Source organism: Amycolatopsis melonis, assembly GCF_040064235.1.
In the GTDB taxonomy this organism is placed as follows: Bacteria; Actinomycetota; Actinomycetes; order Mycobacteriales; family Pseudonocardiaceae; genus Amycolatopsis; species Amycolatopsis melonis.
In genome coordinates, this window is sequence record NZ_JBDZYD010000012.1 from 302,213 (window position 1) to 356,584 (window position 54,372).

Annotated in this window: 31 protein-coding genes (1 of these 31 running past the window's edge); 10 read left to right on the plus strand and 21 right to left on the minus strand. The window is 73.1% G+C overall.

Annotation, left to right across the window (positions count from 1 at the left end; translation table 11 throughout):
- The 3 genes from ABJI51_RS31155 to ABJI51_RS31165 all read right to left on the minus strand — a co-directional run.
- Positions 1-7,485, minus strand: the 5' portion of a protein-coding gene (locus tag ABJI51_RS31155; protein ID WP_348954612.1) for a non-ribosomal peptide synthetase. Its footprint begins 7,296 nt before the window's first position; 7,485 of the gene's 14,781 nt are visible here — the first part of the coding sequence; the start codon lies at positions 7,483-7,485; its stop codon lies beyond the left edge, outside the window.
- 9 nt (positions 7,486-7,494) lie between these two features.
- On the minus strand, positions 7,495-25,146 hold the full coding sequence (locus tag ABJI51_RS31160; protein WP_431605676.1) for a non-ribosomal peptide synthetase: 17,652 nt from the start codon (positions 25,144-25,146) through the stop codon (positions 7,495-7,497).
- 78 nt (positions 25,147-25,224) lie between these two features.
- Complete coding sequence (locus tag ABJI51_RS31165; RefSeq protein WP_348954614.1) at positions 25,225-26,493, minus strand: serine hydrolase domain-containing protein; 1,269 nt, start codon at positions 26,491-26,493, stop codon at positions 25,225-25,227.
- Between the two features lie 716 nt (positions 26,494-27,209).
- On the opposite strand from ABJI51_RS31165, the gene ABJI51_RS31170 reads away from it, so the two are divergent.
- The 4 genes from ABJI51_RS31170 to ABJI51_RS31185 are packed head-to-tail and all read left to right on the plus strand — an operon-like array spanning position 27,210 to position 30,250.
- On the plus strand, positions 27,210-28,100 hold the full coding sequence (locus tag ABJI51_RS31170; RefSeq protein WP_348954615.1) for an AraC family transcriptional regulator: 891 nt from the start codon (positions 27,210-27,212) through the stop codon (positions 28,098-28,100).
- Positions 28,101-28,159: 59 nt separating this feature from the next.
- Positions 28,160-28,612 (plus strand): SRPBCC family protein, encoded by a 453-nt coding sequence (locus ABJI51_RS31175; protein ID WP_348954616.1) that lies wholly within the window; start codon positions 28,160-28,162, stop codon positions 28,610-28,612.
- A gap of 32 nt (positions 28,613-28,644) precedes the next feature.
- Entirely contained in the window at positions 28,645-29,463 is an 819-nt protein-coding gene (locus ABJI51_RS31180; protein ID WP_348954617.1) for an alpha/beta fold hydrolase, read from the plus strand.
- Positions 29,464-29,470: 7 nt separating this feature from the next.
- Positions 29,471-30,250 (plus strand): SGNH/GDSL hydrolase family protein, encoded by a 780-nt coding sequence (locus tag ABJI51_RS31185; RefSeq protein ID WP_348954618.1) that lies wholly within the window; start codon positions 29,471-29,473, stop codon positions 30,248-30,250.
- Between the two features lie 57 nt (positions 30,251-30,307).
- Here the strand turns inward: ABJI51_RS31185 and ABJI51_RS31190 are convergent, their stop codons facing one another.
- The 6 genes from ABJI51_RS31190 to ABJI51_RS31215 form a co-directional block, all read right to left on the minus strand.
- Complete coding sequence (locus ABJI51_RS31190; RefSeq protein WP_348954619.1) at positions 30,308-30,928, minus strand: TetR/AcrR family transcriptional regulator; 621 nt, start codon at positions 30,926-30,928, stop codon at positions 30,308-30,310.
- A complete protein-coding gene (locus ABJI51_RS31195) occupies positions 30,912-31,385 on the minus strand; it encodes an SRPBCC family protein (RefSeq protein WP_348954620.1) in 474 nt (157 codons plus the stop codon). Before ABJI51_RS31195 ends, ABJI51_RS31190 begins: the two co-directional genes overlap by 17 nt.
- A complete protein-coding gene (locus tag ABJI51_RS31200; RefSeq protein WP_348954621.1) occupies positions 31,382-31,699 on the minus strand; it encodes a metalloregulator ArsR/SmtB family transcription factor in 318 nt (105 codons plus the stop codon). Before ABJI51_RS31200 ends, ABJI51_RS31195 begins: the two co-directional genes overlap by 4 nt.
- Complete coding sequence (locus ABJI51_RS31205; protein ID WP_348954622.1) at positions 31,699-32,085, minus strand: VOC family protein; 387 nt, start codon at positions 32,083-32,085, stop codon at positions 31,699-31,701. Before ABJI51_RS31205 ends, ABJI51_RS31200 begins: the two co-directional genes overlap by 1 nt.
- Before the next feature lie 26 nt (positions 32,086-32,111).
- Positions 32,112-33,635 carry an FAD-dependent monooxygenase gene (locus ABJI51_RS31210; protein WP_348954623.1) on the minus strand — a complete coding sequence of 508 codons (1,524 nt, stop codon included), beginning with the start codon at positions 33,633-33,635 and terminating at the stop codon, positions 32,112-32,114.
- A gap of 80 nt (positions 33,636-33,715) precedes the next feature.
- Positions 33,716-34,327, minus strand: coding sequence for a TetR/AcrR family transcriptional regulator (locus ABJI51_RS31215; protein ID WP_348954624.1), 612 nt, complete (start codon positions 34,325-34,327; stop codon positions 33,716-33,718).
- 126 nt (positions 34,328-34,453) lie between these two features.
- On the opposite strand from ABJI51_RS31215, the gene ABJI51_RS31220 reads away from it, so the two are divergent.
- Positions 34,454-35,800, plus strand: a complete 1,347-nt coding sequence (locus tag ABJI51_RS31220; protein WP_348954625.1) for an MFS transporter — start codon at positions 34,454-34,456, stop codon at positions 35,798-35,800.
- A 92-nt stretch (positions 35,801-35,892) separates the two neighbouring features.
- Here the strand turns inward: ABJI51_RS31220 and ABJI51_RS31225 are convergent, their stop codons facing one another.
- The 7 genes from ABJI51_RS31225 to ABJI51_RS31255 all read right to left on the minus strand — a co-directional run bounded on the left by ABJI51_RS31225 (position 35,893) and on the right by ABJI51_RS31255 (position 41,508).
- A complete protein-coding gene (locus tag ABJI51_RS31225) occupies positions 35,893-37,230 on the minus strand; it encodes an SPFH domain-containing protein (RefSeq protein WP_431605677.1) in 1,338 nt (445 codons plus the stop codon).
- 88 nt (positions 37,231-37,318) lie between these two features.
- On the minus strand, positions 37,319-37,807 hold the full coding sequence (locus tag ABJI51_RS31230; protein WP_348954627.1) for an SPFH domain-containing protein: 489 nt from the start codon (positions 37,805-37,807) through the stop codon (positions 37,319-37,321).
- On the minus strand, positions 37,804-38,238 hold the full coding sequence (locus ABJI51_RS31235; protein ID WP_348954628.1) for an NfeD family protein: 435 nt from the start codon (positions 38,236-38,238) through the stop codon (positions 37,804-37,806). Before ABJI51_RS31235 ends, ABJI51_RS31230 begins: the two co-directional genes overlap by 4 nt.
- 84 nt (positions 38,239-38,322) lie before the next feature.
- Positions 38,323-39,138 carry a DUF3097 domain-containing protein gene (locus ABJI51_RS31240; RefSeq protein WP_348954629.1) on the minus strand — a complete coding sequence of 272 codons (816 nt, stop codon included), beginning with the start codon at positions 39,136-39,138 and terminating at the stop codon, positions 38,323-38,325.
- A 104-nt stretch (positions 39,139-39,242) separates the two neighbouring features.
- Positions 39,243-40,130, minus strand: coding sequence for an aminoglycoside phosphotransferase family protein (locus ABJI51_RS31245; protein ID WP_348954630.1), 888 nt, complete (start codon positions 40,128-40,130; stop codon positions 39,243-39,245).
- Positions 40,115-40,930, minus strand: a complete 816-nt coding sequence (locus ABJI51_RS31250; protein WP_348954631.1) for an SCO1664 family protein — start codon at positions 40,928-40,930, stop codon at positions 40,115-40,117. The genes ABJI51_RS31245 and ABJI51_RS31250 overlap by 16 nt, the downstream gene beginning before the upstream one ends.
- Before the next feature lie 2 nt (positions 40,931-40,932).
- On the minus strand, positions 40,933-41,508 hold the full coding sequence (locus tag ABJI51_RS31255; protein ID WP_348954632.1) for a DUF3090 domain-containing protein: 576 nt from the start codon (positions 41,506-41,508) through the stop codon (positions 40,933-40,935).
- Between the two features lie 77 nt (positions 41,509-41,585).
- Here ABJI51_RS31255 and ABJI51_RS31260 point away from each other — a divergent pair, with 77 nt between their 5' ends.
- From ABJI51_RS31260 to ABJI51_RS31270, 3 genes are read left to right on the plus strand one after another with little or no spacing between them, the layout of a single operon-like run.
- A complete protein-coding gene (locus ABJI51_RS31260; RefSeq protein ID WP_348954633.1) occupies positions 41,586-43,499 on the plus strand; it encodes a prolyl oligopeptidase family serine peptidase in 1,914 nt (637 codons plus the stop codon).
- Positions 43,496-44,395, plus strand: a complete 900-nt coding sequence (locus tag ABJI51_RS31265; RefSeq protein WP_348954634.1) for a S66 peptidase family protein — start codon at positions 43,496-43,498, stop codon at positions 44,393-44,395. Before ABJI51_RS31260 ends, ABJI51_RS31265 begins: the two co-directional genes overlap by 4 nt.
- A complete protein-coding gene (locus tag ABJI51_RS31270) occupies positions 44,392-44,793 on the plus strand; it encodes a TIGR03668 family PPOX class F420-dependent oxidoreductase (protein ID WP_348954635.1) in 402 nt (133 codons plus the stop codon). The genes ABJI51_RS31265 and ABJI51_RS31270 overlap by 4 nt, the downstream gene beginning before the upstream one ends.
- A gap of 8 nt (positions 44,794-44,801) precedes the next feature.
- Here the strand turns inward: ABJI51_RS31270 and mptB are convergent, their stop codons facing one another.
- The 5 genes from mptB to ABJI51_RS31295 all read right to left on the minus strand — a co-directional run bounded on the left by mptB (position 44,802) and on the right by ABJI51_RS31295 (position 52,006).
- Positions 44,802-46,337 (minus strand): polyprenol phosphomannose-dependent alpha 1,6 mannosyltransferase MptB, encoded by a 1,536-nt coding sequence (gene mptB, locus ABJI51_RS31275; protein WP_348954636.1) that lies wholly within the window; start codon positions 46,335-46,337, stop codon positions 44,802-44,804.
- A 152-nt stretch (positions 46,338-46,489) separates the two neighbouring features.
- Entirely contained in the window at positions 46,490-48,139 is a 1,650-nt protein-coding gene (nikE, locus tag ABJI51_RS31280) for a nickel ABC transporter ATP-binding protein NikE (protein ID WP_348954637.1), read from the minus strand.
- A complete protein-coding gene (locus ABJI51_RS31285; RefSeq protein WP_348954638.1) occupies positions 48,136-49,032 on the minus strand; it encodes an ABC transporter permease in 897 nt (298 codons plus the stop codon). The genes nikE and ABJI51_RS31285 overlap by 4 nt, the downstream gene beginning before the upstream one ends.
- Positions 49,029-49,979, minus strand: a complete 951-nt coding sequence (locus ABJI51_RS31290) for an ABC transporter permease (protein ID WP_348954639.1) — start codon at positions 49,977-49,979, stop codon at positions 49,029-49,031. The genes ABJI51_RS31285 and ABJI51_RS31290 overlap by 4 nt, the downstream gene beginning before the upstream one ends.
- A gap of 191 nt (positions 49,980-50,170) precedes the next feature.
- On the minus strand, positions 50,171-52,006 hold the full coding sequence (locus ABJI51_RS31295) for an ABC transporter substrate-binding protein (protein WP_348954640.1): 1,836 nt from the start codon (positions 52,004-52,006) through the stop codon (positions 50,171-50,173).
- 179 nt (positions 52,007-52,185) lie between these two features.
- Here ABJI51_RS31295 and ABJI51_RS31300 point away from each other — a divergent pair, with 179 nt between their 5' ends.
- On the plus strand, positions 52,186-53,013 hold the full coding sequence (locus tag ABJI51_RS31300; RefSeq protein ID WP_348954641.1) for a M55 family metallopeptidase: 828 nt from the start codon (positions 52,186-52,188) through the stop codon (positions 53,011-53,013).
- On the plus strand, positions 53,006-54,304 hold the full coding sequence (locus ABJI51_RS31305; protein WP_348954642.1) for a M20/M25/M40 family metallo-hydrolase: 1,299 nt from the start codon (positions 53,006-53,008) through the stop codon (positions 54,302-54,304). The genes ABJI51_RS31300 and ABJI51_RS31305 overlap by 8 nt, the downstream gene beginning before the upstream one ends.
- Positions 54,305-54,372: the final 68 nt, after the last annotated feature.

Here is a 54,372-nt window from a genome sequence, read left to right on the forward strand (position 1 = left end):
GTCGCGGCCGTCCCCGGCCAGGCGGTCGACGTCGGCCTGGCCGAGCCGGGCGAGCGGGAAGTCCGACGGCGTGCGGCCGCCCGTCCCGGCACAGTGCGCGATGATCTCCCGCAGCGCACCAGCGGTGTCCTCGGCGAGCCTGCGGACCGTGGTCTCCTCGTGGACCTCGGCCGAGTACTCCCAGGTCAGGTGCAGTCCGCCGGCTTCGACGACGCCGATGACGTCGAGCAGGTAGGGCCGGGTGCCGTCCGGGTCGGCGTCGTGCCCGAGGCTCTCGCCCCGCCCGCGGTACCAGCCGTCGCCGCCGTCGACGTCCCAGCGGCCGTGGTAGTTGAAGGAAATCATCGGCGCCGGGTCGTCGCGCAGGACCGCGCCGGACGGGCTCAGGTACCGGAGGGCTTCGTAGCCGGCACCCTTGTCCGGGACCGCGCGCAGCTGTTCTTTGACGGACTTGAGGACCGCGTCCCAGCCGTCGCCGGGCACGTCGAGCGTGAGCGGGTACTGGGCGGTGAACCAGCCGATCGTGCGCGACAGATCCAGGGGCGCGGCGATCTCCTCGCGGCCGTGCCCCTCCAGGGCGAGCACGACGCGCGAGCGGCCGGTCCAGCGGGACAGCACGTGGCCGAGGGCGCTCAGCAGGACGTCGTTGACCTCGGTGCGGTACGCGCCCGGCACGCTCTGCAGCAGCGCCGCGGTCTCCTCGCGGCCGAGCGACACCGACACCGTGCGGGCCGACGCGGTGGTGTTGCGGCCGTCGCGGTCGACCGGGAGCGCCGGGTCACCGGCACGGGACGTCCAGTACGCGAGCTGGTCGTCGAGCTTCCCGGCGCGGACGTGCCCGGCGAGCGTGCGGGCCCAGTGGGTGAATGAGGTGCCCACCGGTTCCAGGGGTTCGCCGCGGTAGGCGCGGTCGAGGTCGCCGAGCAGGATGCGCCACGAGACGCCGTCCATCACCAGGTGGTGGGCGGTGAGGAACAGCTGCGGCAGGCGGTCGGGGAAGGTGAACAGCACCGCGCGCCACACCGGTCCGGCGGTGACGTCGAGGGAGGACTGCGCGCGTTCGGCTTCGGCGTGCATCGCGGCGGCGACGTCGTCCACTTCGGACAGATCGACGTGCCGCAGCAGGCCGGGTGCGTCGGTCGCCGCCGGTTCCTGCTGCCAGCCGGTGTCCGTGCGGGAGAAACGCATGCGCAGCGCGTCGTGCCGCTCGGCGACCCGGGCCAGTGCCCCGGCCAGCCGCGGGACGTCGGCGGCGGTCAGGACGACGTGGACGGACATGGTGAGCCGCCACGGCTGCTCCAGGTGCTCGAACAGCCACGACTGGATCGGGCCGAGCGGGGCGGGCCCGGCGACCTCGGCCGGCGCCGACGGCGCGTCGGTCGTGACGACCTGGGCCAGCTCGGCGATAGTCTGGTGCCGGAAGAGGTCCTTCGACGACACCGTCAGCCCCGCGTGCCGGGCCCTGGCCACGACCTGGATGCTGAGGATCGAGTCGCCGCCGAGGCCGAAGAAGTTGTCCTCGACACCGACGCGCTCGACGCCGAGGACGGCCGACCACACCTCGGCGAGCGTGGCTTCGGCGTCGGTGCGCGGGGCGACGTACCGGGTTTCGGTGCGTGCGCCGGGTTCCGGCAGGGCCCGCTGGTCGAGCTTGCCGTTGGCGTTCAGCGGCAGCTTGTCGAGCGGGACGAACACCGCGGGAACCATGTGCGCGGGCAGCGAACGGCCGAGGAACTCGCGCAGCGCGGTGGTCCCGGGAACCGTCCCGGTCAGGTAGGCGACCAGCCGCCGGGCGTCCCCGCTGCCGTGGGCGACGACGGCGGCCTCGGCGACGTCGGGGTGGGCGGTCAGCGCGGCCTCGATCTCGCCGGGTTCGATCCGGAAGCCGCGGATCTTGACCTGCTGGTCGGCGCGGCCGCGGTACTCCAGCTCGCCGTCGGCGGTCCAGCGCAGGAGGTCGCCGGTGCGGTACATCCGCGTGCCCGGCGCGCCGAACGGGTCGGCGACGAACCGGGACGCGGTCAGGCCCGGCCGGTTCAGGTAGCCGCGGGCCAGGCCCGCGCCCGCGACGTACAGCTCGCCGGTGACGCCCGGCGGCACCGGCTGCAAGTCCGCGTCCAGGACGTAGGTCCGCAGGTCCGGGATCGGGACGCCGACCGTGGCGCGGCCGTCGCCGAGCACGCGGTGGGTGACGTGGACCGTGGTCTCGGTGATGCCGTACATGTTGACCAGCCGCGGCCCGTCCGGGTGGCGGCGGTACCACTCGGCCAGCCGGGCCGGTTCCAGTGCCTCGCCGCCGAAGATCACGTACCGCAGGCTCAGCGGCGCCGACGGCAGCGTGCTCAGCCGGTAGAACGCCGAGGGCGTCTGGTTGAGCACGGTGACGCGCTGCTCGGCCAGCAGGGCCAGGAAGTCCTCGGGCGCGCGCACGACGTCCTGCGGGACGACGACCAGGCGGCCGCCGTGCAGCAGCGCGCCCCACAGCTCCCACACCGAGAAGTCGAACGCGTAGGAGTGGAACAGCGTCCAGACGTCCTGCTCGCCGAAGCCGAACCAGGGCGCGGTCGCCGAGAACAGCCGGGTCACGTTCGCGTGCGGGATCAGCACGCCCTTGGGCAGCCCGGTCGAGCCGGAGGTATAGATGACGTAGGCGGTGCTACCCGGGTCGATTCGCACCGCGGGCGCGGTGTCCGGTCCGTCTGCGGCTTCGACGGAGTCCACCACGCACACCGGGCGGGCGTCGGCCAGCATCGCCTCGATCCGGGCCGCCGGGTAGGCCGGGTCGATCGGCAGGTAGCCGGCGCCGGTCTTCAGCACCGCCAGGATCGCCACCACCAGGTCGGCCGACCGCGGCAAGCGCAGCGCCACCAGCCGTTCCGGGCCCGCGCCTTCGGCGATCAGCCGGTGGGCCAGGCGGTTGGCGCGCCGGTCGAGTTCGGCGTAGGTCAGCTCGGTGGTCCCGCTGGTCACGGCGACGGCGTCCGGGGTGCGGGCGGCTTGCGCGGCGAACAGCTCCGGCAGTGTCGGCTCGGGCTGCGACGACGTCGTGCCGTTCCACGTCGAGAGCACGAGGTCGCGTTCGGCGGCGGTGGTCCACGGCAGCCGGGCGAGCGGGCGGTCCGGCGCGGCCGCGATGCCGTCGAGGAGCACGCCGAGCCAGCCGGTGAGCCGTTCGATGGTCGCGGTGTCGAACAGGTCGGTGTTGTAGTTGACGACGGCGTCGAGGCGTCCGGCCGTCTCCTGGAAGTGGACGGCGAGGTCGAACCCGGCGGTGACGATCGGCGGCGCGAGTTCCTCCAGCTCCAGGCCGGGCAGCGCGGGCCGGGCGTCCGGGGTGTTGTGCAGCACGACCATCACCTGGCACAGCGGGGTGCGGCTGGTGTCGCGGTCGGGCTGCAGGTCGTCGACGACGCGGTCGAACGGGACGTCCTGGTGGGCGAAGGCGTCGAGCACGGTGTCGCGCACGTCGCCGAGGAAGGCTTCGAAGCCGCGGCTGAGGTCCACTGTGGACCGCAGCACGAGCGTGTTGACGAAGAAGCCGATCAGCCCCTCCAGCTCGGTGCGTTCCCGGCCGGACACGACCGTGCCGACCGCGACGTCCGACTGCCCCGACCAGCGGGCGAACAGCAGCTGGCAGGCGGCGACCAGTGTCATGAACAGCGTGCCGCCGTGCCGGCGGGACAGGTCCTTGAGCCGAGCGGTCGTCCCGGCCGGGACGCGGAACTCGTGCAGCGCGCCGTTCTTCGTGCGGACCGGCGGGCGCGGCCGGTCGGTGGGCAGGTCCAGCACCGGGACGCCGTCGAGGCGGTGCCGCCAGTAGCCGAGCTGGTCGTCGAAGCGGCGTTCGCGCTGCCAGACCGCGTAGTCGGCGTACTGCACCGGCAACGGCGGCAGCGCCGGTTCCTCGCCGCGGGCGAAGGCGGCGTAGCAGGTGGCCAGCTCGGCCAGCAGCACCCCGGCGGACCAGCCGTCGGTGACGATGTGGTGCAGCACCAGGGTCAGGACGTGGTCCTCGGGGCCGAGCCGGGTGAGCGCGGTCCGCAGCAGCGGCCCGGTGTGCAGGTCCACCGGCCCGGACACGGCCTCGAACGCCGTCGCGAGGTCGCCGTCGCGCACGGGGACCTCGACCGCATACGGCGGGTGGACGACCTGGACGCCGTGGCCGTCGACGGTCGCGAACGTCGTGCGCAGGGACTCGTGCCGGGCGACCAACGCGGTCAGGGCGCGGTTGAGCACGCCGGTGTCGAGCTTCCCGCGCAGGCGCAACACGGTCGGTGAGACGTACTCGGTGCTGCCGGGCTCGAACTCGTCGAGGAACCACAGGCGCTGCTGGGCGAACGACAGCGGCGCCTCGAACCGGCCGCCGTCACGCGGCAGCACCGGGATCACCGTGCCCGGTTCCGCCGCGTCCGGCAGCTGCGCGGCCAGCCGGGCCGGAGTGGGAGCGGTGAAGACGAGCCGGGCGGGGACGTCGGTGCCGAGCGCGTCCCGCAGCCGCGCCACCACCCGGATGCCGAGCAGGGAATCCCCGCCGAGGTCGAAGAAGTCGTCGTCGACGCCGACGCGGGCGACGCCCAGGACCTCGGCCCACACATCGGTGACCAGCCGTTCGCGGTCGGTCCGCGGCGCGACGTACGGCGTGGTGGCGGTGACCTCGGGGTCCGGGAGGGCGCGGCGGTCCAGCTTGCCGTGGCGGGTCAGCGGCAGCCGGTCGAGCGGCACATACGCCGACGGCACGAGATGAGCGGGCAGGACTTCGGTGAGCCCGGCCCGCAGCGTCGCCAGGTCGGCGTCCCCGACGACGTAGGCGACGAGCCGTCCGTCGCGGGCGTCCACCGCGGCGTCGGTGACGCCCGGCCGTGCGCGCAACGCCGTCTCGACCTCGCCCGGCTCGATGCGGAAGCCGCGGACCTTGACCTGCTCGTCGAGCCTGCCGAGGTGTTCCAGCCGCCCGTCCGGTGTCCAGCGGACCCGGTCGCCGGTGCGGTAGAGGCGGGTGCCGGGCGCGCCGAAGGGGTCGGCGGCGAACCGGTCCGCGGTCAGCCCCGGACGGCCGAGGTAGCCACGGGCCAGCTGGGCGCCCGCGAGACACAGCTCGCCGGGCACGCCGGCCGGGACCGGCCGCAGATGCTCGTCGAGGACATAGGCGGTCACGTTGCCCAGCGGCCGTCCGATCAGCGGCCGGTCGCCGGACACCGGGGCGCAGGTGGCGTCCACTGTGGATTCGGTCGGGCCGTAGTAGTTGTACGCGGCAGTGTCTGCCTCGGTCAGCTTTTGCCACAGGTCCGGTTCGAGTGCCTCGCCGCCGACCATCAGGAACCGCGGGCGGTGCGTACCGTCGAGGAGGCCGGCGGGCAGCAGTTGCCGCAGGTAGGACGGCGTGACGTCGAGGAAGTCGACGCGCTGCTCGCGGACATAGCGGGTGAGCGCGGCCGGGTCGAGGCGGGTCTCGTCGTCGACCAGGTGCAGTTCGTGGCCGTCGGCCAGCAGCAGCGGGCCTTCCCAGGAGGTGTCGAACGACAGCGTCGCGGTCAGCGCGACGCGCAGCGGGCCGCGGCCGAACACCTGGCGGTGGTTGACGATCAGGTTCACCAGAGCGGCGTGCTCGACGACGACGCCCTTGGGCGTGCCCGTCGAGCCGGAGGTGTGGACGACGTAGGCGGCGTCCGACGGCTGGGGCGGGGCCGGTCTCGGTCTGCCGGTGGACGCGGTCGTGTCGTCGAGCACGACCACCGGGCGGGTGTCGTCGAGCAGCACCTGGATCCGCTCGGGTGGCAGTCCCGGGTCGATCGACTGGTGCACCGCACCGGCCTTGAGCACGGCGAACAGCGCGACGATCGCCTCGGCCGAGCGGGGCAGGAGGACCGCGACCACCCGGTCCGGCCCGGCGCCCCGCGCGGCCAGGTCCGCGGCGAGCGCGTCGGTGCGGGCGGCGAGTTCGGCGAAGGTCAGCCGGACGTCACCGCAGACGAGCGCGGTCGCGTCCGGCCGGGTCCGCGCCTGGTGGTCGAGGAGGCCGACGACGGTCGTCTCGGGGACGTCGACGGCCCGGCGTCCCCAGTGCAGCAGCTGCCGCTCTTCGGCTTCGGTGGTCAGCGGGAGGTCGGCGAGCCGCCGGCCCGGCCCGGCGGCGATCCCGGCCAGCAGCCGCAGCAGGTGCGCGATCAGGCGGTCGATCGTGGCCGCGTCGAACAGCTCGGTGCTGTACTCGACGATCCCGGCCAGCCGCCCGCCGGCTTCCTCGAACTCCACGGTCAGGTCGAAGTTCGACGAATCCCGCGGCACCCCGGCCGGTTCCACCGACAGGCCCGGGAACGCCGGGCCCGTCCCGGAGTTGCTGTGCAGCAGCACCATGACGTCGAACAGCGGGTTGCGGCCGGGGTCGCGCCCGGCGTGCACGGCGTCGACGAGTTCCTCGAACGGCACGTCGTCGTGGGCGAAGGCGTCGAGGACGGTCCGGCGGGTGCGGGCCAGGTGCTCGGTGAACGGCACCGAGGCGTCCACAGTGGAACGCAGGACGACGGTGTTGACGAAGAACCCGACGACCCGGGCCAGCTCGGGCCGGTCGCGGCCCTGCACGACCGTGCCGAGCGCGATGTCGTCCTGCCCGGTGTAGCGCGCGAACAGCGCCTGGCAGGCGGCCACGAGCACGGTGAACAGCGTGGTTTCCGACGTACGGGCCAGCTCGGCGAGCCGCCCGGCGACCTCGGCGGGGACGGCGAATTCGCGGACCGCGCCCGCGGTGCCCCGGGTGGCCGGACGCGGGCGGTCGGTCGGCAGTTCGAGCGGTGTCACGCCGGCGAGCTGCTGCTTCCAGTACTCCAGGCCCGCCGGCCGGGTCGGCCGGTCGTGCTGCCAGACGGCGAAGTCCGCGTACTGCAAGGGCTGGGCGGGCAGCTCGGCTCGTGCGCCGTCGCGGTAGAGCAGGCCCAGCTCCTCGGTGAGCACGCCCATCGACGCGCCGTCGGTGGCGATGTGGTGTACGCACACCAGCAGCACGTGCTCGGCCGGGCCGAGGCGCAGCAGGACCGCGCGCAGCAACGGGCCGCGGGCGAGGTCGAACGGCCGCGCGTACTCCGCGCGCAGGACGGCGTCGAGGTCGTCCGGGGTGACGTCGACGACCGGCAGCGGCACCTCGTACGGCGGCCGGACCAGCTGGACGCCCTCGCCGTCGACCTCGTCGAACGTGGTGCGCAGGGGTTCGTGCCGGGCGACCAGCAGCCGCAGCGCGGTGGCCAGCGCGCCGGTGTCGAGGGTGCCGGTCAGGCGCAGGGCGAGCGCGCTGTTGTACTCGGGGTCGTCCGGGCGCAGCCGGCTGAGAAACCACAGCCGCCGCTGGGCCGACGACAGCGGGAGTGGACGGGAACGGTCCGCGCCTGCCGGGATCTCCGGTGCCGCCGCGGCCGTTCCCGCCAGCCGCGCACGCAGCGCCTCCCGCAGGTGGGCGGGCAGTGCCGCGATGCGGTCCTGTCGGGACGAGGTCATGGGACGTCCTCACGCTTCCTGGTCGGAGGCGAGGCTTTCCAGCTCGCCCAGGATGAGTTCCTCGACCGCACCGGCCAGCCCGGCGACGGTGCGGGCGGTCAGCACGTCGGCCGGGGTCAGCCGCACGGCGAACAGCGCGCTCGCCTTGGCCGCGATCTGCAGGCTCCGCAGCGAATCGCCGCCGAGCGCGAAGAAGCTGTCTTCGGCACCGACCCGGTCCACGCCCAGCACCTCGGCCCAGATCGCCGCGATCGCGCGCTCGGTCTCGGTCGACGGCTCGACGTGCCCGGCCGACGGCCCGGCGGGAGCGGGCAGCGCGCGCCGGTCGAGTTTGCCGTTGGCGCTCACCGGAAGCCGGTCCAGCGCGACGAACGCCGCCGGGATCAGGTAGTCCGGCAGCGACCGGGCCAGGAACGCCCGGAGCGCGTCCTCACCGGCGTCCGAGACGACGTAGGCGACGAGCTGCTTGGCACCCGGCTGGTCTTCGCGGACGACGACCGCGGCCTGCGCGACGTCGGGGTGCCGGGCCAGCGTGGCCTCGACCTCGCCGGGCTCGACGCGGAATCCGCGCAGCTTCACCTGGTCGTCGACGCGGCCGAGGAACTCCAGCTCGCCGTCGGCGGTCCAGCGGACGATGTCGCCGGTGCGGTACATCCGCTCCCCCGGCGGGCCGTACGGGTCGGCGACGAACCGGTCGGCGGTGAAGCCCGGCCGGTTCCGGTAGCCGCGGGCCAGGCCCGCACCCGCCAGGCACAGCTCCCCGGGCACGCCCGGCGGCACCGGGCGCAGGTCCGCGTCGAGGACGCGGGCCCGCACGCCGTCCAGCGGCTTGCCGATGGGAATGCGGTCCGGGACGGGCCCGGCCATCGGGTGGGCCGTGGCGAAGGTGGTCGTCTCGGTCGGGCCGTAGCCGTCGACGACCCGCAGGCCGGGACACGCGGCCAGGACCCGCCGGACCGCGGCCGCCGGGACGACGTCGCCGCCGGTCCAGACCTCGCGCAGGCCCGCGAAGCAGTCCGGGGTGTCCTGCGCCAGCACGCGGAAGAGCCCGGCGGTGATCCACATCGCGGTCAGGCCGTGCTCGCGGACCAGCTCGCGCAACGCCGGCGCGTCCACGCCCTCGCCGGGACCGGCGACGACACAGCCACCGCCCAGCAGCGGCACCCACAGCTCGTAGGTCGTGGCGTCGAAGGCCAGCGGCGAGTGCAGCAGGACGCGCTCGTGCGCGCCGCCGCGGAACCGGTGGTCGGCGGCCAGTGCGGCCACGTCGCGGTGCCGCACGGCGACACCCTTCGGCACGCCGGTCGACCCGGACGTGTACATCACGTACGCCAGCTGGTCCGGATCAACGTCGACGGCCGGATCGCCGTCGGGCTCGTCGTCCACAGAGGACAGCAGGACGGTCCGGGCGTACGGGTACGCCGTCTCGGCGACGACGAACCGGACGCCGTCGAGCAGCGTCTGCTGCCGCTCGGCGGGCGCGCGGGTGTCGAGCGGGAGGTAGGCGCCGCCCGCCTTGACCACGGCCAGCTCGGCGACCACGGCCGCGGCGCGGCCGACGGCGAGCCCGACCGGTTCCTCCGGCCGCAGCCCGAGCCCGACCAGCCGGTTCGCCAAGCGGTTGGCCCGCCGGTTCAGCTCGGCGTAGGTCACCGGCTCGCCGTCGAGGACGGCCGCGACCGCGTCCGGACGCTGCCGGACCTGCTCGGCGAACAGCTCCGGCAGCGTCCGGGCCGGTGGTTCCGCGGCGGGAGCCGTCCACTCGGCCAGGGTGCGGGCGTCGTCGGCGGTCAGCATCGGGACGTCGCCGAGCACGCGGTCGCCGTCGGCGGCCAGCTCGCGCAGCAGGGTGAGCAGGTGCCCGGCGAGGCGGGCGGCCGTAGCGGCGTCGAACAGGGCCGGGTCGTAGCCGAAGTCGACGGTCAGTTCCCGGCCGGGTGAGGCGACCACGGTGAGCGGGAAGTTCGTCGTCTCGCGTGCCGACAGCTCGCGCACGGCCAGGCCGTGCCCGGCGGCCGCGCCGGTGATCGGGTAGTTCTCGAACACCACCAGGCTGTCGCACAGGTTCACCCCGCCCGGTAGCCCGGCCCAGCCCTGCACGCGGGCCAGCGGCACGTGCCCGTGGCCGCGGGCTTCGGCCTGGGCGGCCTGGAGCCCGGCCAGCCACTCGGCGACGCGGGCGCCGCGGCGGACCTCGGCCCGCACGGGCAGCGTGTTGATGAAGATGCCGGTGATGTCGTCCACGCCGGGTACTTCGGCCGGGCGGCCGGAGGTGGTGGCGCCGAACACGACGTCGCGGTGTCCACTGTAGACCGACAGCAGCAGCGTCCAGGCCCCCTGCAGCACGACGTTGTGGGTGAGGCCGTGCCGCTTGACGAACGCGTCGAGCGTGCCGGTGGCGGACTCGTCGAGCCGGACCGGCAGCCACTCCGCCGAACAGGGCGCATGCCCCGGCGCCCGGGTCCGGTCGGCGGGCAGCGGTGTCGGGCCTTCGATCCCGGCGAGCGCGGCACGCCAGAACCGTTCGGCCTCGGTGTCGTCCTGGCGGGCGAGCCAGGCCAGGTACTCGCGGAACGGCGGCCGCACCGGCAGCGGCTGCCCGGCGTAGGCAGTGCAGACGTCGGAGAGGACCTGGAAGACGCTCCAGCCGTCGAGCAGGACGTGGTGGAACGTCCACAGCACCTGGACTTCGGTGTCCGACAGCCGGGCCAGGACGACCCGCATCAGCGGTGCGGTGCCGAGGTCGAGGCCCTGGTCGCGGTCCTCGGCCAGCAGCTGCCGCAGTTCTTCGGCGCGGCCGGGTTCGCCGAGCCCGGTCCAGTCGAGGTGGCGGACCGGCAGTTCGGCGGCGCGGTGGACGACCTGCACCGGCTCGTCGACCCCGGCCCAGATGAACGCCGTGCGCAGGACCGGTGTCCGGTCGACGACCTGCTGCCATGCGCGGGCGAGGCGGGCCGGGTCGGTGACGCCGTCGAGGACGAAGGTGGCCTGCTCGAAGTACAGGCCCTGGGCGGTCTGCGAGAGGCCGTGGAAGACCATGCCGCCCTGCATCGGGGTCAGCGGGTAGACGTCCTCGACGGCCCGCCCGTCGCCGGCGAGTGCGTCCACTTGCGACTGATCGAGGGTGACCAGGGGGAAGTCCGACGGCGTCCGGCCACCGGCCTCCGGGGTCGCGCAGTGCGCGATGATCTCGCGAAGGGCGTCCAGCATCCGCCCGGCCAGTGCGGCGACGGTGTCGTGGCGGTGCAGCCCGGCGATGTGGGACCAGCTCAGTTCCAGTTCGCCGCCGGTGATCCGGCCGACGACGTCGAGGGCGTGGGTCCGGGGCGCGGCCGGGTCGACGTCGGCGTCGAGCTTGCCCGCGGCGTCGTCGTCGAACCGGCCGAGGTAGTTGAAGCTCACCAGGGGATCGATCACGGGCGCGGTGCCGGTGAGGTACCGGAGTGCCCCATAGCCGATGCCCCGTCGCGGTACCGACCGCAGCTGCTCCTTGACCGACTTCAGTGCCGTGCCCCAGTCGTCCGGAACCTCCAGGGCCACCGGGAACATCGTGGTGAACCAGCCGACGGTCCGGGACAGGTCGACGTCGTCGAACAACTCCTCCCGCCCGTGGCCTTCGAGGTTCACGACGGGCGTCTGCCCGGTCCAGTCCCGCAGCACGCGGCCCAGTGCGGCGAGCAGGACGTCGTTGACCTGCGTCCGGTACACCTCCGGGACGTCCTGCACCAGCGCGCGCGTCTCCTCGGCGGTGAGCCGGACGGTGACTTCGCGGCTGTCGGCGATGGTGGCCGGACCCTCGCCGTCGGCGGGCAGCGGTGGCACGGGCGGCAGGCCGCGCCAGTGGTCCAGCTCGTCGTCGAAGCCACCGGCCTCGGCCAGTGCGGCCAGCCGCCGGGCCCAGTCGAGGAACGCCGTCGTCTTCGGGGCGAGCGTCTCGCCGCGGTAGGCGGCCTGGAGGTCTTCCAGGAGGATCCGCCACGACACGCCGTCGACGACGAGGTGGTGCGCGGCCAGCAGCAGCCGCCGCCCGTCGAGCACCGCGGTCAGCAGCGGGCCGCGGGCGAGGTCGAACGCCACCTTGTCGCGCAGCAGCTCCACCGGTCGGACCGGCTCGCCGTGCTGGACCCCGCCGCCGAACCGCAGCCGCAGCGCGTCGTGGTGCTCCCAGAGCGCGGCCAGCGCGCGACGCAACGCCGGTTCGTCGACGTCCTCGGCGAACTCGACCACCACCCGCTGGTCGAACCGCTCCGGCTGGGTCTGGAAGTACCAGCGCTGGATCGGCGTCAGCGGCGCCTCGCCGGTGACCGGGCCCTGCTCGGCGCGCGGTCCGCCGTCACCGCCGGCGTGCGCGGCCAGCGCGGCCAGCGTCGGGTGCCGGAAGACGTCGTGCGGCAGCAGGGTCAGCCCGGCCCGGCGGGCGCGCGAGACGACCTGGATGCTGAGGATGGAATCCCCGCCCAGCTCGAAGAAGTTGGCCTCGGCACCGACGCCGTCGACGCCGAGGACGTCCGCCCAGATCGCGGCGAGCGTCCGCTCGGCCTCGGTCGAGGGCTCGGTGCGGCTGCGGTCGGCGGTGAAGTCCGGCGCGGGCAGGGCGGTGCGGTCGAGCTTCCCGTTGACGTTCAGCGGGAACCGCTCGAGCCGGACGAACGCGGCCGGGACCATGTAGTCCGGCAGCGTCCGGCCCAGGAACGCGGCCAGGTCGTCCGCGTCGCCGGTGAAGTAGGCGACCAGGCGCTTGACGCCGTGGTCCTCCCGCGCCACCACCGCGGCCTGCGTGACGCCGGGGTGCTCGGCCAGCGCGGCCTCGATCTCGCTCGGCTCGATGCGGAAGCCGCGGACCTTGACCTGCTCGTCGACCCGGCCGACGAACTCCAGCTCGCCGCGGGCGTTCCAGCGCACCAGGTCGCCGGTGCGGTACATCCGCTCGCCGGGCGGCCCGAAGGGTGCGGGCGGGAACCGGTCGGCGGTCAGGCCAGGGTCGCCGTGGTAGCCGCGCGCCAAGCCCGCGCCGGCGAGGTACAGCTCGCCGGACGCACCCGGCGGGACCGGCCGCAGGTCGGCGTCGAGGACGTAGGCCCGCATGTTGTCCAGGGGCTTGCCGATCGGGACGACGTCGGGGATCTCACCGGGCAGCGGCTGCACGGTCGCGAACGTCGTGGTCTCGGTCGGCCCGTAGACGTCGGCGACCAGGGTGTCCGGGCACGCTTCCTGGACCCGGCGCAGGGCGGCCGCGGGCACGGCGTCGCCGCCGGTCCAGACCTCCCGGACCCCGGCGAACACCTCCGGCGCCTCCTGCGCGACCAGCCGGAACAGGCCGGTCGTCAGGAACGTCCCGGTGACCTTGTGCGTGGCCAGGACCCGGCCGAGGGTTTCGACGTCGAGGTCACCCGGCGGCGCGAGCACGACCGTGCCGCCGTTGAGCAGCGGCACCCAGAGTTCGTACGTCGAGGCGTCGAACGCCTGCGGCGAATGCAGCAGCACGCGGTCGTGCGCGGCGAATCGCCGCTCGGCGGTCAGCGCCACGACGTCCCGCTGACGCACCGCGACGCCCTTCGGCTTGCCGGTCGAACCGGAGGTGTAGATGACGTACGCGAGGTTGTCCGGGTCCGCCGTCGGCAGCGGGACGTCCGCGGTCTGCCCGCCCGGGACGACGACGTGTCCACTGTGGAGTGTCCGGGCGGTGTCGGCCCAGGTGTCGTCGGCCAGCAGGATCGGCACGCCGTCCAGGAGGGTCCGCAGCCGCGCCTCGGGGGCCCGGGTGTCCAGCGGCAGGTACGCGGCACCGGCCAGCACGATCGCGAGTTCGGCGACGACCAGCTCCGGCGAACGTTCCATGAGCACGCCGACGAGCCGCTCCGGCCCGGCGCCGAGTGAGACCAGGTAGCGGGCGAGCCGCTCGGCCCGTTCCGCCAGTTCGGCGTAGGTCAGCTCGACGTCGTCGCCGGTCAGGGCGACCGCGTCCGGCGTGCGCCGGGCCTGTGCGGTGAACAGCCCGGCGACGCTGCCGTCGGGCAGCGGGTGCGCGGTGTCGTTCCAGGCCACCAGCACCTGGTGGCGTTCGGCCTCGGTGAGCAGGTCGACCTCGTCCAGCCGCCGGTGCGGGCCGGTGGCGAAGGCGTCGAGGATGCCGGTGAGCTGCCGGGCGATCCGCTCGGCGGTGGCGGTGTCGAACAGGTCGGGGTCGTAGCCGACGTCGATGGTGAGCGTCTTCCCCGGCGAGGCGACGATGCTGAGCGGGTAGTTCGTCGTCTCTACCGCGTCGACGTCCCGCAGCCGCAGGCCGTGCGCCGCGGCGGCGCTGACCGGGTAGTTCTCGAAGACGACGAGGCTGTCGAACAGGCTGCCGGACGTGCCGCTCCAAGCCTGCAGTTTCGTCAGCGGCAGGTGCCCGAACCGGCGGGCCTCCACCTGCCGGGCCTGCAGGGCCGCGAGCCAGTCGGCCACGGCGCCGCCGGCCGCGGTGACGCGCACCGGCAGGGTGTTGATGAAGATGCCGGTGACGTCGTCGGCGCCGGGCAGCTCGACCGGGCGCCCGGACACCGTGGTGCCGAAGCAGACGTCCCGCTCGCCGCTCAGCCGCGACAGCAGCAGCGCCCAGGCACCCTGCAGGACCGTGTTCATCGTCAGCCCGGCGGCCCGGGCGGTGTCCTGCAGCCGGGCCGAGTTCTCGACCGGCACCCGCAGCCAGCGCGCCGAGCGGCTGGTGTGGGCCTGCGCGGGGACGCGGTCGAAGGGCAGCCGGGCCGGGGCGGTGAGGTCGCCGAGTTCGCGCCGCCAGTGCCGTTCGGCCGCGGCGTCGTCCTGCCGGGCCAGCCACGCGACGTACTCGCGGAAGGGCGGCCGCTCGGGCAGCGGGGCCCCGGCGTAGGCGGCGAAGACGTCCGACAGCACGCCGAAGACGCTCCAGCCGTCGAGCAGGACGTGGTGGAACGTCCACAGGACCCGGATTTCGGTGTCCGACAGCCGGGCCAGCACCAGCCGCAGCAGGGGCGACGCGGTGAGGTCGAGGCCTTCGGCGCGGTCGGCGGCGAGCACGTCCTGCCAGGCTTCGGCCTGTTCGTCGAGGGTGCGGTCCCGCCAGTCGAGGTGGGTGACCGGCACGCCGAGCTGCCGCTGCACGACCTGAACCGGTTCGGGCACGCCTTCCCAGACGATCCGGGTGCGCAGCACCGGCGTCCGGTCGACGACCTGCTGCCAGGCGCGTGCCAGCGCGGCCGGGTCGTCGGCGCCTTCGAGGACGAAGGACACCTGCTGGAAGTAGACGCGTTCCTCGCGCTGGGACAGGGCGTGGAACACCATCCCGGCCTGCATCGGCGTCAGCGGGTAGACGTCCTCGACGGCCCGGCCGTCGCCGACCAGCTCGTCCACTTCGGACTGCGTGAGCGTGACCAGCGGGAAGTCCGACGGCGTCCGGCCGCCCGCGCCCGGCTGCGCGCAGTGCGCGACGATCCCGCGCAGGGCGGCCAGCATCGCCGTGGCGAGTTCCTCCACAGTGGACTCACGGTGCACGCCGTCGGCGTAGTACCAGGTCAGTTCCAGTTCTCCGCCTTCGACGCGGCCGACGACGTCGAGCAGGTGTGCCCGGGCCGACCGCGGGCTCTCGTCGGACTCGATGCGCCCGGCGCCGAACTGCCCGAGGTAGTTGAAGCTCACCTGCGGATCGATCACGGGCGCGGTGCCGGTGAGGTACCGGAGTGCCCCATAGCCGATGCCCCGCCGCGGTACCGACCGCAGCTGTTCCTTGACCGACTTCAGTGCCGTGCCCCAGTCGCCGGGGACGTCGAGGGCGACCGGGAACATGGTGGTGAACCACCCGACGGTCCGGGACAGGTCGACGTCGTCGAACAGGTCCTCCCGGCCGTGGCCTTCGAGGTCGACGACCGGGGTCTGCCCGGTCCAGTCGCGCAGCACCCGGCCGAGCGCGGTGAGCAGGACGTCGTTGACCTGCGTCCGGTAGACCGCGGGGACCTCGCGCAGCAGGGCACGCGTCTCGGCTTCGGGAAGCCGGACGGTGACCGCGCGCATCCCGGCAACCGAGGTGTCGCCGTCGCCGTCGACCGGCAGTGCGGTGGTCCCGGGCAGGGAACGCCAGTGGTCCAGTTCGTCGTCGAAACCGCCGGCTTCGGCATGTTCGGCCAGCCGGGTGGCCCACTCGCGGAACGACGTCGTGCGCGGGCCGAGGTCGATCGGCTCGCCACGCAGGGCCTGGTCGTAGGCACGGTCGAAGTCCTCGACGAGCACCCGCCACGACACGCCGTCGACCACGAGGTGGTGCACCGCCAGCTTGACGTCGTGCTCGGAGACGTCCAGGCGCACCAGCGGCGTCTCGCCCCCGACCGGCCCGTTCTCCTGATGCCACCCGTCGTCGCCGGAGGTGAACCGCATCCGCAGCGCGTCGTGGTGCTCCAGCAGCGCGTCCACGGCCTGGCGGGCGGCGGCCAGGTTCACCGTGTCCGGTCCCAAGTGGACGAACTGGTGGAAGTGGGCGGGCTCGGCGGTCTGGGTGGCGAAGAACCAGCGCTGGATCGGCGTGAGCGGCACCGCGCCGCTGACCGGGCCGCGCTCGGCGACCTCATCGGTCGTGCGCGCCGCGGCGACGAGCGCGGCCGGGGTGCGGTGGGTGAACAGGTCACCGGGCTGCAGGTCCAGCCCGGCCCGGCGGGCGCGGGAGACCACCTGGATGCTGAGGATGGAGTCGCCGCCCAGCTCGAAGAAGTCGTCGGTGACGCCGACGCGCTCGACGCCGAGGACTTCGGCCCAGATGCCGGTGAGGACGCGTTCGCGGCCGGTTCGCGGCGGCACGTGCTCGCGGACGCCGAAGTCGGGCGCGGGCAGCGCGTGGCGGTCGAGCTTGCCGTTGACGTTGACCGGGAACTTCTCCAGCCGCACGAACGCGGCCGGGACCATGTAGTCCGGCAGGGTCCGGCCGAGGAACTCCGCCAGCCCGCGGGTTTCGCCGACGACGTAGGCGACCAGGCGCTTCACGCCGCCGTCGGCGCGGGCCAGCACGGCCGCCTGCTCGACGTCCGGGTGCTCGCCGAGCGCGGCTTCGATCTCGCTGGGCTCGATGCGGAAGCCGCGCACCTTGACCTGCTCGTCGGCCCGGCCGACGAACTCCAGCACCCCGTCGGTGGTCCAGCGCACGAGGTCGCCGGTGCGGTACATCCGCTCCCCCGGCGGGCCGAACGGGTCGGCGACGAACCGCTCGGCGGTCAGCCCCGGCCGCCCGAGGTAGCCGCGGGCCAGGCCTTCCCCGGCGATGTGCAGCTCGCCCGGCGCGCCCGGCGGGGTGAGCCGCAGATCGGCGTCGAGGACGTAGACGCGGACGTTGTCCAGCGGCGCCCCGATCGGGACGACGTCGGGGATCTCGCCGGGCAGCGGGTGCACGGTCGCGAACGTCGTGGTTTCGGTGGGGCCGTAGACGTCGGCGACCAGGGTGTCGGGACAGGCCGCCTGGACGCGGCGCAGGGCGGCGGCGGGCACGGCGTCCCCGCCGGTCCAGACCTCCCGGACGCCGGCGAACGCTTCGGGGGCCTCCTGGGAGACCAGCCGGAACAGGCCGGTGGTGAGGAACGTGCCGGTGACCTGGTGCGTGGTCAGGACCCGGGCGAGGGTGTGGACGTCGAGGTCACCCGGGGGCGCGAGCACGACCGTGCCGCCGTTGAGCAGCGGGACCCAGAGTTCGTACGTCGAGGCGTCGAACGCCTGCGGTGAGTGCAGCAGCACGCGGTCGTGCGCGGCGAAGCGGTGGTCGGCGGCCAGGGCCACGACGTCCCGGTGCCGCGCGGCCACGCCCTTGGGTTTCCCGGTGGAGCCGGAGGTGTAGATGACGTAGGCGAGCTGGTCGGGATAGGTCGTGACCTGCGGCGCAGTCTCGGGACCGGCGGCCGCGGCGGTGACGACCGGGCCACTGTGGACACTCTCGGCGGTGTCCCGCCAGGCGTCGTCGGTCACCAGGACCCCGGCCGCGGCTTCGCGCAGCAGCAGCCGCAGGCGTTCGGCAGGCGCGCGCAGGTCCAGCGGCAGGTAGGCGCCGCCGGCCTTGACGACGGCCAGCTCGGCGACGACCAGATCGGGCGAGCGGTCCATCAGGATCGCGACCCGGTCCTCGTGCCGGACGCCCAGCTCCCGCAGCCGGTGGGCCAGCCGGTTGGCGCGGACGTCCAGTTCGCCGTAGGTGACGGACTCGTCGTCGGTCACCAGCGCGACCGCGCCGGGGTCGCGCCGGACGCGCGCCTCGAACAGCTCGGCCACCGTTCCGCCGGGCAGCGGGCGGGTGGTGTCGTTGCGCTCTTCCAGCAGCGACCGGATCTCGGCGGCCGACAGCATCGGCACGTGCGTCACCGGCTCGTGCGGCGCCGCCGCGAACCCGCGCACGAGTGCTTCGAGGTGGTTCGCGAGCCGGGTGGCGAGCGCCGGGTCGATCAGCTCGGGGTCGTGGGTCAGCACCAGCGACAGCCGCGGCCCGGGGTAGGCGACGACGCCGAGCGGGTAGTTGGTGCGCTCGGCCGCGCGGACCTCCCGCACCCCGGAGACTTCGCCGACCGGGTAGTTCTCGAAGACGACGATGCTGTCGAACAGGCTGCCGTCGCTGCCGCTCCACGCCTGCAGCCGGGTCAGGCCGACATGCCCGAAGCGGCGGGATTCCGCCTGCGCCGCCTGGATTTCCCGCAGCCAGGCGGCGACCCCGCGGTCGCTGTCGAGCCGCACCCGCACCGGCAGGGTGTTGATGAACAGGCCCGGGATGTCGTCGGCGCCGGGCAGTTCCGCCGGGCGGCCGGACACCGTCGCCCCGAAGCACACCTCGCGTTCGCCGCTGTAGCGCGACAGCAGTGCCGCCCAGGCGCCCTGGACGACCGTGTTGACGGTCAGCCGGTGGCGCCGGGCGAAGGCGTAGACCGCGGCCGAGGCCTCGTCGTCGAGTTCGACCGGGATCCGGGCCGACGAGCTGGCCGTGTGCGTGCCGGCCGCGCGGCCGCCGGGCAGCGGGGTCGGCGTGACCCCGGCGAGTTCGGCTCGCCAGTGGGCTTCGGCGAGGCGGTCGTCCTGAGCGGCGAGCCAGGCGGCGTAGTCGCGGAAGGGACGGCGGGCCGGGGGTTCCTCGCCGCGCAGCACCGCGAGGACGTCGGACAGGACGCCGAAGACGCTCCAGCCGTCGAGCAGGACGTGGTGGAACGTCCAGACCACGCGGACCGTCGTGGCCGACTCGCGGGCGACGACCAGCCGCATGAGCGGCGCCCGGGTGAGGTCGAGCCCGTCGGCGAGGTCCTCGGCCAGGGTCCGCCGCAGTTCCTCCTCGGTGTCCTTTCCGGACCAGTCCGGGTAGGACACCGGGACGGTCGCGGTCCGCTGGACGACCTGCAGGGGTTCGGGCACGTCCTCCCAGACGATCCGGCTGCGCAGCACCGGCGTCCGGTCGGCGATCCGCTGGAACGCCTCGCCGAGCCGTCGCGGGTCCGGTACGCCGTCGAGGGCGAAGGAGATCTGTTCGAAGTAGACGCGGTCGCCGGGCTGGGCCAGGCCGTGGAACACCATCCCGGCCTGCATCGGTGTCAGCGGGTAGACGTTCTCGACGGCGCGGCCGTCGCCGACGAGCCGATCCACTGTGGACTGGTCGAGTGCGGCCAGCGGGAAGTCCGAGGGCGTGCGGCCGCCCGCGTCCGGCTGCGCGCAGTGCGTGACGATCCCGCGCAGCGCGTCGAGCATCGCGGTGGCGAGCCGGTCCACAGTGGTCTCGTCGTGCACGCCCTCGGCGTAGTGCCAGGCGAACTCCAGCTCGTCGCCGTCGATCCGGCCGACGACGTCCAGCAGGTGCGGGCGGACGTCGTCGGGGTCGGCGTCCAGCGACAGCTCGCCGTGCAGGCCCGCGTACAGGTCGCCGGGCAGGTCGAACTGCCCGAGGTAGTTGAAGCTGACCTGTGGGTCGATGACGGGCGCGGTGCCGGTGAGGTAGCGCAGGGCGCCGTAGCCGATGCCTCGCCGCGGTACCGACCGCAGCTGTTCCTTGACCGACTTCAAGGCCGTTCCCCAGTCGCCGGGGACGTCGAGGGCGACCGGGAACATCGTGGTGAACCAGCCGACGGTCCGCGACAGGTCGACGTCGGCGAACAGCTCCTCGCGGCCGTGTCCTTCCAGGTCGATCACCGGGGTGTGCCCGGTCCAGTCCCGCAGAACCCGGCCCAGCGCCGCGAGCAGGACGTCGTTGACCTGCGTCCGGTAGACGTCCGGGACCTGCCGCAGCAGCGCCCGCGTCTCCCCGGCCGGGAGCCGGACGGTGACCGTGCGCGCCTGCCGGACGGTGTTCGGCCCGGCACCGTCGACCGGGACGGGCAGGGCGGCCGGGAGACCGCGCCAGTGGTCCAGTTCGTCGTCGAACCCACCCGCCTCCGCGTGGGCGGCCAGGCGCGCGGCCCAGTCCCGGAACGACGTCGTGCGCGGGCCGAGATCGACCGGCTCGCCACGCACGACCTGCCGGTAGGCGCGCTCGAAGTCGTCCAGCAGGATCCGCCACGACACGCCGTCGACGACCAGGTGGTGCGCGGACAGGCGCAGCACCCGGCCGGACAGCGACCACCGCAGCTGCGAGGGTTCCTCGCCGACGGCCGCGTTGTGCTGCCGCCACCCGCCGTCGTCGTCGTGGATGAACCGCATCCGCAGGGCGTCGTGGTGCTCGGCCAGCGCCGCCATCGCCGTGGTCACGGCGATCTCGCCGGCGTCCTCGGCGAGGACGACCGAAATGGCCTGGTCGAACCGTTCCGGGGCGCGCGACGTCGCGAAGAACCAGCGCTGGATCGGGGTCAGGACGACGTCGCCGGACACCGGGCCGCGCTCCGGGGCCGCACCGGCTTCGGCGACGGCCGGGGCCAGCGCGGCGATCGTCTGGTGCCGGAACAGGTCGGCGGTCGTCACCGCCAGGCCCGCCCGCCGGGCACGGGCGCTGACCTGGATGCTCAGGATCGAGTCGCCGCCGAGGGCGAAGAAGTTGTCCTCCACGCCGACGCGGTCGACACCGAGGACGTCGGCCCAGATCCCGGCGAGCACCGCCTCGCGCTCGGTGCGCGGCGCCACCGGCTCGCGGGCGGCTTCGGACTCCGGCTCCGGCAGCGCGTGGCGGTCGATCTTGCCGTTGGCGTTGAGCGGGAGTGCCTCCAGCACGACGATCGCCGACGGGACCAGGTAGTCCGGCAGCGTGCGGGCCAGTGCCCGGCGCAGCTCGCCGGAGTCCACAGTGGCCTGTTCGGCGGGGACGACGTAGGCGACGAGCCGCTTGCGGCCGCCGGTGGCGCGGACGGTCACGACGGCCTGCGCCACCCCAGGTTCGGCGGTCAGTGCCCGTTCGGCCTCGGCGGGCTCGACGCGGAAACCGCGGATCTTGACCTGGTCGTCGGCGCGGCCGGCGAACTCCAGGGTCCCGTCGGGACGCCACCGCCCGCGGTCGCCGGTGCGGTACATCCGCTCCCCGGGCGCGCCGAACGGGCAGGCCACGAACCGGTCGGCGGTCGCGCCGGGCCGGGCGAAGTAGCCGCGGGCCAGCCCGGCCCCGGCAATGCAGATCTCGCCGAGCGCACCGGGCGGGACCGGGCGCAGCCGGTCGTCGAGCAGGTAGACGCGCATGCCGTCCAGTGGCGTCCCGATCGGCACGACGTCGGGAACCTGCTCCGTCATCGCGAAGGACGTCGCGAACGTCGTGGTCTCGGTGGGGCCGTAGCCGTCGACGACCGCGAGCCCCGGGCACCGGTCCAGCACGCGGCGCGCGGCTTCCGGCGGGACGACGTCGCCGCCGGTCCAGACCTCGCGCAGCCCGGCGAAGCACTCGGGCGTCTCCTCGGCGAAGAGCCGGAACAGGCCCGCGGTCAGCCACATCGCGGTGACGCCGTGGGCCGCGGTCAGCGCCCGGACCGCGTCGGCGTCGAGGTCCCCGGGCGGCGCGACGACCACCGTGCCGCCGTTGAGGAGCGGTACCCAGAGTTCGTAGGTCGAGGCGTCGAAGGCCAGCGGCGAATGCAGCAGCACGCGCTCGTGGGCGCCCCCGGCGAACCGGCGGTCGGTGGCCAGCGCGGTCACGTCGGCGTGCCGGACCGCCACGCCCTTCGGCACGCCGGTCGACCCGGAGGTGTACTCGACGTAGGCCAGGTTCGCCGCGGCGGCTCGTGAGTGAGAAACCGGGTTAGAACACTGTTTTTCACTCACGAGCGCGTCGGCGACCACGACTGTGTGTCCGCTGTGGACGGTGACCGCGATGTCGTGCCACCGGTCGTCGGTGAGCAGCAGCGCCGTTCCGTCGAGCAGCAGGCGCAGGCGGTCGGCCGGGGCACGCAGGTCCAGCGGCAGGTAGGCGCCGCCGGCCTTGAGGACCGCCAGGACCGCCACCACGAGGTCGGCCGAGCGGTCCATCAGCACCCCGACCCGGTCCTCCGGCCGGACGCCGAGCCGGACCAGGTGCGCCGCGAGGCGGTCGGCCCGGTCCCGCAGCTCGCCGTAGGTCAGCCGGACGTCCCCGCAGAGTACGGCCGGGGCGTCCGGAGTGCGCCCGGCGCACCGGTCGAACAGCTCCGGGACGGTGGCGGCGGGGACGGCGTCCGGGGCGGCGAGCAGCACGCGGCGGTCGTCCGCGGTGAGCATCGGCAGGTCGCCGACCGGACGGCCGGGGTCGGCGGCAATGCCGGTGAGCAGTGCTTCGAGGCTGCGCGTGAGCCGTTCGACGGTGGCCGTGTCGAAGAGCGCGGTGGCGTACTCGACGGTGACCCGCAGGCCGTCGTCGCGTGGCCAGAACTCCACCACCAGGTCGAACCGGGCAGACGGCCGCGGCAGCTCGTACTCGCTCACCCGCAGCCCGGCGACTTCGCGGGGCTGCACCAGCGGGCTCTGCAGGACGACGACGGCCTGCACCAGCGGCGTCCGAGACGGGTCGCGGTCCGGCTGGACCTCCTCCACCACGCGGTCGAAGGCGACGTCGCCGTGCGCGAACGCCGCCAGCACGGTTTCCCGGACCTCGGCGAGGAATCCGGTGAACGGCTGCTCGCCGTCCACCTGGGACCGCAGGACGAGGGTGTTGACGAAGAACCCGGTGAGTGCTTCCAGCTCGGCGCGGTCGCGCCCGGCGACGGCGGTGCCGACGGCGATGTCGCGCTGGCCGCCGTACGCCGCGAGCAGCACCTGCACGGCCGCGGTGAGGGTCATGAACAGCGTCGCGCCGTGCGGGCGGCCGAGGTCGGCCAGGCGGCGCACGAGGTCCGCGGGCAGGTCGTGCCGGTGGACGGCCCCGGCGGTCGACCGCTGCGGTGGCCGCGGCCGGTCGGTCGGCACGGACAGGGGCTCGATCCCGTCGAGGGCCGCGCGCCAGTACGCGAGCTGATCGTCCTTTTCGGACTTCAGGCGCCAGAGGGTGTAGTCGCGGTAGCCCACCGGCAGCGGCGGCGGGGTGTGCCCGGCGTAGAAGTCGAGCAGCTCGCCGATCAGGATGCCGACGGACCGGCCGTCGGTGACGATGTGGTGCTGGCACAGCAGGAGCAGGTGCTCCCCCGGCGCCTGCGGGTACAGCACGGCCCGGGTCAGCGGCCCGGTCCGCAGGTCGAACGGGACACTCAGCTCGGCGGCGAGGACGTCGTCGCCGGCGGGGGTGTCCGCGATCCGCAGCGGGATTTCGCCGGTCGGGGCGATCCGCTGGATTCCTTCGCCGTCGACGGAGTCGAACGTCGTGCGCAGTGACTCGTGGCGGGCGCAGAGGGCGGCCAGCGCGCGGCGCAGCGCGTCGACGTCGAGCGGTCCGGACAGCCGGAGCGCGACGCCGGTGTTGTATTCGGCGCTGCCGCCGGTGAGTTCGTCGAGGAACCACAGCCGCCGCTGGGCGGGTGACAGCGGTGCGGTGTCCGACGGCGGCGCGACGGGGATGCCGGTCTCCGCCGCGCGGGGTGCGTCGCCGAGGAGCCGGGCCAGCGCGGCGACACTCGGCGCGTCGAACAGCGTCCGGGCGGAGAAGTCCGCGCCGAAGGTCCGGCGCAGCCGGGAAACCGCCTGGACCGCGAGGATCGAATCGCCGCCGCGGGCGAAGAAGTCGTCCCCGGCACCCAGGTGCTCGACGCCGAGGACGTCCGCCAGCACCCGCGCGACGGCCCGCTCGGTCTCCGTCTGCGGCTCGGTGCCGGCGCCGTGTTCGGGCGGGGGTGCGGGCAGCGCCCGCCGGTCGACTTTCCCGTTGGCGCTCAACGGGAATGCGTCGAGCACGACGAACGCCGAAGGGACCATGTAGTCCGGCAGTGCCGCGGCCGCGATCCCGGCCAGGTCGACCGGCGCCGCCTCCGGGGCGAGGACCACGTAGGCGACCAGCCGCTTGACGCCCGGCCGGTCCTCCCGCGCGACGACCAGGGCTTCGGCGACCGCGGCGTGGGCGGTGAGCACCGTCTCGATCTCGCCCGGCTCGATCCGGAAGCCGCGGATCTTGACCTGGTCGTCGGCGCGGCCGAGGAATTCCAGCTCGCCGTTTTCCGTCCGCCGCACCAGATCGCCGGTGCGGTACATGCGCTCGCCGGGCGGCCCGAACGGGCAGGCCACGAACCGCTCCGCGGTCGCCCCCGGCCGGGCCCAGTAACCCCGTGCCAGCCCGGCACCGGCCAGGTGCAGCTCACCGGGCTCGCCCGGCGCGACCGGGTTCAGCGCGCCGTCCAGGACGAACGTGTGCACGTCGTCCAGCGGACGGCCGATCGGCACCGCGTCCGGGACGCCGTCCGCCGACGGCATCGGGTGGGAAGTCGCGAAGGTGGTCGTCTCGGTCGGCCCGTAGCCGTCGACCACGGTCAGCCCCGGACAGGCCCGCAGGACGCGCCGGGCGGCGCCGGCCGGGACGACGTCCCCGCCGGTCCAGACCTCTTGCACGCCGCGGAAGCAGTCCGGTGCCTCCTGCGCCACGACGCGGAACAGGCCCGCGGTCAGCCAGAGCGCGGTGACGCCGTGCCGGGCGAGCACCCCGCGCAGCGTCTCGACGTCCAGGTCGCCGGGCGGGGCGACCACCACCGTGCCGCCGGTCAGCAGCGGCACCCACAGTTCGTAGGTCGACGCGTCGAACGCGACCGGCGAGTGCAGCAGGACCCGGCGGTGGGCCGCGCCGGCGAACCGGTGGTCGGCGGCGAGGGCGGCCACGTCGCGGTGGCGGACCGCGACACCCTTGGGTGTCCCCGTCGACCCCGACGTGTGCATCAGGTACGCGAGGTGGTCCGCCATTACCGGCGGCGGCGTGAATTCCGTGTCCGGCAGCGGCTGCCCGGCCTCGACGATCGGTCCATTGTGGACCCGCGCGGCGCGGGCCGGGTCGTCGGTCACCAGCACCGTGACTCCCGCCGCGGCGAGCACCAGGCGCAGCCTGCTGTCCGGCGCCCGCCGGTCCAGCGGCACGTACGCCCCGCCCGCGGTCACGATCGCCAGCTCGGTCACGACCAGCTCGGCCGACCGGTCCAGCAGCACCCCGACCCGGTCCTCGGCCCGCACGCCGAGTGCGTGCAGGCGGGCGGCGAGGCGGTGCGCGTCCGCGGCCAGCTCCGCGTAGGTCAGCCGGGCACCGGCGCCGTCCACGGCGACCGCGTCCGGATGTTCGCGCACCCGCCCGGCGAACAGCTCCGGCAGGGAGCCGGTTCTCGCCGGCGCGTCGGGCGGGGTGTCTTGCACGGTCATCGTCGTTCGCACCTTTCGGGCACACCGGGGGAACCCGCCGGCACGGGCGGGCGGAGCGGGGAGGGAGGGAGTTCAGCGGCGCCGCGCGAGGCGGCCGCCGATTTCGACCGCGGTGGCCGCGCCGGGCGTGCCGTGGAACCGGCCGCACGGGGTGGCCCGGCCGGTCGCCGGGTCGCGCACGGTGAAGGTGGCGTCGTCGTAGCGGGTCAGCTCGGGGAAGACGTCACCGTCGACGACCAGGCAGACACCGCCGTCGCCGGGCCGGATCGTGTAGTCGATCGCGCCGTTGCGGTAGGTGGCGAAGTCGCCGGCGGGCATCGGGACCGGGCGGGCGTCCGGCTCGCGGAAGCGCGGCAGCGGCAGCGCGAAGTCCAGCCCGCGCAGCTCGTCGGTGAGGTCGTGCCACAGGTCCGTGCCGCCTGCGCCGTTCGCGGTGAACGCCACCACGCACTCGCCTGCCTGGTCGATCCGCAGGTGGCAGGCGGTGCCGTCGGCCGTGCCGTCGTGGCCCAGCCAGGCGTCGTCGCCGTCGCCGAAGTGCGCGAGCCCGAGGCCCCAGCCGTCGGCCAGGCCGTACGGCCGGGCGGCGGGAACGCGCCGGTGCATGTCGGCGGCGGTGACGACGTCGAGGATGCCGGGCTTGCCGAGGTGGACCCGGCCCAGCTCGGCAAGGTCGGCGGCGCTCAGCGCGAGTGCGCCCGCCGGTTCGAGCATCGGCGGCAGGAGCTGGCCGACCGCCCGGCCGCCGTGCGCGTGCCCGGAGACGGTGGCCGGGCTGTCGACGTAGGCCGGTTCGATGCCCAGCGGGTCCAGCAGGATGGCTTCGACCGCTTCGCGCCAGGTCATCCCGGTGACGGCTTCGATGAGCGAGCCGACCAGCGCGTATCCGAGGTTGGAGTACGAGAACGCCGTGCCGGGCGGGCAGACGGGCTCGGCGGCCCGGATCTGCCGCAGGCACGACCCGGCGCCGTCGGCCGGATCGGACGGCAGGCCGCTGGTGTGGGACAGCAGCAGGCGCGGGGTGAGCCAGGCGGGCAGCCCGGAGACGCCCAGGACGTCCCCGGCGGGCTCGTCGAGGTCGAGGTCGTCGTCCGCGGCGAGGGCCATCGCCACGGTCGCGGTGGCCACCTTCGTGATCGAGCCGATCGGGACCGGCGACACCGCGGTCATCGGCTGGTCCCGACGCTCGACACCGGTCTGGACCACGGTCTTTTCGCCCCGGTGCAGCACGGCGAGCTGCGCTCCCGGCACGCGGTGCCGCCGGGTGAGGTGCGAGAGCACCGCGTGCAGCTGCTCCGCCGTCGCCGATGCGCTCCGGTGCGCCTCTCTCACGGACTGCATGACCGAATCCTCCGCATTCACCATCTGAATAAGCCCCCACTGCACCACGTCCGGCTGACGACCCGATCGCCTGACCGTCCGGAATCAACACGCTGCCGGGCGCAGGAGATCGTCAGTACCGCCAAATGCGGGAATTCGCAGCCACCCGATTCCCGCTTGACACTACCGACAGTCACGCCATTAACGGCACCATTCCACCGCATGAACATCGCCCCATTCCGAGCATGCAAGAGGTATTGCGGGGAGCATTTGCGGGCACGCCGAACCGCGCGTCGCCGCGACGGGCGACGCGTCCACGAAACCGCGCCGGGGGCCGGCCAAGCCGGACCGGACGCCTCCGACCAGGCGTCCGACCGCGGTCCCCGCTCCTCTGCCTGCCGGGCGGCACGCTCGTCCTGCCCGGCAGCCGAGTGCTGTTTCCCCGCTTCCTGGCACTTGAAACGCCGGATGCGGGAAAAAGCCTGGCCGGTTCGCTCCGCATCGACACATTCGATGATCGTTTTCCTGGATCATGCGCCGCCGAGCTGCGAAAACGGCCTAGTGGATCATTCCGCGGCACGGTGTAAGTTACTTGAGAGTCGTCTCCAGCTGTCCCGCATAACGGGAAATGCGTCCCACGCAAGGTCACGCGAATGGCCTGTAACGAATCCGATTCCGGCCGCGACGTGATAGGCCTGTGATAGGGGTCACTCCGCTCCGCGGGTAACCTCGGACGCATGGTCTTCGACTCGGTCCGGTTCGACCTGCGCCCCTATGCCGGATTCGAGACCGGGCGCTTCGTGCGGCGGACGTTCTGCAGCTGGGAAGACGCCGGCTGGCGGTCTTTGCTCGTCCAGCGGTTCGACCACGTCCCGGTCGCCGAGGACATGGCGCTGCCCGGCGCGGCCGACCTGCATCTGGTTCTGCCGGTCGCCGGGCAGGCCGCGATGACGACGCGCGACGGCGGCCGCGCGGTCCACGAGCGCTGGCTGCCGGGGCAGGTCCAGCTGGGCATCCCGCACCGGCCGGTGGTCCGCAGCTACCGCACGGACGGGAACCTCCGCAGCGTCCAGGTGCACATCCCGCGCGACACCGTCGACTCGGCCGTGGCGCGGCTGGGCGGCGACGTCCCGGACTTCGAGGCCATGGCGGCGTCCGTCGCCACCGGCGACCCGCTGCTGGCGGAGGCGGTCCGGGCACTCGGCTCGGCGGGCGCGGCCGACGACCTCTATGCCGAGTCCGCGGCCGGCTTCCTGACGATGCACCTGCTGACCCGGCACGGGCGCCTGCGCGAGGACCGGCCGCCGGTCAGGGAGGACGCCCGCGTCCGGACGGCCGTCGCGTTCCTGCGCGAGCGGCTGGCCGAGCCGGTCACCCTGGCCGACGTCGCCGCCGAGGTGCACCTGTCGGTCTACCACCTGGTCCGGGTGTTCCGGACCGTCACCGGGCGCACCCCGCACCGGTTTCTCACCGAGCTGCGGGTCGAAGAGGCGAAGCGGCTGCTGCGCGAGACCGCCCTGCCGCTGGACCGGATCGCCCCGCGGTGCGGCTTCACCAGCGCCGGCGCCCTGTCCACGGCGTTCGTCCGGCACACCGGCGTCCGCCCGTCGGCCTACCGCAATTCCTGACCGCCACACCGCAATTCCGGGCATGGGCTCCGGCGGGCGGCGGCCCTAGCGTGACGATCATGAACCGGCAGTCCTACGACGTCACCGCGGAATCCGCGGCCCCGCCCCCGGCCGTGTGGGCCCTGTTGCTCGACCCGCACAGCTGGCCGGACTGGTCCCCGATCGACGCACTGGAGACGGCCGAATCGTCCGGCCTGTCCCCCGACCGCCGCGACGGCGTCGGCGCAGTGCGGGCGTTCCGCACCGGCAAGGTCGTCACCAGGGAGCGGATCACCGAGCTGGAGCCGGAACGCCGGTTCGCCTACGAGGGCGTGGAAAACCCGCAGCTGTCCGATTACCGGGCGGCGATCGAGCTGACGCCCCGGCCCGGCGGCGGCACGAGCATCCGGTGGCACGGCACGTTTTCGGCGCGCTGGGGCATGCGCTGGTTTCTGCGGCGGTACCTGCACCGGTTCATGCAGACGATGGCGGCCGGGCTGGCCGAGCACGCGGCCAGGTCATCGGCCACCTGAACCCCACCTTCCCTCACCACCAGGAGTTCCGCATGCCCGAGCTGCGCCGCGTCACCGTCAACGGGGTCGAGCTGAACGTCGCCGTGGCGGGGTCCGGCCCGGCAGTCCTGCTGCTGCACGGCTTCCCGCACACGTGGGAGCTGTGGACGGACGTCATCGCCGGGCTGTCCGGCCGCTACCGCGTCATCGCGCCGGACCTGCGTGGCTTCGGCGCGAGCAGCCGGGCCGCCACCGGATACGACGCGGGCACCCTGGCCGAGGACGCCGCCGCACTGCTCACCGCACTCGGCGAGACCGAGGCCGCGGTGGTGGGCATCGACGCGGGCACCCCGCCGGCGTTCCTCCTCGCCCTGCGCCACCCCGGCCTCGTGCGGCGCCTGGTCGTCATGGAGTCCCTGCTGGGCAGGCTGCCCGGCGCGGAGGACTTCCTTGCGGGCGGCCCGCCGTGGTGGTTCGGCTTCCACGCCGTGCCCGGCCTCGCCGAGACGGTGCTGGACGGTCACGAGGCCGAATACGTCGACTGGTTCCTGCACACCGGCACCCTCGGCGAGGGCGTGCGGCCCGCGATCCGGGACGCTTTCGTCCGCGCCTACACCGGCCGCGAGGCGTTGCGCTGCGCGTTCGCCTACTACCGGGCGCTTCCGGAGAGCGCGGCCCAGATCGAGCAGGCGGTCGCCACGGCCCGCTTGACGGTCCCGACGATGGCGATCGGCGCCCATCCGGTGGGGGCGGCACTGGAACGTCAGCTCCGCCCGATCGCCGACGATCTCACCGGACACGTCCTCGAGGACTGCGGTCACATCGTCCCGCTGCACCGGCCACAGGCTCTGCTCGCGCTGCTGGGGCTATGATCGGCGCATGCAGACTAAGCGCTTAGTCAGCCTGGGTGACTCGTTCACCGAAGGCGTCGGGGACGACGACCCGGCGGCCCCGCACGGTGTGCGTGGCTGGGCCGACCGCACCGCCGAGCAGCTCGCCGGGCACGACCCGGAGTTCCGGTACGCCAACCTGGCCATCCGCGGCAAGCTGCTGCCCCAGGTGCTGGCCGAGCAGCTCGAACCCGCGCTGGCGATGGCGCCCGACCTCGTCACCCTCTACGCCGGCGGCAACGACCTGATGCGCCCGAAGGTCGACATCGACGGGCTGATGGACGCCTACGAAGCCGCGGTCGCCCGGATCCGCGCGACCGGCGCCCGCCTGGTGCTGTTCACCGGCGTCGACGGCGTCGAGGACCCGCTGTTCCGCACGATCCGCGGCCGCGTGGCGATCTACAATGAGCACGTCCGCGGCATCGCCGCCCGCCACGGCGCCCTGCTGGTCGACCTGTGGTCGATGCGGCAGCTGCGCGACCGGCGGCGGTGGGCACCGGACCGGCTGCACCTCAACGCGCTCGGCCACACCGAGGTCGCCATCGCGGTGCTGGACGTCCTGGGTGTCGGGCATGCGCTGGCCCCCACCGAGCTGGGACCGCGGGACGTGCTGAGCCCGGCCCAGCGCCGCAGCCAGAACCTGCGGTGGGCCCAGGAGCACGCACTGCCGTGGATCGGGCGGAGGCTGCGAGGCGAGTCCTCGGGTGACACGCTCACCCCGAAGCGCCCGACGCTGGAGCCGGTCGGCTCAGTGCCGCTCTCCCGCTGAGGGGATCTGCCGCGGCTTGTCGTGAGTGGCAATGAGCGTTCTAACCCTCATTACCACTCACGACGGCTGCGGCAGACCCGTCAGTCCTGCCGAGGGGCGCAGGCCGTCGAACAGGATGGCCACGGCCCGGTCGCGCAGCTGGGCGTCCGGGCCCGCGTACTCCGCCGCCCGGGCCACTCCGATGATCACCGGGATCAGCTCGCCCGCCGCCAGGTCCTCGCGCACCGCACCCGCGGCCTTCGCCCGCGCCAGGAGCACGGCGAGTGCCTTCATCAGGCGGGCGCCGATCTCGGACTTCGACACCGGGACCGTGATCCCCGCCGCCGTCAGTGCCTCGAAGTAGGCGTTCTTCGCGCTGGACATCTCGACCCAGCTGGTGAGGAACGCGAAGAACGCGGCGCCCGGGTCGGCCGAGTCCGCCTCGACGGTCGCTTCGGCCTCCTCCACGAACCGGCGCAGCCGGTTGAAGAGCACCGCCTCCAGCAGTGCCTCCTTGGTCGGGAAGTGCCGGAACACCGTGCCGATCCCGACGCCGGCCGCGCGGGCGACCTCTTCGGTGGGTGCGCCGGTGCCCTTGGCGGCGAACACGCTCTCGGCCGCCTCCAGCACGCGGGCCCGGTTGCGCCGGGCGTCGGCGCGCAGGGGTTTCGGCGCTTCGGGCTCAGCGGCGGAAGTCACCGTCCGATCGTAACGGGGCCGGGTCGGGCAGCGTGTCCAGCAGCCGCGCGAGCGCCCGCGGCACGCGGGACCGCCAGCCACCGCCCATGATCCGCCGCGAAACGCGCTGGAACTCGTCGTCCGGGTCGAAGCCTTCGTGGCTGAGGAACAGCCGGGTGCCGGTGCCCTCGGGCACCAGCCGCCAGGTGACCGTCCACTGCGGACCCCAGCGGATGCTGAGCAGGCGCTCCGGCTCGACGTCGAGGACCTCGCAGTCCACCGGGCCGCCCGCGAACCCCGCCGCCGGGACCGGCTCCGCCAGCAGCGTGAACCGGTGCCCGGCCACGGGCCGGATGTCGTTGGGCATGTTCAGCCAGCGTTCCAGCAGGTCCGGCTCGGTCAGCGCGCGCCACACCTTGCGCGGCGGGTGGGCGAGGAACTGGTCGACGTGGACGGCCGACGGGTCGTCGTCGGTCACAGGTCCTCCTCGTCCAGCAGGTCACGCAGGTTGGCCAGCTTGCCGCGCCAGAACCGCTCGTACGGCGTGAGCCACTCCGCCACCTCTTCGAGCGGCGCCGCGTCCAGGCGGTAGACGCGGTTGCGGCCCTCCCGCTGCTCGGTGACCAGGCCCGCCTCCCGCAGCACCCGCAGGTGTTCCGACAGGCTGGGCCGGGCCATCGCGAACCGCTCGGCAATCGCGCCGGCGGGCATCGGGCCGTCGAGCAGCAGCCGCAGGACTTCGCGCCGGGCCGGGCTGGCCAGCGCGGCGAAGACGTCGTCGTTGACCGGCATCAGCGCGGCACGGCCCCGAAGTCCGACGGCTCGAGCAGCCCGACGACGTGCCCGTCGAGATCCCGGAACGACGTCGCGCGGCCCCACGGCCACGCCTGCGGGTCGGCGACCTCGACGCCGGCGGTCCGCAGCGCGGCGACGTCGGCGTCGAGGTCGGTCGACTGCAGCTGGAAGTGCCGCGGCCCCCCGGCGGTCCCGGTGACCTGCTGGTCGGTCAGGACCACGCCGGTCTTCGCCCCCTTCGGCGCGACCATCACGAACCGCCCGCCCTCGGGCGTGCGGCGGTCGACGAGTGCTTCGAAGCCGAGCTTGCCGACGTAGAAGTCCCGCGCGCGGGCGTGGTCGGCGACGGGCAGGGTCAGGAACTGCACGTGGGTGATGGTCATGCCGGAAACAATACGTAGGAGATTTCCTACACGTCAAGAGGGTGGCCGAACCACCGTTCGAGGGCCGCGCGCAGGGCCTTGCGGTCGTCCTCGTCCGGCTCCGCCGCACTGGTCGCCCAGGCCACGTAACCGTCGGGGCGGACGAGCAACGCCGTCGCCGCACCGTCGGCCTTTCCGGTGACGAGGTCGACGCGGTCGGCCCAGCCCCGCACGTCGTCACCGAGCGAGCCGGTGAAGTCCAGCAGCAGCGGCCGCGCCGTCCTGGTCAGCTCGGCGAGCCGGATTCCGTTGTCCAGCACCAGGTCCGGGGCCCACCGGCCGTCGAGCGGGTGGTCGGTGCCCGGCTCGTACCGGATGTCGGCGCCGGACATCAGGTCGGCGATGTGCTGCACCGTGGAGGGCAGGGCGAGCAGTTCGCCGAACAGTTCGCGCAACGCCGTGACGTTGCCGCCGGGCGCGATCAGCGCGGCCTGGGCCCGGGTGTGCATGACGACGCGCTCGGCGACCGGGCGGCGTTCGCGCTCGTAGGTGTCGAGCAGGCCCGCGGGCGCCCAGCCGTGCAGCTCGGCGGCGAGTTTCCAGCCGAGGCCCGCCGCGTCCTGGAGGCCGAGGTTGAGCCCCGGCCCGCCGATCGCGGAGTGGACGTGCGCCGCGTCGCCGACCAGCAGCACGCGTCCGTCGCGGAAGCGTTCGGCCAGCCGGGTGTTGCCGCCACGCAACCGGCGCAGCTGGTGCGGGCCGTCGCCCTCCGGCGGGCCGAGGGGCAGGTCGAAACCGAGGACGCGCCGGGCGCTGGCGCGCAGCTCGTCGAGCGTCAGCGGTGTCTCGTCGCCGGCTTCCTCCTCATTGGACCATTCCGTCGTGCTGATGAGCGGGCCGGCAGGGAACGGCGCGTAGACGAACAGGCCGGTTTCGGTGCGGTAATGGAAGAACGGCGGGATGACGCCGTGTCCCGGCACGCGCAGGCCGCCGGACCGGGGATCGGTCAGCTCCGCGGGCACGGTGGCGTGCGCGGTGCGGGAGACGGTGCGATCGTCGGTGACGCCGGGAAAATCGATCCCGGCGAGCTTGCGGGTGGCGCTGCGGCCGCCGTCCGCGCCGACGAGAAACCGGGCGGTGAGGCGGTATCCGCCGCCGGGGCCGTCGACGTCGACGGTGACGGAGTCGGCGTCCTGGGTCAGGCCGGTGAGCGCGTGCCCGCGGCGGATCTCGACACCCAGCTCGGCGGCTCGCGCGTTGAGCATTGCTTCGACCTGCCGCTGCGGCACGCCAAGGATGTGCAGCGGGTTGGGGTCGGCGAGCGTGAGGTCCAGGCGCATCGCGCCGAAGACGAACGCGGGAACCGGCGGGCCGATCGGCCCGGCGAGCCGCTCGTGCAGCCCGCGGCGGTCGAGGAGGCGGACGACCTGGCCGACGAGGCCGTTGGCGCGGTTCTCGTTGGCCGGTTCGGGCAGCCGTTCCAGGACCAGCGGGCGGACACCCGCCAGGGCGAGTTCGCAGGCGAGCATGAGGCCGTTGGGCCCGGCACCGGCGATGACGACGTCTTCCATGACGGAACTCCTTGCTGTACGGCGGTTCTCGGGCACGGCGAAGCAGCCCGGCCTGCGGGCGTTCGTCGGGAAAGGACGGTCTAGCGCGGTTCGGGCAGGCCGGCGGCGAGCCGGCCGAAGACGTCCCGCAGGAGGTCTTCGAGGGACCGCGACGGCTCGCCGACGAGCCACTGCTGGGTGACGGTGTTGAGGGCGGCGCCGACGACGGCCGCGACGAGCCGCGGGTAGACGTCGGTGACGGGATCGGTGCCGGTGCGTTCGGCGACGGCGGCGGCGAACTCGGCCTCGGCGGCCGCACCGGCCTTCTGGAATTCGCCCTGCAGTGCCGGTTCGGCGACCATCAGCCGCAGCCCTTCCAGCCACGACTGGTCGGCCGCCTGCCCGGTGGGGACCGGCTCGCCGAGCGCGTACCCCGCGAGCGCGGCCTGGGTGACGGCCTCCCAGATCGGTTCGCCTGCCGGGCGTTCCCGCAGGGCGGCGGCGATCGCGCGGGCGCGATCGTGGTGGCGGGCGACGATGGCTTCGCCCTTGCTGCCGAAGTAGTTGCTGAAGGTGCGGGTGGACACCCCGGCTTCGGCGGCGATGTCCTCGATGCGGACGTTGTCGTACCCGCGTTCGACGGTCAGCCGGATCGCCGCCCAGCTCAGCGCGATGCGTGTCTCGTGCTTCTTGCGTTCCCGCAGACCGTCCATGACGCCACCGTACAGAAACGTGCCGAATCTGCAAAGTTTCCAGATCGGCAAGTTTTTGCACGGTCGCCAGATCCGTCGACGAGCGTCACACTGTTGTGTGACATCGGTCACCGGAGGTGTTGCGAGATGGTGCTGGGAGACAAGGGCGTCACCCACAAGGTGGCGCCGGACAGCAGGTCCGGACGGGTACAGGTACGGCGGGCGGCGCTGGCGAGCGCCATCGGCACGACGATCGAGTGGTACGACTTCTTCCTCTACAACACCGCGGCGGCGCTGGTCTTCCCGCACCTGTTCTTCCCCGCGTCGAGCGCGTACGCGGGCGCCATGCAGTCGTTCGCGACGTATGCGGTCGGGTTCGCCGCGCGCCCGGTCGGGGCCGCGATCTTCGGGCACTGGGGTGACCGGATCGGCCGGAAGGCGACGCTGATCGTCACGCTGCTGCTGATGGGCATCTCCTCCGGCCTGGTCGGGATGCTGCCCGGGACGTCGGCGATCGGGATCGCCGCGCCGCTGATCCTGGTGCTGCTGCGGCTGGTGCAGGGCATCGCGATCGGCGGCGAGTGGAGCGGCTCGGTGCTGCTGGCGATGGAGTGGGGCGACCAGCGCAAGCGTGGCCTGCTGGGCAGTTTCGCGCAGATCGGCGTCCCGGTCGGGCTGGTGCTGGGGACCGGCGGGATGACGCTGCTGTCGGCGACCCTCTCCCCCGCCGCGTTCGACTCGTGGGGCTGGCGGCTGCCGTTCCTGGCCAGTCTCGTGCTCGTCGCGGTCGGCCTGGTGATCCGGCTGAAGATCCTCGAGACGCCGATGTTCGCCAAGCTCGTCGAGAACCGCCGGACCGCGCGCACGCCGGTGCTCGACGCGATCCGCCACCACTGGCGCGAGATCCTGCTGTCGGCGGGTGTCCGGTTCAGCGAGCAGATGCCGTTCTACCTGTTCACCAGTTACGTGCTGATCTACGTCGTGGCCCGCCACGAGTTCAGCAAGACGTTCGTGCTCAACGCGGTCCTGGTCGGGGCGGCGTGCGAGCTGGCCCTGATCCCGTTCTTCTCGGCGCTGTCGGACCGCTTCGGCCGCAAGCGGGTCTACCTGTGCGGAGCGGTCCTGACGGGCGTGATCGCGTTCCCGTACTTCACGATCCTGGCGCACGGCAGCCACGCACTGGTGTTCGGGGCGGTCGTGGTGTCGTTCGTCCCGCACGCACTGCAGTACGGCCCGCAGGCGGCCCTGATCGGCGAGAGTTTCCCGACGCACCTGCGTTACGGCGGCGCAGGCCTGGGCTACCAGCTGGCCTCGGTGTTCGCGGGCGGCCCGGCACCGCTGCTGGCGACGTGGCTGCTGCACCAGACGGGAACGCCGTACGCGATTTCGGTCTACATCATCGTGGCGGCGGTGATCACGGTGATCTGCGTGCTCGTGCTCCGCGACCGCTCGAAGGCGGACATCGATGACGCCACGGTCTACCGCCGAACCTGACCGCGCCGGCCGGACGACACGCTCGGCCAAAAGCCGTGAATGGCACATTGACGGACTTGAAGTCCCTCAATGTGCCATTCACGGACAAGAAGTCAGCGGCGCGGGCCACCGAACGGGGGCTGCTGCGGGAACGGACCGCTGCCCGGGTTCTGCGGCGGGCCGCCCTGGGGGCCGCCGAACTGGCCCGGCGGCGGACCCTGCGGAGGCGGGCCCTGGTACTGGCCGCCCGGGGGCGGTCCCGCCGGGGCCTGCGGTTGCGGCAGCCCGCTCTGCGGCGTCGACGGCTGCTGCGGGGCGGGCGTCGCCTCGGTGCCGCGTTCCTCGTCCTCGTCCGGGGACGGCGGACGCTGCGCGGACGGGCGCGGGATCGACGGCCGGGACGGTGCCGACGACTCGCCGATCGCCGGGACCTCCTTGCGGGCCACCGCTTCCGCGGCCGCGACCGCCTCGGCGACCTTCGGGTCGCTCTTGGTCTCGAACCAGCTGGCGACCTCTTCGTCCTCGAGGTCGGGCTTGTCCGGGACGTCCTCCTTCGGCGGCTCGTAGCGGAACACGCCGTCGTCGCCGGGGGCGCCGAGTGCGCGGGCGAAGCCTTCGAGGGCCTTGCCGTAGTCGCTGGGGATCATCCAGACCTTGTTCGCGTCGCCCTGTGCCATCTGCGGCAGCGTCTGCAGGTACTGGTAGGCCAGCACCTCCGGGGTCGGGCGGCCTGCCTTGATCGCGGCGAACACCTTCTCGATCGCCTTCGCCTGGCCCTGTGCCTGCAGGTACCGCGCGGCGCGTTCACCCTGGGCACGCAGGATCCGGGACTGCCGCTCGGCCTCGGCGGCGAGGATGGTGGCCTGGCGGGCACCTTCCGCGGCGAGGATCTGGCTCTGCTTCTGGCCTTCCGCGGTCTTGATCGCCGATTCCCGCTGGCCTTCGGCGGTGAGGATCATGGCGCGCTTCTCGCGGTCGGCGCGCATCTGCTTCTCCATCGAGTCCTGGATGGACGGCGGCGGGTCGATCGCCTTCAGCTCGACGCGGGCGACGCGGATGCCCCAGCGGCCGGTGGCCTCGTCGAGCACGCCGCGCAGCTGGCTGTTGATCGAGTCGCGGGAGGTCAGGGTCTGCTCGAGGCTCATGCCGCCGACCACGTTGCGCAGCGTGGTGGTGGTCAGCTGCTCGACACCGACGATGTAGTTGGAGATCTCGTACACCGCGGCACGCGAGTCGGTGACCTGGAAGTACACGACGGTGTCGATCGACACCGTCAGGTTGTCCTCGGTGATCACCGGCTGCGGCGGGAACGAGACGACCTGCTCGCGCAGGTCGATCCGGGCACGCACCTTGTCCAGGAACGGCACGAGGATGTTGAGGCCGGGCGAGGCGACCGTGCGGAACCGGCCGAGCCGCTCGATCACGGCCGACTGCGCCTGCGGCACCACCATGACCGCCTTGGCTATCGTGATGATCACGAGCAAGGCCAAGGCTATGACCAGGCCGATCACAAATCCGGTCAAGAGAACATCCCCTTACCTAGTACCATTCTTGCGCGGTTGACGGCGTTCCGGGTGCCGCGGGCGGGCTCACCGTGAGCTCGAGCTCCTTCGCGGCGATGCCCCAGCGGGCGGTGGTGTCGTGCAGGACCGTCCACACTGTACGGTGCAGGTCCCCTGGTGCGGTGACGGCGCGCTCGGCGGTGGTCAGGCCGGCTTCCTGCCGCAGCGCGGTGCGGGTCAGCCGGTCGATCGCCGACGCCGGATCGGCGATCTCGTAGGTGGCCAGGCGCGGGTCGGCCACCGCGAAGACGACTTCGTAGCCGATGAGGACTTCCCGCCCGTCGCCGGCTTCGACCGGCTGCGGCGGGGCGGACAGGATCTGCTCGCCGAGGTCGACGCGGGCGCGGACCCGGTCGGCGAACGGGAGCACGAGGTGCCGTCCGGGGCCGAGCACCGTGCGGAACCGCCCGCCGCGTTCGATCACCGCCGCCCGGCCCTCGGGGACGACGACGAATCCGAGGCTCACGGCTCGGCCGACACGACGGCGGTGGCGCCGGAGATCTCGACGACGGTCACCGGGGTGCCGGGCTGGATGGGCGGCAGGTGCTCGGACATGCTGCGGGCCGACCAGACGTCGCCCGCCAGCTTCACCTGACCGGCCTCGTGGTCCACTGTGGACACCACGACGGCGCGGGCGCCGATCAGCGCCTCGATGCCGGTGTGGTGGGTGGGCCCGGCGAGGAACCGCCGCTTGAGTGCCGGGCGGACCAGCATGAGCATGCCGACCGAGGCGACGGCGAACACGGCGACGTCGACGAAGACGTTCCCGGTGAGCACCTCGGCCCCGGCGCCGAACAGCGCGCCGACCCCGAGCATGATCAGCACGAAGTCGCCGGAGACGACTTCGGCGATCATCAGGGCGATGCCGACGATCAACCAGACCAATGCCCAAGCCATGACTTCATGCTCTCAGATCGCGCCGGTTCGCACCGGCACAGTGACGGGACGTGATCGACGCGTGACCTTGGACAAATCAGACATTCAGCCCTCTTCCGCCGGTTCGGTGACGAAGTCGATGAGCCGTTCCACGGCCCCGATGAGCGGGGTCTCGAGGTCGCGGAAACTGCTCACTCCGCTGAGGACACGTTGCCAGCCTTCGAAAGGTTGCCCCCAGCCGAGCGCGTCGCAGATCCCCTGCTTCCACTCGGTGCCGCGCGGGATCCGCGGCCAGGCGTCGATACCGACGGCGGCGGGCCGCACGGCCTCCCAGACGTCGATGTAGGGATGCCCGGTGACCAGGACGTTCTCGTCCCGGATGGCCTCGACCAGCCGGGACTCCTTGCTGCCGGGGACGAGGTGGTCGACCAGCACGCCGAGGCGGCGGCCGGGACCGGTGCCGAACTCGGCGATCCGGTCGGCGAGCACGTCGACGCCGTCGAGCGGTTCCACGACGACGCCTTCGACGCGCAGGTCGTGGCCCCAGACGCGTTCGACCAGCTCGGCGTCGTGCTTGCCCTCGACCCAGATCCGCGAGTCGCGGGCGACGCGGGCCTTCAGGCCTTCGACGCGGACCGAACCGGACGCCGAGATCTGCCGGGCCGGCGCCTTCGCCGCGGCCTTGACCGGCACGAGCGTGACCGGCTTGCCTTCCAGGAGGAACCCGGCGGGGGCGAGCGGGAACACGCGGTGGCGGCCCTTGGCGTCTTCGAGCACGACGTTGCCGTACTCGATTTTCACCACGGCGCCGCAGTAGCCGCTGACCGGGTCCTCGACCACGAGACCGGGTTCGGCGGGCACCTCCGGCACCTTCTTGCGGCGCGGGCCGGCGAGCACGTCGTCATACGAATGGGAGCGCACGACCAAGAAAGTAGCAGCGAAGCGCAGCTTCTCCGTTGAGGGCGGCGGCGGGGGCATGGATGGACTATCGGCCGCGGCGACTCCGGCGGGTGACCGCCACGCCGTCAGCGCGCGAGTTGCAGGACGGCGTCGGTGAACGGTGTCCGCTCGCCGCGGCGCAGCGACGGGAGCGCCACCAGCGGAGCCATCGCAACACACCAGGCGCGGACGCGCTCGGCGTCGAAATCCGTCACGTACGGGGCGAGGGCGGCGATGCCGTCGTCGATCGTGCCGCCCTGTGTCATCGGGATGAACACCCAGTCGACGGTGTCGAGTGCGGGGTCGCCGAGGCCGGGGCGCGGGTCGATCGCGACGGGACCGCGGCCGGGTCCGGCGTCGAGCACGTTGGCGGGGTGGAGGTCGCCGTGCAGCAGCGCGACCGGGCCGCTGGTGGCGAGTTCGAGCGCCCGCGCACGGCCGTTCGCCAGGACTTCGGCGCTCAGGAACTCCGCGGCCGGGGACTCGCGGCGGCGGCGTTCGGCCAGGTCGAAGATGAACTCGATGCCGTCGGCCAGCCGCCGGGTCACGCCGTGGGGCTCGACGCTGTGCAGCTGGTCCAGCAGGTCGCCGATCTCGGCCCACGGGACGTCCCGGCCGGACAGCTCGGTCCCGGGGACCAGGCCTTCGAGGAGGATGGCGTGGGCGTCGAGGTCGGCGTCGAGGATCTGGACGACGCGGGAGCACCCGGCCCAGGCGCTCAGCCCGGTGAACTCCAGCCGCGCGACCTCCGGGTCCGGCGTGAGTTTCAGAACCTGCAGGTCACCACCGCGGCCGGTGCACAGCAGGGTGCGGCCGGTGTTGCCGGGCCGGGCTTCGCGGACCTCCAGCCCCCACTTCGCGGTGAGCCGCGCGACCAGGTCCGGCAGCGTGTCGCACCACGGCTCGGCCAGCTCGGCGCCGAAGCGGTCGACGAGCCGGGCGCGTGCGGCGTCGTCGATCAGAAGAGGGGCCACGGGATCGCCCGCCAGTCGTCGCCGGGCTCGGGGAAGATGCCCTCGGCCAGCAGCAGGTCGGTGCGCTCGGCCAGCGCGCGGACCTCGGCCCTGGTGATGTGTTCGGCGAGGGCCTTGCCGAGGCCGCCGTCGATCTCCGAGCGCAGCTTGCGCAGTTTCTCGACGGTGTCCGGCGGCACCGGCTCGCCGATCCAGCCCCACAGCACGGTCCGCAGCTTCGGGTCGGTGTGCAGGCAGATGCCGTGGTCGACGCCGTAGACGCGGCCGTCGACGCCGGCCAGCAGGTGCCCGCCCTTGCGGTCGGTGTTGTTGACGACGATGTCGAGCACGGCCAGGTCGCGCAGCCCGGGGTGGTCGGCGTGGGCCAGCACGGCGGGCTCGCCGAGCCGGTCGTGGGCGTGCAGCACCGGCCGCCAGCCGTCGGGAACCTCGTCGGGGGCGATGACGTCGACGAGGTCGTCCTCGGTGGTCTCCACCCACAGCTGGACCATGCCGGGGCCGAACGGCCCGTTGCGCAGCACGGTCGGCGGGATCGCGCCGAGGTCCGCGGTCTCGGCGATGATCGCGGTGGCGACCTCGCGCCCGGCGAGGGTGCCGTCGGGGAAGTCCCACAGCGGCCGCTCCCCCGACACCGGCTTGTAGACGACCTGTCCGGTGACGCCGTCGAGCTCGATGGCGCAGAACAGCGTGACGTTGGAGGCGTCGACGAGGCGGCCTTCGACGTCGATCCGGCCGTGGGTGACGAGCTCGCGGGACGCCGGGTCGGCCGGATCGGGGTGTCTCGCGGGGGTGCTCGCCATGGTCAGTCTTCGCCCGCGTCGGTGTCGCGCCGGTAGCCGTTCTGCCGCGGGCAGATGTGCCCGGTCGGGTCGAGCGGCTCGCCGCAGAGCGGGCAGGGCTTGCGGCCGGCGTTGACGACGCGGTCGGCGCGCTCGGCGAAGGCGCGGGCGGCGGCGGGGCTGAGGAAGACGCGGACGGCGTCCGGGCCCTCCTCGGTGTCGTCGAGCACGACCGTTTCGTCGACCTCGCCCTCGGTGATGGCGAGCAGTTCGATGACGACCGCGCTGCTGTCGGCGTCCCAGCCCAGGCCCATGGTGCCGACGCGGAACTCCTCCTCGACCGGGACGGTGAGGGGGTCGACGTCGACGAGGTCCTCGGGGACCTCCTCGGGCACGTCGGCGCCGAAGCGGCTGGCGACCTCCTCCAGCAGCGAGCTGAGCCGCTCGGCGAGGACGACGACCTGCTGTTTTTCGATCGTGACGCTGATCGTGCGCACGTCCTCGGACGCCTGGAGGTAGAACGTGCGATCGCCGGGCTCGCCGACGGTGCCGGCGACGAACCGATCCGGCTGGCGGAAGACGTGGATTACGCGAGACATAGCACCACCGACCCTAGGCCACCGGCGCATGATCGGCATCCGCCGCCCCATGGTTCGCGGGCGCTAGCCTCGGGGGCGTGTCTCGGATCTCCCCGTACGGAACCTGGTCTTCGCCCATCACCGCCGCCGAGGCGGCCGCCGCCGGTGGTGGCCCGCAGTGGCTCGACGCCGTCGGCGACGAAGTGTGGTGGGCCGAGGCGCGGCCCGCTGAGCAGGGCCGCGTCGCCCTGGTGCGGGCCGTGCCCGGCGGAACGGAGGACGTGCTGCCCGCGCCGTGGAACGTCCGGAACCGGCTGCACGAGTACGGCGGGCGGCCGTGGGCGGTCGCCGACGGTGTCGTCGTGTTCACGCACTGGGCCGATCAGCGGGTTTACGCTCTGCGCGAAACCGGCGTCGTGCCGCTCACGCCGTCCCCCGCCGAGCCGCAGGGCGTCCGCTACGGCGACCTGCACGCCGGGCGGCCGGGTGAGGTGTGGGCGGTACGCGAGCGCAGTACCGGGCCGCGGCCGTCCGACGTCGAGCGGGAGCTGGTCGCCATCGCCGTGGACGGCGGTGGCGAGCGGGTGCTGGCGGCGAGCCACCACTTCCTGACCGTCCCGAAGCTGTCGCCGGACGGGCGGCACGCGGCCTGGTTCGGCTGGGACCACCCGCTGATGCCGTGGGACGGCACCGAGCTGTGCGTGGCGCCGATCGCGGCGGACGGGTCGTTCGGGCCGCACCGGGTGCTGGCCGGCGGCCCGGACGTCTCGGTGTGCCAGGTGGAGTGGGAGACGCCGTCGGCGCTGCTGGCGCTGCTGGACCCGGACGGCTGGTGGAACCTGCACCGGATCGGCCTCGACGGGTCGGTGGTGAACCTGGCGCCGGTGGAGCGGGAGGTCGGCGGGCCGCTGTGGAAGCCGGGGTCGCGCTGGTTCGTCCCGCTGGGCGGCGGGCGGCACGCGGTGCTGGCCTCGGGCAGGCTGGCGGTGCTGGACGAGGCGGACGGGTCGGTGACGCCGGTGGCCGGGGAGCTGACGGCGTGGTCGTCGGCCGGGCTCGCGGTGCACGGCGACGGCGTCGCGGGAGTGGCGGCGGGCCCGGTCCGGGAGGCCGCGGTGGTGCACTACGCGTTCGGCAGCGGGGTGCTGACGGACCTGACGCCGCAGCCGGAGCTGCCCGCGGCGTACCTGCCCGAGCCGCAGGAGCGGCTGTTCTCCACGGCCGACGGCGAGACGGTGCCGGCGGTCTTCTACCCGCCGCGGAATCCGGACTTCGCCGCGCCCGAGGGTACGCGGCCGCCGCTGCTGGTGGACGTCCACGGCGGGCCGACCGGGCAGCGTTTCGCCCAGCTGGATCTGGACATCGCGTACTTCACCAGCCGCGGTTTCGCCGTGGCGGCGGTGAACTACGGCGGGTCGACGGGCTTCGGGCGGGCCTACCGGGAGCGGCTGCGGGAGCAGTGGGGCGTGGTGGACGTGGCCGACTGCGTGGCGGTGGCCGAGGCGCTGGTGGCGGCCGGGCTGGCCGACGGCGAGCGGCTGGGCATCCGCGGGGGCAGTGCGGGCGGGTTCACCGCGGCGGCGTCGCTGACGACGACGAAGACCTACCGGGCGGGCACCGTGATGTACCCGGTGCTGGACCTGGCCGGGTGGGTCGCCGACACGCACGACTTCGAGTCGCGCTATCTGGACGGGCTGGTCGGGCCGTTGCCGGCGGCGAAGCAGCGGTACGTGGAGCGCTCGCCGCTGGCGAACGCGGCGTCGCTGGCCGGGCCGGTGCTGTTCCAGCAGGGCCTGGAGGACCGGATCTGCCCGCCGGAGCAGGCGGACCGGTTCGTCGCCGGGCTGGCCGGGCGGGGAATTCCCTATGCGTACCAACGGTTTCCCGGCGAGCAGCACGGGTTCCGGCAGGCGTCGACGATCGTGGCCGCGCTGGAAGCGGAGTTGTCGTTCTACGGCCAGGTGTTCGGGTTCGAGACGCCGGGTGTGGCGCGGCTGGAGCTGTCGCGGTGAGGCCGCCGCGGTTGCGGGCGGGCGACACGCTGGCGGTGGTGGCGCCTGCCGGTCCGGTCCCGGCGGACCTGCTGGAGAAGGCCCTGCCGGTGCTGCGCGGCTGGGGTGTCGAGGTGCGGGTCGGGCCGTGTGTGCGGGCGGAGCCGGGGACACCGGCGTACCTGTCGGCGCCGGACGCGGCGCGGGCGGCGGAGTTCACCGAGGCGTGGCTGGATCCCGGAGTGCGGTGCGTGCTGGCGGCGCGGGGCGGCTACGGGGTGCAGCGGATGCTGGACCTGGTGGACTGGGCGGCGTTGCGGGCGGCGGGGCCGAAGGTGCTGGCCGGGTCGTCGGACATCACGGCACTGCACCGGGCGGTGGATGTCCACTTGGGACTGTCCAGTTTGTTCTCCCCGATGCCGGCGAGCGTGCTGTTCGACGACTTCGCGGTGGAGCACCTGCGGCGGTCGCTGTTCGAGCCGGAACGCAACCTGGTGGTCCGGGGCGGGGCGCCGCTGGTGCCGGGCCGGGCGTCGGGGATCTTGACCGGCGGCAACCTGTCGCTGCTGGCGGCCGGGATCGGCACGCGCGAGCACGGTTCGGCGCGGGACGCGATCGTGCTGCTGGAGGACGTGACGGAGAGCGTGTACCGGCTGGACCGGATGCTGACGCAGCTGCTGCGCAGCGGCTGGTTCGACGGCGTCCGCGGCATCGTGCTGGGTTCCTGGGCGGCGTGCGGCGACCCGGCACAGGTGCGGGCGCTGCTGCTGGAGCGGCTGGGTCCGCTGGAGGTGCCGATGGTGGAGGAGTTCGGCTTCGGGCACGTGGCGTCGTCCCCGACGTTGCCGCTGGGCGTCGAAGCGACACTGGACGCGGACCTGGGGACGCTGACGTTCGGCTCCCCAGCGCTGTCATGACGCCCGAGGAGGCCCGCGCCCGGTTCGCCGCGGCGCGGGTGGCCCGGCTGGCGACGGTGTCGGCGTCCGGGGTGCCGCATCTGGTGCCGGTGACGTTCGCGGTCCGCGGCGACGTGGTGGTGTTCGCCGTGGACCACAAGCCGAAGTCCTCGGTGAAGCTGCGGCGGCTGGCGAACATCGCCGCGAACCCGGCGGTGTGTTTCCTGGCCGACGGCTATGCGGAGGACTGGTCGCAGCTGTGGTGGGTGCGCGCGGACGGGGTGGCGCGGGTGGAGCCGCCGGGCGCGGAGCCGGTGTCGTGGCTGGTGGCGAAGTACGAGCAGTACCGGGACCGGCCGCCGCAGCACGCGGTGGTGGTCACCGAGGTGCACACCTGGAGCGGCTGGTCCGGGTCCTGACCGAAGGTTCAGTCGCGGAGGAACTTCTCCGGCCGCCGCCAGGCGTCGATGAGGCCGAGGGGGTCCGGGCGCAGCAGGGAGGCCGCCGAGTAGAGGCTGGCCAGCACGACCCCGGCGATGAACCACCAGTCGTAGAGGGCCTGCTCGCCCGTCGGGTAGTAGACCAGCGTCACGAACACCGAAACCGCCACCACCAGTGCCAGGTGGCGGGGCTGCCACCGGAACGCCGACAGCAGCACGAAACCCCAGGTCAGGTACCACGGCAGGGTCGGCGGCATGAGGATCGCCACCGCCAGCAGCGAGATCCCGGCGCGGTAGACCGCCTCGGTGCCGCCGCCGCGGGCGAGCCACCACTGGCGGATGCCGAAGCCGATCAGCAGGAGCATGCCCGCCGCGCGGGCGACCGTCACGAACGGGGACACCTGGACGTCCACGATCAGGTGGACCAGGTTGTAGAACACCTCGCCGATGCCGGTCGGGATGTTGAGCCAGTTGGCGATGAGCTGCGGGGCCTTGAGGCCGGACCACCAGCCGAGGTTGAGCGACCCCAGCGAGAGCCACGTCCCGGCGACGAACACGGGCAGGAACAGCCCCACCGACGCCGCTCCGGCGCGCAGGAAGTTGCGGACCTTCGACTCGCCGCTCAGGTGGTTGGCCCACATCCAGACGATGAACGGCAGGGCGATCGCGGCGGTCGGCTTGATCAGCATGCCGATCGTGACCAGGACGACCGAGATCACGTGCTTGCGTTCCAGTGCGGCCAGGACGCCGATGGTGAGGAACGCGAGCATCATCAGGTCGTTGTGCGGGCCGCCGAAGAGGTGGATCACCATCATCGGGCTGGCGACCGCGAGCCACAGCGCCACCGGGAGCTTGCCGCCGAGGTGCTTGACCAGCCGCGGGAGCGCCCACAGCGTCCCGGCCAGCCCGGCCAGCAGCACGACGCGCATGAGGATGACGCCGAGGATCATGTTGTCGCCGGTGGTGGCGACGACGCCCTTGGAGATCAGCAGGAAGAGCGGCCCGTAGGGGGCGGGTGTGGTCTGCCAGAGCGGGTGGACGTTCTGCACGACGTTCGGCAGCACGTCCAGCTCGGCGGGGCCGTTGGCGTACGGGTCGAGCCCGTACAGCAGCTGGGCGCCCTGGCCGAGGTAGGAGAAGACGTCGCGGGTGAACAGCGGCGGCGACACGAGCAGCGGCGCCATCCAGCACCCGGCGGCGACCAGGATCGGGCGGCTGCCGATGCGGCCGGCGAGCACGTACCGGCCGAGCCGCACCCACGCCCAGACGACCAGGCCGAAGCCGGTGTAGAGGACGGCGTTGGCGAGCATGCGCCCGTGGCCGTAGCGGACCCACGACAGCGGACCGTGCCCGAGGACGGGGTCCTTGATCAGGATGCCGCCCGCCCCGAGCGCGGCGATCATGAGCAGGGTGCTCCCGACCGTGCCCATGGCGATCGTGCGGTACGGGAATCGCGAGGGCACGCGAAGCCGCCCGGCCAGTCCGGCCGAGGGGGTCTGCGCGGGGTCGGTCGTGGTCGCCATTTCCGTTGGGAGATTACACACCGCGCCCGAGCGGCCTTCCTTCAGTGCCGGTTTCCGGGTGATCCACCGGGACGCCGATGTCATGAAAGAGTCGTTCATGACGCCAGACGTCATGAACGACTCTTTCATGACGTTCGCGGGAGGTGGGGCGGTCAGGTACCGACGGTGCGGCGCTGGGCGGTCCCTCCCGGCAACGCGGCCAGCAGGGACTTCGTGTACTCGTGCTGCGGGTCGAGCAGGACCTGCTCCACCGTCCCGGTTTCGACCAGCTCGCCGCGGTACATCACGGCGACGCGGTCGGCGATGTTCCAGGCCAGGCCGAGGTCGTGGGTGATCACCAGTGCCGCCAGGCCCAGCTCGCGGCGCAGCCGCAGCAGCAGCGCCAGGATCTCGCCGCGGACGGACGCGTCGAGCGAGGCCACCGGTTCGTCGGCCACCACCAGCGACGGCTCCAGTGCCAGTGCCCCGGCGATGACGACGCGCTGACGCTGGCCGCCGGAGAGCTGGTGCGGGAGCCGGTCGGCGTACTTCTCGGCCGGGCGCAGCTCGGCGGCCTCCAGTGCCCGGTGGACGACCGTGCGCTCGTCGGCCAGCTGGTGGATCCGGGGTCCTTCGGCCACCGCCTCGTACACCGTGTGGGCGGGGTTCAGCGCGCTCGTCGGGTCCTGCAGCACGAGCTGGACCTGACGCCGGTACGCCTTGAGCCCGGCCCCGCCCGACGGCACCGGTTTCCCGGCGTAGCGGACCACGCCGGAGTCGGGTTTCTGCAGGCCGAGCAGGGTGCGGGCGAGGGTGGTCTTGCCGGAGCCGGACTGGCCGACCAGCGCGACGATCTCGTCGCGGGCCACCGTGAGGTCGACGCCGGCGACGGCGTTGATCCGCTTGCCGGTGCGGTCGCGGAAGGACACGCGCAGGTTTTCGGCGACCAGCAGCGGCTCGCCGGGGACGCGGTCCGGTGGCTCGGGCGGCAGCGGAGTGCTCGTCGCGGGCGCGAAACGCGACACCGGGTCCCCGACGGTCGGGAACGCGGCGGCCAGCGCCCGGGTGTGTTCGTGCCGCGGCGAGCCCATGACCTCGCTGCTGGGGCCTTCTTCGACGATCTGCCCGTCGTACATCACGGCGATGCGTTCGCAGGTGGCGGCGAGCACGGACAGGTCGTGGCTGATCATGATCAGGCCGATGTCCTGCTCGGCGACCAGCCGCGAGAGCAGGGCGAGGACCTGGGCCTGGACGATGACGTCGAGGGCGGTGGTCGGTTCGTCGGCGATGATCAGCCGGGGCGAGCAGGCCAGTGCCATGGCGATCATGACGCGTTGTTTCTGGCCGCCGGACAGCTCGTGGGGGTAGGCGCCTGCCCGGCTCGGGGGCAGGTCGACCTGGGTGAGCAGCTCGGCGACGCGGGCGTCGACCTCGGCGTCGGTCGGGGCTTTGCCGCCGGGTGGGTGCAGCCGGATGGGCTCGGCGATCTGTTCGCCGATCTTGCGGACGGGGTTGAGTGCGTGCATGGCGCCCTGGAACACCACCGACGCCTCGGCCCAGCGGACCGCGCGCAGCCGTCCCCATTTCATGGCGGTGACGTCTTCGCCGTCGAGGAGGATTTCGCCGGTGATCTTGGCGGTGCGTGGCAGCAGCCGCAGCACGCTCATGGCGACGGTGGACTTGCCGGAGCCGGATTCGCCGGCGACGCCGAGGGTGCCGCCGGGGGCGAGGGTCAGGTCGACGCCGCGGACGGCGGGCACGTCCTTGTCCCCCACCGCGTAGGTGACGTTGAGGTCCTTCAGCTGCAGCAGCGGGGTGGTCACTTCTTCAACCTCGGGTTGAACACGGTCTCCAGGCCCCGGCCGACCAGGGTGAAGAAGAGGACGACGAGGACGATGGCGATGCCGGGCGGGAGCACGTTCCACCAGGCGCCGCGGCTGATGGCGCCGTTGTTGAGCGCGTTTTCCAGTACCAGGCCCCAGGTGACGGAGCTGGGGTCGCCGACGCCGAGGAACGACAGGGTCGCGTCGGCGATGACGGCGTTGCCGACCACCAGGGTGGTGTTGGCCAGCACCAGCGGCATCACGCCGGGCAGGACGTGCCTGCCGATGATGTGCAGGTGGCCGCCGCCGAGGGCGTGGGCGCGTTCGATGTAGGGGCGGCTTTCGATGGTCAGCGTCTGGGCGCGGACGAGCCGGGCCGTGCTGGGCCAGGCGGTGAGGCCGATGGCGAGGATGATCGTGCCGACGCCCCTGGGCAGCACCGCCGAGAGCGCGATCGCGAGGATCAGCGAGGGCAGCACCAGGAAGAAGTCGGTGAACCGCAGCAGCGTCGCCGACACCCAGCCGCCGAAGTGCGCGGCGGTGATCCCGATCAGGGTGCCGATGACGACCGACAGCAGCGCGGCGGAGAACCCGACGAGCAGCGACACCCTGGTGCCCCAGACGGTCATCAGCAGCACCGACCGGCCGAAGTTGTCGGTGCCGAGCCAGAAGTCGGCGCTCGGCGGGGACAGCGGCGCGCCGGTGGCCTTGGTGACGTCGAGGCCGGTTTCGTCGCTGAGCAGCGGCAGGAGCAGGGCGACGAGCACGGTGACGCCGAGCAGGACGAGCCCGGCGAGGGCGGCTCGCTGGCCGGCGAACTCGTGCCAGGTCCGGGCCAGTGACGCGCGGCGGCGGGCCCAGGCGATCTGCCGGGGTGTCTCGGCGGTGGTCATGAGGTACGCACCCTGGGGTCGAGCACGCGGTAGAGCAGGTCCGCGAGCAGGTTCATCAGCACGACCGCGCTCGCCAGCACGGTGAACACGCCCTGCAGCACCGGCAGGTCGGGGCCGTGCAGGGCGTCGTAGGTGAGCTGGCCGAGGCCGGGCCAGCTGAACACGGCCTCGACGGTGACCGCGCCGGCGACGACCTGGCCGAACTGCATGAACACCAGGGTGGTGGTCGGCAGCAGGGCGTTGGGGACGGCGTGGCGGCGGCGGACGAGGTCGTCGCGCAGGCCCTTGGCGCGGGCGGTGGTGAGGTAGTCGGCGTTCATCTCCCCCAGCAGCGACGACCGCATGATCAGCATGTACTGGGCGTAGAACACCGCCAGCAGCGTCACGCACGGCAGCACCAGGTGGTGCAGGACGTCGAGGGTCTGGGAGAGGACGTCGGGTGCGGCGTCCGGGGAGTGCATGCCGCGGCTGGGGAACAGGCCGCCGGTCACCACGAGCAGCATCAGGCCGAGCCAGAACTGGGGCACCGACCACAGCGTCAGCGCGATCCCGGTCTGGGAGCGGTCGAAGAAGCTGTCGCGGCGCCAGGCGGCGCGGATGCCCAGCCACAGCCCGAGGAGCACGGCGAGCAGGGTGGCGCTGCCGACGAGCAGGATGGTCGGCCAGAGCCGTTCGGCGATCATGTCGGCGACCGGGCGGCCGTTGTTGAGCAGCCGGGACTCGCCGAGGTCGCCGTGCAGCAGGTCCCAGAAGTACTGGCCGAACTGGACGAGGACGGGCTTGTCGACGCCCATCTTCTCGCGCAGCTCGGCGATCTGCTGTGGGCTGGTGACGCGGTCGCGGGTCATCGCCGCGACCGGGTCGCCGGGCAGCATCCGGAAGAGGAAGAAGAACAGCACGATCACCAGGACGATGCTGACGATCGCTTCGAGGACCTTCTTGAGCACGAACCGGGCCGTGCCGGTCCCGCCGCGGGGGGGGGCGGGGGGGGGGGCGCCCCCCCCCCCCGCGGGGGGGGGGGGGGGCCCCCCCCCGGGGGGACGGGGCGGTGGCCGCCCCCGCGGGGGGGGGGGGGGCGCCGGGGGGGGGGGGGGGGGGGGGGGCCCCCCCCCGCGGCCACTTCGGGCGTGGTCATGTCCTACTCGCGGTCTTCCGCCGACTTGCCGCGGCGGCCGATCATGATGCCGCCGCCGACGAGGACCACCACGACGACCGCGCCGAGGACGATCCACAGCACGGTGTTGCCGCCGGAGCCGGAGTCGGCGGCGTTGGTGGTGCCTGCCGGGGTGGCGCCGTAGACGCCCCAGTAGCCGGTCTGCTCGAGAATCGCGCCCTGGGGCTGCGGCTGGGTGGTGAAGCCGGAGAACTTGTCGGAGCGGTAGGCCTCGAGCGCGTTCTGGTAGTCGAGCACGATGGTCGGGATCTGGCTGTAGAGCCGGGCCTGTGCCTGCTTGACGTAGTCGGCGCGCTTGGCGTTGTCGGTTTCGGTGAGCTGCTTGTGGTAGAGCTCGTCGTACTGGGCGTCGCAGAAGAACGTGTCGGTGCTGCCGCCCTTGCCGTCGGCGCTGGGCCGCGCGGCGCAGGTGTGCAGGGAGAGCACGTAGTCCGGGTCGGGGCTGGTGCCGTAGCCGCCGATGGCGAGGTCGTACTTGCCGGTGGCGGTGCGGTCGGACAGCTCGTCGTCGGAGGTCAGGTCCTGCTTGACGGTGATGCCGATGTCCTTGAGCCAGCCGGTGACGTACTGGGCGACGCCCTGGTCGTAGCTGCGGTTGGCGTGGCCGGTCAGGCGCAGTTCCAGCTTCGCGCCACCGGGGGTCGTGCGGACGCCGTCGGGGCCCTTCTTGTAGCCGGCCTGGTCGAGGGTGGCGTTGGCGGCGGCGAGGTCGAACTTGATGCGCTCGGCGTCGCTGGGGTCCCAGTGGTAGTCGCGGTAGACGGCGGGGACGACGCCGCCGCCGACCTGGCCGAGGCCCTTGAGCACCTTGTCCACAATGGTCTTGGTGTCGACGGCCTGGGCGATCGCCTTGCGGACGTTGAGGTCCTTGAGGGCGGGGTTGCCGTCACCGATGGGGTTGTTGGCGTTGTCGGTGACGCCGAAGTTGATGGACAGCTCGTCGTAGCGGCGGCCGGGTGCGGCGTTGGTGGTGATGCCCTGCTGGCCCTGCAGTGCGGCGAACTGGTTGGGGTTGAGCCGGTTGATGACGTCGACTTCGCCCTGCTTGAGCGCGTTGACCGCGGCTTCGGTGTCCTTGAACTGCAGCAGCTGCAGTTCGTCGATCTTCGGGGCGCCGCGCCAGTACTCCTTGTTCGCCTTGAACTTGACGTACTCGTTCGGCTTGTACTCGGTGAGCTGGTAGGGCCCGTCGGAGACGCCCGCGACGGCGACGGTGTCGGTCTTGGGGTCCTTGAGGTCCTTGATCGGCTCCCAGACGTGCTGGGGCACGATCGGCACGTCGAGCAGGTTCATGTTGACCTGCACGGCCTTGGTCTTGATGACGAGCGTGGTGTCGTCGGGGGCGGTGACGGTCTCGAAGTTGGAGACGTAGTTGCCGTTGGCGGTGCGGGCGTCCTCGTCGGTGAGCATGCGGTTGAAGGTGAACGCCGCGTCCTTGGCGGTCACCGGCTTGCCGTCGCTCCACTTGACGCCGCTGCGGATCTTGAACGTCCAGGTCAGCTTGTCGGCCGAGGGGGTCCAGGACTCGGCGAGCGCGGGTGCGGCTTCGGCCTTGGCGGCGTCCGGGACGGTGAGGAACTCGTAGGTGAACCGGCCGATCTGCGTGGAGGCGGCGAGCACGGCGGTGAAGGGGTTGAGGTGGTCGATGCCGGTGGTCAGCGCGACCCGCAGCACCTTGCCCTGCTGGGCGTGCGCGGGTACGGCGAGCGGGATCGCCGCCAGTGTCGCGGCCGCGGCGACCGCGCCGGCGCGGGCGAACCGCCCGGCTCTGCGTTGGAACTGCACCAAAAACCACCCCATCGTTCGCTTGTGAGCCTCCCCAAGGACGAGAAGTAACCACATATCGGGACAACCGCGCAATATGTTGCCGCCCCGGCAGGTGTCCGATCGTTATCGATCCTTTCGTCGTCACGCTGAGTGACAATCGAAGTGGGGCATTCCACGTCCGGGCGACGGGTGCGCTGGCTAGAGTGCCCGGCATGCGCATCATGATCTCGGCGGACATGGAGGGCGCCACCGGCGTCACCTGGACCGACGACGTCGTGCCCGGTTCGCCGCAGTGGGACCGGTTCCGGCGGCTGTTCACCGGCGACGTCAACGCCGTGCTGGCCGGGCTGTTCGCCGCCGGCGCCGAGGACGTGCTGGTCAACGAGGCGCATTCGTCGCAGCGGAACCTGCTGCTGGAGGACCTCGATCCGCGGGCGCGGATGCTCACCGGGCGGCACAAGCCGCTGTCGATGATGCAGGGCATCGACTCGGGCGTGGACGGGGTGGTGTTCCTCGGCTACCACGCGGGCGCGGGGTTCGACGGCGTGCTGTCCCACACCTATCTGGAGAACCAGATCACCGGGGTGTGGCTGGACGACGTCCCGGCGAGCGAAGGCAGGCTGAACGCGGGCGTGGCCGCGGAGTACGGCGTGCCTGTCCTGCTCGTTTCGGGTGACGACAAAACATGCGACGACGCCCGTGACTACGCACCGGAAGCGGAGCTGGTCCCGGTGAAGGAGTGCGTGAGCCGGTACGCGGCGATCTGCCTGCCGCCGTCGCGCACGGCGGACCTGCTGACGAGCGCGGCGGCCGAGTCGATGGCCCGTGCCGGGCGGGAGGAGCGCCGGGTGGGCGCGCACCGCATCGAGGTGGAGTTCGACGCCAGCCACCTCGCGCAGGCGGCGGCGGTGATCCCGACGGTGGAGCAGATCGGGACGCGGCGGGTCGGGTTCGACGCGGTGAACATGACCGAGGCGATGAAGGCGTTCAAGGTCGTCACGGCGATCGCGGCGGGGGCGGTGCAGGGTATCTATGGCTGACGTCGTCGAGCTGTGCGCGGACCTGATCCGGTTCGACACGACCAACCGCGGGGGCAACGACGCGTCGCCGGAGCGTCCGGCGGCGGAGTACGTGGCCGCGTTCCTGGACGGCCTGGGCATCCGGGCGCGGATCCTGGAGGCCGCGCCGGGCCGGGCGAGCGTGGTCGCCCGGGTGCCGGGCACGGACCCGTCGCTGCCGGCGCTGCTGGTGCAGGGGCACCTGGACGTCGTCCCGGCGGACGCGGCGGACTGGTCGGTGCCGCCGTTCGCCGGCGAGGTGCGCGACGGTTACCTGTGGGGCCGCGGCGCGACCGACATGAAGGACTTCGTGGCGATGGTGCTGGCGGCGCTGGCCGGTGGCGTGCGGCCGCGGCGGGAGCTGGTGCTGGCGTTCGTCGCCGACGAGGAGGACCGCGGCGAGTGGGGCGCGCACTGGCTGGTCGCCGAGCATCCGTCGTTGTTCGAGGGCTGTGTGGCGGCGATCAGCGAGTCGGGTGGCTACACCTACCACGTGCCCGCGGCCGACGGCCGGGACGTGCACCTGTACCCGGTGGGCACGGCCGAGCGCGGGACGGCGCACGTCCGGCTGACCGCCCGCGGCCGGGCCGGGCACGGTTCGCGCCCGAACGCCGAGAACGCCGTCACCCGCCTGGTGGGTGCGTTGCACCGGATCTCCTCGCACGAGTGGCCGGTGTCGCTGACCCCGGCGGTGCAGGCGTTCCTGGAACGGACCGGCGCGGCCCTGGGTGTTCCGGTCGATCTGTCCTCATCGGACGGAGTGGACGCGACGGTGGCGGCGCTGGGCCCGGCGGGCGCGCTGGTGGTGCCGACGGTCCGCAACAGCACCACGCCGACGATGCTCGACGCGGGCTACAAGGTGAACGTGATCCCCTCGACGGCGACCGCGCAGGTGGACGTGCGGGTGCTGCCGGGGACCGAGGAGGCGCTGTTCGCCACGCTGGACTCACTGCTCGGCGAGGGCGTGACACGCGAGTTCGTCGCGCACCAGCCGCCGGTGCAGGCGCCGGTGGACTCCCCGTGGTTCGACGCGATGGCCGCGGCGTTGCGGGCGGAGGATCCGGAAGCGGTGGTGGTGCCGTACTGCCTGGGTGGCGGGACGGACGCGAAGGCGTTCGCGCAGCTGGGCATCGACTGCTACGGCTTCGCGCCGCTGTGGCTGCCGAAGGGCTTCCCGTACCGGGCGATGGCCCACGGGGTGGACGAGCGGGTCCCGGTGGAGGGCCTGCACTTCGGGACGCGGGTCCTGTCGCGCTTCCTGGAGAACTGCTAGCGCGGCGTGGGGGGGGGGGGGGGGGGCCCCCGCACACCGATACAATCCCGGGCGCCCCCCCCCCGCGG

What these genes read in the sequence shown, in the direction of transcription:
- ABJI51_RS31165 (WP_348954614.1), bottom strand. Translation starts at nt 26,493, where the DNA reads ATGCAGTCCGTGAGAGAGGCGCACCGGAGCGCATCGGCGACGGCGGAG.
- ABJI51_RS31170 (WP_348954615.1), top strand. Translation starts at nt 27,210, where the DNA reads ATGGTCTTCGACTCGGTCCGGTTCGACCTGCGCCCCTATGCCGGATTC.
- ABJI51_RS31175 (WP_348954616.1), top strand. Translation starts at nt 28,160, where the DNA reads ATGAACCGGCAGTCCTACGACGTCACCGCGGAATCCGCGGCCCCGCCC.
- ABJI51_RS31180 (WP_348954617.1), top strand. Translation starts at nt 28,645, where the DNA reads ATGCCCGAGCTGCGCCGCGTCACCGTCAACGGGGTCGAGCTGAACGTC.
- ABJI51_RS31185 (WP_348954618.1), top strand. Translation starts at nt 29,471, where the DNA reads ATGCAGACTAAGCGCTTAGTCAGCCTGGGTGACTCGTTCACCGAAGGC.
- ABJI51_RS31200 (WP_348954621.1), bottom strand. Translation starts at nt 31,699, where the DNA reads ATGCCGGTCAACGACGACGTCTTCGCCGCGCTGGCCAGCCCGGCCCGG.
- ABJI51_RS31205 (WP_348954622.1), bottom strand. Translation starts at nt 32,085, where the DNA reads ATGACCATCACCCACGTGCAGTTCCTGACCCTGCCCGTCGCCGACCAC.
- ABJI51_RS31210 (WP_348954623.1), bottom strand. Translation starts at nt 33,635, where the DNA reads ATGGAAGACGTCGTCATCGCCGGTGCCGGGCCCAACGGCCTCATGCTC.
- ABJI51_RS31215 (WP_348954624.1), bottom strand. Translation starts at nt 34,327, where the DNA reads ATGGACGGTCTGCGGGAACGCAAGAAGCACGAGACACGCATCGCGCTG.
- ABJI51_RS31220 (WP_348954625.1), top strand. Translation starts at nt 34,454, where the DNA reads ATGGTGCTGGGAGACAAGGGCGTCACCCACAAGGTGGCGCCGGACAGC.
- ABJI51_RS31225 (WP_431605677.1), bottom strand. Translation starts at nt 37,230, where the DNA reads ATGGTGGTGCCGCAGGCGCAGTCGGCCGTGATCGAGCGGCTCGGCCGG.
- ABJI51_RS31235 (WP_348954628.1), bottom strand. Translation starts at nt 38,238, where the DNA reads ATGGCTTGGGCATTGGTCTGGTTGATCGTCGGCATCGCCCTGATGATC.
- ABJI51_RS31250 (WP_348954631.1), bottom strand. Translation starts at nt 40,930, where the DNA reads ATGGCGAGCACCCCCGCGAGACACCCCGATCCGGCCGACCCGGCGTCC.
- ABJI51_RS31255 (WP_348954632.1), bottom strand. Translation starts at nt 41,508, where the DNA reads ATGTCTCGCGTAATCCACGTCTTCCGCCAGCCGGATCGGTTCGTCGCC.
- ABJI51_RS31270 (WP_348954635.1), top strand. Translation starts at nt 44,392, where the DNA reads ATGACGCCCGAGGAGGCCCGCGCCCGGTTCGCCGCGGCGCGGGTGGCC.
- mptB (WP_348954636.1), bottom strand. Translation starts at nt 46,337, where the DNA reads ATGGCGACCACGACCGACCCCGCGCAGACCCCCTCGGCCGGACTGGCC.
- ABJI51_RS31285 (WP_348954638.1), bottom strand. Translation starts at nt 49,032, where the DNA reads ATGACCACCGCCGAGACACCCCGGCAGATCGCCTGGGCCCGCCGCCGC.
- ABJI51_RS31295 (WP_348954640.1), bottom strand. Translation starts at nt 52,006, where the DNA reads ATGGGGTGGTTTTTGGTGCAGTTCCAACGCAGAGCCGGGCGGTTCGCC.
- ABJI51_RS31300 (WP_348954641.1), top strand. Translation starts at nt 52,186, where the DNA reads ATGCGCATCATGATCTCGGCGGACATGGAGGGCGCCACCGGCGTCACC.
- ABJI51_RS31305 (WP_348954642.1), top strand. Translation starts at nt 53,006, where the DNA reads ATGGCTGACGTCGTCGAGCTGTGCGCGGACCTGATCCGGTTCGACACG.